General features: G+C 69.9%; 49 protein-coding genes and 1 pseudogene (1 of these 50 running past the window's edge). 24 read left to right on the forward strand and 26 right to left on the reverse strand.

Features of this window, described 5'->3' with window-relative positions:
• Both H504_RS42420 and H504_RS0114445 read right to left on the reverse strand, forming a co-directional pair.
• Positions 1 to 253, reverse strand: a 253-nt coding sequence (locus tag H504_RS42420; RefSeq protein WP_026421858.1) for a transposase, incomplete at its 3' end; no start/stop codon positions are given.
• A 146-nt stretch (positions 254 to 399) separates the two neighbouring features.
• Positions 400 to 1,182, reverse strand: a complete 783-nt coding sequence (locus H504_RS0114445) for an isocitrate lyase/PEP mutase family protein (RefSeq protein ID WP_026423355.1) — start codon at positions 1,180 to 1,182, stop codon at positions 400 to 402.
• A gap of 135 nt (positions 1,183 to 1,317) precedes the next feature.
• On the opposite strand from H504_RS0114445, the gene H504_RS41190 reads away from it, so the two are divergent.
• A complete protein-coding gene (locus H504_RS41190; RefSeq protein ID WP_157440410.1) occupies positions 1,318 to 1,569 on the forward strand; it encodes a hypothetical protein in 252 nt (83 codons plus the stop codon).
• Positions 1,570 to 2,303: 734 nt separating this feature from the next.
• Here H504_RS41190 and H504_RS0114460 read toward each other — a convergent pair.
• Entirely contained in the window at positions 2,304 to 2,816 is a 513-nt protein-coding gene (locus H504_RS0114460) for an RICIN domain-containing protein (RefSeq protein WP_026423356.1), read from the reverse strand.
• A 77-nt stretch (positions 2,817 to 2,893) separates the two neighbouring features.
• Entirely contained in the window at positions 2,894 to 3,676 is a 783-nt protein-coding gene (locus tag H504_RS0114465; protein ID WP_157440411.1) for a hypothetical protein, read from the reverse strand.
• A 365-nt stretch (positions 3,677 to 4,041) separates the two neighbouring features.
• Here H504_RS0114465 and H504_RS0114470 point away from each other — a divergent pair, with 365 nt between their 5' ends.
• From H504_RS0114470 to H504_RS35075, 3 genes are read left to right on the forward strand one after another with little or no spacing between them, the layout of a single operon-like run.
• On the forward strand, positions 4,042 to 4,317 hold the full coding sequence (locus H504_RS0114470; protein ID WP_211239321.1) for an acyl carrier protein: 276 nt from the start codon (positions 4,042 to 4,044) through the stop codon (positions 4,315 to 4,317).
• Positions 4,318 to 4,337: 20 nt separating this feature from the next.
• The gene (locus H504_RS0114475; protein WP_245614248.1) at positions 4,338 to 5,528 is read left to right on the forward strand and encodes a beta-ketoacyl-[acyl-carrier-protein] synthase family protein; all 1,191 of its coding nucleotides are present in this window, start codon (positions 4,338 to 4,340) and stop codon (positions 5,526 to 5,528) included.
• Between the two features lie 21 nt (positions 5,529 to 5,549).
• Complete coding sequence (locus H504_RS35075) at positions 5,550 to 6,821, forward strand: wax ester/triacylglycerol synthase domain-containing protein (protein WP_051385851.1); 1,272 nt, start codon at positions 5,550 to 5,552, stop codon at positions 6,819 to 6,821.
• Here H504_RS35075 and H504_RS0114485 read toward each other — a convergent pair.
• The 10 genes from H504_RS0114485 to H504_RS0114530 form a co-directional block, all read right to left on the reverse strand.
• Entirely contained in the window at positions 6,802 to 7,335 is a 534-nt protein-coding gene (locus H504_RS0114485; RefSeq protein WP_026423360.1) for an RICIN domain-containing protein, read from the reverse strand. The two genes, H504_RS35075 and H504_RS0114485, sit on opposite strands and share 20 nt — an antisense overlap.
• A 172-nt stretch (positions 7,336 to 7,507) precedes the next feature.
• The gene (locus H504_RS0114490) at positions 7,508 to 9,478 is read right to left on the reverse strand and encodes an FAD/NAD(P)-binding protein (protein ID WP_245614249.1); all 1,971 of its coding nucleotides are present in this window, start codon (positions 9,476 to 9,478) and stop codon (positions 7,508 to 7,510) included.
• Positions 9,479 to 9,536: 58 nt separating this feature from the next.
• A complete protein-coding gene (locus H504_RS35080) occupies positions 9,537 to 10,976 on the reverse strand; it encodes a sensor histidine kinase (RefSeq protein ID WP_157440412.1) in 1,440 nt (479 codons plus the stop codon).
• Positions 10,977 to 10,983: 7 nt separating this feature from the next.
• Positions 10,984 to 11,673, reverse strand: a complete 690-nt coding sequence (locus H504_RS0114500) for a response regulator transcription factor (protein WP_035304408.1) — start codon at positions 11,671 to 11,673, stop codon at positions 10,984 to 10,986.
• A gap of 163 nt (positions 11,674 to 11,836) precedes the next feature.
• Positions 11,837 to 12,097, reverse strand: a complete 261-nt coding sequence (locus H504_RS0114505; RefSeq protein WP_026423363.1) for a chorismate mutase — start codon at positions 12,095 to 12,097, stop codon at positions 11,837 to 11,839.
• Between the two features lie 59 nt (positions 12,098 to 12,156).
• Positions 12,157 to 13,131, reverse strand: coding sequence for a methionyl-tRNA formyltransferase (locus tag H504_RS35085; RefSeq protein WP_157440413.1), 975 nt, complete (start codon positions 13,129 to 13,131; stop codon positions 12,157 to 12,159).
• Entirely contained in the window at positions 13,128 to 14,012 is an 885-nt protein-coding gene (locus H504_RS0114515; RefSeq protein ID WP_026423364.1) for a ThiF family adenylyltransferase, read from the reverse strand. The genes H504_RS35085 and H504_RS0114515 overlap by 4 nt, the downstream gene beginning before the upstream one ends.
• A gap of 233 nt (positions 14,013 to 14,245) precedes the next feature.
• Positions 14,246 to 14,977: an ArsR/SmtB family transcription factor gene (locus H504_RS35090; RefSeq protein WP_051385855.1), complete on the reverse strand. Its 732-nt coding sequence runs from the start codon at positions 14,975 to 14,977 to the stop codon at positions 14,246 to 14,248.
• A 28-nt stretch (positions 14,978 to 15,005) separates the two neighbouring features.
• Entirely contained in the window at positions 15,006 to 15,440 is a 435-nt protein-coding gene (locus H504_RS0114525; RefSeq protein WP_051385857.1) for a RidA family protein, read from the reverse strand.
• Entirely contained in the window at positions 15,437 to 16,636 is a 1,200-nt protein-coding gene (locus H504_RS0114530) for a CapA family protein (protein WP_035304398.1), read from the reverse strand. The genes H504_RS0114525 and H504_RS0114530 overlap by 4 nt, the downstream gene beginning before the upstream one ends.
• Before the next feature lie 232 nt (positions 16,637 to 16,868).
• Here H504_RS0114530 and H504_RS35095 point away from each other — a divergent pair, with 232 nt between their 5' ends.
• Positions 16,869 to 18,317, forward strand: coding sequence for an MFS transporter (locus tag H504_RS35095; RefSeq protein WP_245614251.1), 1,449 nt, complete (start codon positions 16,869 to 16,871; stop codon positions 18,315 to 18,317).
• Between the two features lie 29 nt (positions 18,318 to 18,346).
• Here H504_RS35095 and H504_RS0114540 read toward each other — a convergent pair whose 3' ends face one another.
• Positions 18,347 to 18,766: a MarR family winged helix-turn-helix transcriptional regulator gene (locus tag H504_RS0114540; protein WP_026423367.1), complete on the reverse strand. Its 420-nt coding sequence runs from the start codon at positions 18,764 to 18,766 to the stop codon at positions 18,347 to 18,349.
• A 56-nt stretch (positions 18,767 to 18,822) separates the two neighbouring features.
• Here H504_RS0114540 and H504_RS0114545 point away from each other — a divergent pair, with 56 nt between their 5' ends.
• A complete protein-coding gene (locus H504_RS0114545) occupies positions 18,823 to 19,344 on the forward strand; it encodes a DUF6790 family protein (protein WP_026423368.1) in 522 nt (173 codons plus the stop codon).
• A gap of 73 nt (positions 19,345 to 19,417) precedes the next feature.
• Here the strand turns inward: H504_RS0114545 and H504_RS38705 are convergent, their stop codons facing one another.
• The 4 genes from H504_RS38705 to H504_RS35105 form a co-directional block, all read right to left on the reverse strand.
• Positions 19,418 to 20,932, reverse strand: a complete 1,515-nt coding sequence (locus tag H504_RS38705) for a DUF4365 domain-containing protein (RefSeq protein WP_211239322.1) — start codon at positions 20,930 to 20,932, stop codon at positions 19,418 to 19,420.
• A gap of 305 nt (positions 20,933 to 21,237) precedes the next feature.
• Positions 21,238 to 21,972: a hypothetical protein gene (locus H504_RS0114560; protein ID WP_026423369.1), complete on the reverse strand. Its 735-nt coding sequence runs from the start codon at positions 21,970 to 21,972 to the stop codon at positions 21,238 to 21,240.
• Positions 21,973 to 21,984: 12 nt separating this feature from the next.
• Entirely contained in the window at positions 21,985 to 22,722 is a 738-nt protein-coding gene (locus H504_RS0114565; RefSeq protein WP_157440414.1) for a hypothetical protein, read from the reverse strand.
• Between the two features lie 238 nt (positions 22,723 to 22,960).
• Positions 22,961 to 25,972: an AfsR/SARP family transcriptional regulator gene (locus H504_RS35105; protein WP_169735394.1), complete on the reverse strand. Its 3,012-nt coding sequence runs from the start codon at positions 25,970 to 25,972 to the stop codon at positions 22,961 to 22,963.
• A gap of 357 nt (positions 25,973 to 26,329) precedes the next feature.
• Between H504_RS35105 and H504_RS0114575 the strand changes: the two genes are divergently transcribed.
• The 10 genes from H504_RS0114575 (at position 26,330) to H504_RS0114620 (ending at position 42,588) form a co-directional block, all read left to right on the forward strand.
• Positions 26,330 to 27,229, forward strand: a complete 900-nt coding sequence (locus H504_RS0114575) for a proteasome assembly chaperone family protein (RefSeq protein ID WP_026423371.1) — start codon at positions 26,330 to 26,332, stop codon at positions 27,227 to 27,229.
• A gap of 422 nt (positions 27,230 to 27,651) precedes the next feature.
• The gene (locus H504_RS0114580; protein WP_169735395.1) at positions 27,652 to 30,021 is read left to right on the forward strand and encodes a vWA domain-containing protein; all 2,370 of its coding nucleotides are present in this window, start codon (positions 27,652 to 27,654) and stop codon (positions 30,019 to 30,021) included.
• Between the two features lie 21 nt (positions 30,022 to 30,042).
• Positions 30,043 to 30,999, forward strand: coding sequence for a hypothetical protein (locus H504_RS0114585; protein ID WP_157440415.1), 957 nt, complete (start codon positions 30,043 to 30,045; stop codon positions 30,997 to 30,999).
• Positions 30,996 to 31,976: a hypothetical protein gene (locus H504_RS0114590; RefSeq protein ID WP_026423374.1), complete on the forward strand. Its 981-nt coding sequence runs from the start codon at positions 30,996 to 30,998 to the stop codon at positions 31,974 to 31,976. The genes H504_RS0114585 and H504_RS0114590 overlap by 4 nt, the downstream gene beginning before the upstream one ends.
• A 46-nt stretch (positions 31,977 to 32,022) precedes the next feature.
• Complete coding sequence (locus tag H504_RS35110) at positions 32,023 to 35,169, forward strand: tubulin-like doman-containing protein (RefSeq protein ID WP_051385863.1); 3,147 nt, start codon at positions 32,023 to 32,025, stop codon at positions 35,167 to 35,169.
• On the forward strand, positions 35,166 to 37,370 hold the full coding sequence (locus tag H504_RS0114600; protein ID WP_157440416.1) for a hypothetical protein: 2,205 nt from the start codon (positions 35,166 to 35,168) through the stop codon (positions 37,368 to 37,370). Before H504_RS35110 ends, H504_RS0114600 begins: the two co-directional genes overlap by 4 nt.
• Entirely contained in the window at positions 37,367 to 38,353 is a 987-nt protein-coding gene (locus tag H504_RS0114605; RefSeq protein WP_026423376.1) for a serine/threonine protein kinase, read from the forward strand. Before H504_RS0114600 ends, H504_RS0114605 begins: the two co-directional genes overlap by 4 nt.
• Positions 38,350 to 39,423, forward strand: coding sequence for a GTPase domain-containing protein (locus H504_RS0114610; protein ID WP_026423377.1), 1,074 nt, complete (start codon positions 38,350 to 38,352; stop codon positions 39,421 to 39,423). The genes H504_RS0114605 and H504_RS0114610 overlap by 4 nt, the downstream gene beginning before the upstream one ends.
• Entirely contained in the window at positions 39,420 to 41,237 is a 1,818-nt protein-coding gene (locus H504_RS0114615; protein WP_026423378.1) for a hypothetical protein, read from the forward strand. Before H504_RS0114610 ends, H504_RS0114615 begins: the two co-directional genes overlap by 4 nt.
• Complete coding sequence (locus tag H504_RS0114620; protein WP_157440417.1) at positions 41,230 to 42,588, forward strand: DUF6777 domain-containing protein; 1,359 nt, start codon at positions 41,230 to 41,232, stop codon at positions 42,586 to 42,588. Before H504_RS0114615 ends, H504_RS0114620 begins: the two co-directional genes overlap by 8 nt.
• A gap of 1 nt (position 42,589) precedes the next feature.
• On the opposite strand, the gene H504_RS0114625 is transcribed toward H504_RS0114620, so the two are convergent.
• Genes H504_RS0114625 through H504_RS35115 form a run of 3 tightly spaced genes read right to left on the reverse strand, consistent with a single transcriptional unit; the run spans position 42,590 to position 46,815 of the window.
• The gene (locus tag H504_RS0114625) at positions 42,590 to 43,303 is read right to left on the reverse strand and encodes an NUDIX hydrolase (protein ID WP_026423380.1); all 714 of its coding nucleotides are present in this window, start codon (positions 43,301 to 43,303) and stop codon (positions 42,590 to 42,592) included.
• A gap of 54 nt (positions 43,304 to 43,357) precedes the next feature.
• A complete protein-coding gene (locus tag H504_RS0114630; RefSeq protein ID WP_026423381.1) occupies positions 43,358 to 45,709 on the reverse strand; it encodes a hypothetical protein in 2,352 nt (783 codons plus the stop codon).
• Complete coding sequence (locus H504_RS35115; protein WP_051385870.1) at positions 45,706 to 46,815, reverse strand: 5'-methylthioadenosine/S-adenosylhomocysteine nucleosidase family protein; 1,110 nt, start codon at positions 46,813 to 46,815, stop codon at positions 45,706 to 45,708. The genes H504_RS0114630 and H504_RS35115 overlap by 4 nt, the downstream gene beginning before the upstream one ends.
• 128 nt (positions 46,816 to 46,943) lie before the next feature.
• On the opposite strand from H504_RS35115, the gene H504_RS35120 reads away from it, so the two are divergent.
• Positions 46,944 to 47,414 carry an NUDIX domain-containing protein gene (locus H504_RS35120; RefSeq protein WP_051385873.1) on the forward strand — a complete coding sequence of 157 codons (471 nt, stop codon included), beginning with the start codon at positions 46,944 to 46,946 and terminating at the stop codon, positions 47,412 to 47,414.
• Between the two features lie 244 nt (positions 47,415 to 47,658).
• Here H504_RS35120 and H504_RS38710 read toward each other — a convergent pair whose 3' ends face one another.
• The 3 genes from H504_RS38710 to H504_RS0114655 form a co-directional block, all read right to left on the reverse strand.
• Positions 47,659 to 48,588, reverse strand: coding sequence for a hypothetical protein (locus tag H504_RS38710; protein ID WP_051385877.1), 930 nt, complete (start codon positions 48,586 to 48,588; stop codon positions 47,659 to 47,661).
• Positions 48,589 to 48,955: 367 nt separating this feature from the next.
• On the reverse strand, positions 48,956 to 49,576 hold the full coding sequence (locus H504_RS0114650; protein WP_026423382.1) for a response regulator: 621 nt from the start codon (positions 49,574 to 49,576) through the stop codon (positions 48,956 to 48,958).
• Positions 49,573 to 50,628, reverse strand: coding sequence for a sensor histidine kinase (locus H504_RS0114655; protein ID WP_026423383.1), 1,056 nt, complete (start codon positions 50,626 to 50,628; stop codon positions 49,573 to 49,575). The genes H504_RS0114650 and H504_RS0114655 overlap by 4 nt, the downstream gene beginning before the upstream one ends.
• Before the next feature lie 163 nt (positions 50,629 to 50,791).
• Between H504_RS0114655 and H504_RS0114660 the strand changes: the two genes are divergently transcribed.
• The gene (locus H504_RS0114660; protein WP_051385879.1) at positions 50,792 to 51,346 is read left to right on the forward strand and encodes a hypothetical protein; all 555 of its coding nucleotides are present in this window, start codon (positions 50,792 to 50,794) and stop codon (positions 51,344 to 51,346) included.
• A gap of 65 nt (positions 51,347 to 51,411) precedes the next feature.
• Positions 51,412 to 52,503, forward strand: coding sequence for a putative adhesin (locus H504_RS0114665; RefSeq protein ID WP_026423385.1), 1,092 nt, complete (start codon positions 51,412 to 51,414; stop codon positions 52,501 to 52,503).
• On the opposite strand, the gene H504_RS35130 is transcribed toward H504_RS0114665, so the two are convergent.
• Positions 52,493 to 53,584, reverse strand: a complete 1,092-nt coding sequence (locus H504_RS35130; RefSeq protein ID WP_084467710.1) for a glycosyltransferase 87 family protein — start codon at positions 53,582 to 53,584, stop codon at positions 52,493 to 52,495. The two genes, H504_RS0114665 and H504_RS35130, sit on opposite strands and share 11 nt — an antisense overlap.
• A gap of 102 nt (positions 53,585 to 53,686) precedes the next feature.
• Between H504_RS35130 and H504_RS35135 the strand changes: the two are divergent.
• The 5 genes and pseudogenes from H504_RS35135 to H504_RS0114695 form a co-directional block, all read left to right on the forward strand.
• Positions 53,687 to 54,350 (forward strand): annotated as a pseudogene (locus H504_RS35135) (response regulator transcription factor).
• Positions 54,347 to 55,396, forward strand: a complete 1,050-nt coding sequence (locus H504_RS0114680; RefSeq protein WP_026423386.1) for a sensor histidine kinase — start codon at positions 54,347 to 54,349, stop codon at positions 55,394 to 55,396. The pseudogene H504_RS35135 and the gene H504_RS0114680 overlap by 4 nt, the downstream one beginning before the upstream one ends.
• A gap of 615 nt (positions 55,397 to 56,011) precedes the next feature.
• Entirely contained in the window at positions 56,012 to 56,140 is a 129-nt protein-coding gene (locus H504_RS43630; protein WP_281173626.1) for a hypothetical protein, read from the forward strand.
• Between the two features lie 96 nt (positions 56,141 to 56,236).
• Positions 56,237 to 57,379 carry an aminopeptidase gene (locus H504_RS0114690; protein WP_157440419.1) on the forward strand — a complete coding sequence of 381 codons (1,143 nt, stop codon included), beginning with the start codon at positions 56,237 to 56,239 and terminating at the stop codon, positions 57,377 to 57,379.
• Positions 57,380 to 57,549: 170 nt separating this feature from the next.
• Positions 57,550 to 57,671, forward strand: the 5' end (the start) of a protein-coding gene (locus H504_RS0114695; protein ID WP_245614252.1) for a cytochrome P450. The gene runs 1,051 nt beyond the window's last position; 122 of the gene's 1,173 nt are visible here — the first part of the coding sequence; the start codon lies at positions 57,550 to 57,552; its stop codon lies off the right edge, out of view.

Raw genomic sequence — 57,671 nt, forward strand, 5'->3', positions numbered from 1 at the left:
CCCGCCGCAGGACCTCGTTCTCCTGCTCCAGCAGCGTGATCCGCTTGCGGGCCTCACGCAGCTCGGCCGAGTCGCTGCGACTCACACCTGGTTTGACGCCCTCGTCGGTGTCGGCCTGGCGCAGCCACTTGAACAAGGTCATCGGGTGGACCCCGAAGTCCTTCGCGATCTGCTCGACGGTCACACCGGGCTCACGGTCACGGGCGACCCGCACTACATCGTCGCGGAACTCCTGGGGGTAGGGCTTGGGCACAACGACATCCTCCCAGCTCACCATCACGGCAAGCCAACTCAGATGTCACCTACTCGTGCAGCAGACCCGATTCCATGGTATGCGCGAGATCCCTGCGGAAGCGCCCGCTGGCAGGCCGACCGGGTTGCCGGTTGACCGGTCGTGGGTCAGTTGAGCGGGCGGGTGTCCTCGGGGACGCCGCCGCCTTGGTGGATGGATTCGACCAGTTCTGCCAGGGCGGTGAGGGCGACTCGCTGGGACAGGGGGCCGAAGGATACCCGGGCGACGCCTGCTTTTTCCAGGTCGGCGAGGGGTGGGGTGCCGGGGATGCCGATCAGGGTGAGTCGTTGGGGGCCGAGGGCGTCGACCAGGGCGTTGACCTGGTCGATGGTCAGCCTGCCGGGCACGAAGACTACTGGGGCGCCTGCGTCGAGGTAGGCGCGGCTGCGTTCGATGGCGTCGGCCAGGACTTCGGCGGGGTCGCGGTCGCCTGCTTTGACGAACACGTCGGTGCGGGCGTTGAGGACGAAGTCCGGTACGCCCTCCGCCGCCGCGGCGGCGATGACCGCTGCTACCTGTGCGGCGGCCTCGGTGATCGGTTTGACCTGGTCTTCGAGGTTGGCCCCGACCACGCCCACGGCGATCGCGCGGCGCACTGTGTCGGCGGCGTCGCCGTAGCCGCCTTCGAGGTCGGCGGTTACCGGGAGGTCGGTGGCGTCGACGATGTTCTTGACCTCGGCGATCATCTCCGCCACCGGGATGACCTCACCGTCCGGGTACCCGCGGCTGGCGGCGATCGAGTGGCTTGCGGTGGCCAGGGCCTTCGTCCCCGGGATGTCGGCGACGACCTTGGCGGTGATGGCGTCCCACACGTTCACCACGGTGAGCAGGGCAGGGTCCCGGTGCAAGCGCAGCAACTCCCGCGCACGGTCCGACTGGCTGCTGGACATCGGCATCTCCCCGACTCGACGTGACAGATCAGTAAGAGGGATAGTGGTCGAGATTCCGCGGCCGCGCCAGGGGCGACCACGAGGCCCACATCACGGCCCGTGGTCTATGAGGTGGGAACCGAGAGATCCGTTCGGATGGCAGATGCGAGCCTGGTCGGCAGCAGCGCGGGGGAGCACCGACTCGTACAGGTACCAACTCACCAAGATCCGCCCGTACTGCCCGGCGATCGGGAACATCGCGCTCCCCAAGCCCGACCGCGTTCAACGCCGCCCCACCGCCGCAACACGCTGCTCCGCAGTCAACGAACGCTCCTGCTGTTCACCGACGGACTCATCGACCGGCCCGGCCGCAACTACCTGCGCACCCTCGCCACGAAGATCTCCTGATCCCACCCCCGCCGACGACATCGCCCTCCTGGCCATCCACACCACCTGACCGATCAAAAACCCGGGGCACGGCCGACCACTTGTCGAGCCGAACTGTGCCGGCTCACCGTTGATGTTCACGGCCGGATTCCTGCGAGGCGAGGAAGACGTAGGCCTGGGCCAGTTCGGCGGGCCGGCCGGCCGGCCCAGGGGGGCTTGCGCGTCGAAGGACTCTACTTTGTCCGGAGGGCATGGTGGCCGGGATCAGCGGTGTCCACACCGGACCGGCGCCACCGACTTCACCTGGATCCTGCGGTCGGCCAGATCCAGCGCCAAGCCCTTGGTGGAGTTGACGATCCCGGACTGCCTGCCCATCAGCGCACACCTCGCCGCATCACCGCGAAGTTCGCCACCCAGTGGTGGCGATGGTTGTTCTTCGCCCGAGGCGCGCACGCTCGGCGAGGTGCACTCCGGGGGGTGGACAACCGCATACCCGGACACGGTGGCAGACCGCGTTGCCGATGAAACTGCTGCGCCAGGGCATTGAAGAACATGGCACCGTGTGCATCTGTGGCCGGGAAGACATGCGCGCTCCGCAGGTTTCGACAGGGCAAGGATCGAGTCCGCGGACGCCGAGGAGCCAGTGGTCACCAGGGGAGCTGTGCAGAAGGAGGTACCGGGGTCCGGCAGGGCCCAGGTCGTGCAAGGTCGACGGCTGCAGGCGATCGTGTGGCCAGGCGGCAGTGTGGGACAGGTTATCGCGGTGGTTGTTTGACGGGTAGGAGGTCGAACTTGCCGAGGGGGCCGGGTTCCGAGTAGGGGGCGTTGACGATCCAGTGTTCGCTGCCCTGGCTGATGACGCTGTAGCCGGCGCCGTTGCGCAGTGTCCACGGGGCTTCCGCGCCGCCCAGGAAGGACCAGGTCATGCGGACGTCACTGGGATCGCAGGGCCTGATCGTCAACTTGTTGTCCAGGGGTGGGGATGCGGTGAAGTCGCCGAACAGGCAGCTTTCGCGGGCCCAGTCGTTGCGCAGCAGACTTGTCTCCGGTTCGTAGATCCACCGCTGGGTGTTCTCGTCGTCCCGGCACGCGTCGCCGCGGATGAGGTGCGGCCGCCAGCCCTCCACGGTGAGGCAGACGTCGTTGGCCGTGCTTTTGATCATGAGTTTGCCGGTGGGCACGTCCGCGGTCGAGGCCGATGACGCGGGCGCGAGCATGAACATCAGAGCGGTGACCGCCAGAGCGGCGGCCGTGGTCGACCTGAGCATGACCATCTCCTTCGCAGCAAGACAATGGATGTGTTCGGGTGGTGTCGGACCGGGACGGTGGGACCGGTCGCGGGCGATCACTCCGACGGCCACCTGCTGCCCTTGGGGCCCTGGGTGGTGATGACCTCGTTGCACATGAAGGGGAGGATCTTGAAGAAGACCTCGGCCTGCTTGGTCTCGTACTTCGTGTCGTAGAGGTACACGAGGTAGGTGTCGCCCTTGCGCAACTGGCCGGTCAGCCACTTCTCCTTGGCGAGTTCGTCGCGGACGGTGTCCCTGGTGGCCTTGTCGAGGATGCGGACGCGCAGGTCGGCCGGGGCGTCCGCCGGGATCTCCCACTCGACCCTCGGGGTCTCGTCCCAGTAGGAACACGTGGAGCCTGCGAGATTCGGCGCCCACCCGGTGTTCTGCTTGGGCGGGTCCCCCTGTCCGGTGCCCGGCCAGGCGCTGTCGCGGGGGCCTTGGACGTGGATGGACTCGTTGCACATGAAGGGGAGGATCTTGAACTCCACCTCGGCGCGCTCGGTCTCGTACTTCGTGTCGTAGAGGTAGACCAAGTAGGTGTCGCCCTTGCGCAACTGCCCGGTCAGCCACTTCTCCGACGCGAGCTCGTCGCGGACGGTGTTGTTGCTTCCCTTGGCGAGGATCCGAACCCGGAGATCGGCCGGAGCCCCCTTCGGGATCTCCCACTCGACCCTCGGGGTCTCGTCCCAGTAGGAACACGTGGAATCCTTGAGGTTGGGTGCCCACCCGGTGCTCTCCACCGCGGTGCCTGCCTGGGCGCTCACCGATGGCGTGACCGCTGCGACAAAGGCCGCGGCGAGGACGACGAAGACTTTTCCCGTGAACGGCTTCTTCATGCCCACCATCCTCGGGGGCGCTTTCCACAGCCGCCAGGGAGTTCACCGAAAAGTGCACCATGCATTAATGCGGTACGGCCTGAATTCAGGATATTCCGCACCCGCCCAACAAGTGACTTTCGGTGAACCCGATGTGACCATGTGTCGCAGGCGCCGCAGGACGTCTCGATGATCCGACAAGGAGTGGCGCCGCAATGCGATGAGGGATACTGGTTGTGCAATATGACGACCAAGGCGCCAAGAAATCGCGATGGCGAACTCCTTGCGAACAGACACAGAATTCTCCGACGTCGTCTTGGCGAACGAGGTTCACGCGATTGAGTGAGATCCCGGTCGGTTTCCCGGCCACGCCCAGGGACACGGATATGCTGCTCGACCTCATTGGTGTCACCCTCCGTGCAGCGAGGATTCGCATGTCTTTTGCCGAGTGGAAGCCGGTTCTGGTGTCGATCGGGTTGTCCGAGGACGAGGTGACAGCGGAAGCGACACGAGAGGAAGCCGGGCTGGATTCGCTGGCGTTGATGGAGTTGTCATTGGTGTTGCGGCAGCGGTTCGGGGTGGTGGTCACCGACGAGGAGATGCACGAGGCGACGACGATCGCCGAGGTGGTCGAGTTGATCGACGCCCGCCGGGCCGGGTGATGGCGGCCGGCGAAGTGTGTGTGACCGGGCTCGGGCTGCTCACCGCCGCCGGTGACGGGGTCGCGGCGACGTGGGAGCGGGTGCTGCGGGGCGAGCCGACCGCCGTCGTGGAACACGACCCGGGACCGGTACACCTGGCGTGCCGGGTCGCCGCGTTCGATCAGGCGCGGATCGGCGCGATACGGGCGCGGAAGCCTGACCGCAGCACCGAACTGGCTGTGCTGGCCGCGCGAGAGGCTGTGGCGGACGCGGGTTGGGACACCGCCCGGTGGGATGGTGCCCGTGTCGGGGTGGTGGTCGGCACGAGCAGCGGCAACGCCCACACCCACGAGGTGCAGCACCGGGCGCTGCTCGATGGCGGGCCGCAGGACATGTCACCGTTCGCGGTGCCCAGCACGCTGGGCAACTCGGTGGCCGCGCAACTGTCGATGGACCTGGCCGCCAAGGGCGGCTGCCTGACGGTCAACACCGCCTGCGCCTCCGGGGCCACCGCGCTGGGGGTGGCGCTGGACCTGTTGCGCGCGCACCGCTGTGACGTCGTTGTCGCCGGGGGGACCGACGCTCCGCTGACCCCGTACTACATCGCCGGGCTCGACCGGGTGCGCGCGTTGTCGCAGCGTTTCGACGATCCGGCCGGCGCGCCACGTCCGTTCGACGCCGACCGCGACGGGTTCGTGCTGGCCGAGGGCGCCGGAATGCTGGTACTCGAACGCTCCGACGACGCCCGTGCCCGCGGAGCCCGTCCACGCGCCCGACTTCTCGGCTACGGCGCCGCGTCTGACGCCCACCACGTGGCGCAGCCTTGTCCGGCAGGCAGTGGGTTGACCGCCGCCATCCGCGCGGCGCTGCACGACGCACAGGTGACCGCGGGCGAGGTCGGGTACGTCAACGCTCACGCCACCGGCACGCCGCTGGGTGACCGGATCGAGGCCGCCGTGCTCGCCGAGCTGCTGCCGCACCGGCCCGCGGTGTCCTCGACCAAGGCGGTCACCGGGCACCCGCAAGGCGCGGCCGGGGCGATCGAGGTCGCGCTCACCGTGCTCACTGTCCAAACCGGAACGATGCCGCCCAACGTCAACCTCGACCAAGCCGATGTCGGCGTGGACCTCGACCTGCTCACCCGCCCCCGCACCGGCCCCGTGCCGCTGGCGTTGACCACGTCGGTCGGTTTCGGCGGTCACAACGCCGTCCTCGCCGTCGCCGCCCCCTGATAGTCCACAAAGGATGATCCAGTGCCGCACACGGTCCACCCGTTGTCCGTAGTCGACCGCATCGTGTTCCACATGGTCCGCCAGATCGGCGACCCCGCACTACACCTCGGGCTGCTGATGCGGTTCGACGGCGCGGCACCGTCGCTGACCGAGATCACCGAGCACCTGGCCCCCCGCGTCGCGAACACCCCCGAACTGCGCCACCGGCTCGGCGGCCCCACGCGGCGCCCGCACTGGGAACCAGACCCCGCCTTCGACCTCATCCACCACGTGCACGAACACACCCTGGCAGAACCGAGCGACGACCCCGACCCGATCCTCACCGCCCTACACTGCCTTCCCCTGGACCGCGAACGCCCGCTGTGGGGCGTCTGGCTGATCCGCGGTGTGCACGGCTACGCGCTCTGCTACAGGGCACACCACGCCTTCCAAGACGGCCTCACCGCCATGCGAACCTGCGAAGCCCTCTTCGGCATCCCACGCCCCACCCCGGTGTCCGCCGCGCCGCCCGCTCTCTCACTGCGGGACAAGGCAACATTCCTGCGCGGCGTGGTGATCGAGGACCTGCTGCCGTCACTGCGCCCCAACACCCACTGGTCCGGTTTGGACGAACCGCTGAGCGGGCAGCGGGTCGCGCTCACCACGACCGTCGACCTGCCACGCCTGCACGCCATCGGCCGGGCGACCAACACCACCCTCAACCACATCTGCCTCGCCGCCCTCACCGCGACACTGCGCTCCTGGCACCCCCACGACTGGACACGACCCGGCAGCGGGCTGCGCACCAGCATGGCCATCAACGTTCGCGACCCCCACGAACCACTCCCACTCCTGGGCAACCGCGTCGGCGTCGCCTCCGTCTTCCTCCCCACCGGCGAACCCGAACCACTCCAACGACTCGCCCGCGTCAAAGACGAAGCCGCCTATCGACGCCTCACCGCCACCGGACGCCGCCACCGCTTCCTCTACCGCCACATCCCCTACCGGATCGGCCTGCTCGCCACCACACGCTCAACCAACCCCCGCACCGCGCCCCTCACCCTGGCCGACGTACGACCCCGCGGACCACTCACCTTCGCGGGCACCACCGCCGTCAGCGCCCACATCCTCCCCGTGGCCGTGCCCAACCAGCCCCTGTTCGCCGCCTGGACCACCCACGGCGGCCAACTCCACACCACCTTCCTCATCGACACAGCCCTATCCGGCTACGAACAACTCCCCACCCTGTGGCACAACGCCCTCGACGCCCTTGAACACACCGCACCACCACCCACTACGTCCACAGCGGGATGAAGCTGATCACGTCTTTCGAGTGCGGGAAGACGATGGGACCCTCATTCAGTTCGACATTCCAGAAGTTGTCCCGATTCGGGCTGATGAACCGCTTTCCGGTGGTGACCACGCACCGGAAGTCCCCGTCGCCACCTGTCAGCACCGCCACTGTCCACTGCTGGAGTTCCTTGCCGAAGAGAAGCGACGTGTCGCACTTCTCGAGCATCAACTGACCGCCGTCGGCGGTGACGCACATGCCGAAGTGGTGCGGGTCCCAGCTCACGATGTGCCGCAGGTCGCTGTCGTAGGTCCAGCGCTGGTTCATCTGGTTGGAATCGCACGCGACCCCGACTATCTGGTATTTCTTCACCACGGAGCTCCACGGACCGATGGCCGCGCACTGCTTGATCTCGGTGGCTTGCATCACAAAGGGCTTGCGGGGGAAGTCGTCATCGGCCGATGCGGTCGCGTTGGACGCGACCAGGGAGACGAAGGTCAAACTGACGACCGCGACAGCCTTGGCGAATACAGACATCAGCAATCCTCACGGTTGACCGGCAACGACCGCATGGTAATTCCGCTCGCCGCACGGCCGCACTCGGTGGGCACGATTGGGTGACCGATTGTTGCGCCACCGTGGGTGAACAGGAGTTTGTTCATCTTCTCGGCGGGTTTGTGCCGCCGAGGATGAGGTCGCCATGCCCCGATCAACTCGTGCGGACTCGGGAGCCTGCGAGCAGGCTCGCGCGGGCGACCGAATCCGCGTCGGCGAGGATTACCGAGTTGGCGCCTGGGCGGATGCCAGCGGCGGTGGCCCAGTGGACGGCCTCGGTGGGGATGCCGAAGGCGAAGCGGCGGGGGTGGGGGGTGTGGGTGGCGTCGAGCAGGTGGTAGGGGCGGCGGGTGACGGCCAGGCCGCCGGTTTCGTAGTGGCCGCCGTCGCGGGTGGGGATGTGGTGGAGGGTGCAGGCGCCCCGGGTGAAGAGGGTTTTCAGGAGGGGGTCGGCGGTCCTTCGCAGGTCCGGCTCGGGGATGCGGGCCTCGATGAGGGCCGTGGTGGTGGCGCCCGGCCCTGGGGTCGTGGGGGAGCCGACCAGCCAGCCGCCGGTGTCGGGGTCGGTGGTGACGGTCATGCCGGGGCCGGTGACCGCCAGCACGCCGCTGTCGATCAGGGCGATCATCTCCTCGATCCGGTGCGCGGGCGGGCCGATGGACACGAACGCGTTGAGCGGGGTGTACCAGGCCTGCAGGTCGTCCCGGTAGGAATCGCCGGAGAGGCCGCCGTGGTCGACCACCAGGCGGATCTCGTTGCGCAGGTCACGCAGGACGTCCAGGGCCGCCTTGATCGGGCTGTCGACGTTGCCAGCGCGCGCCTGCCGCAGGTCTTCGTCCAAATAGGACGTCAACCACGCGGCGAAGTCGCCGTCGGGCGGGTGCGGGCGGGCGACGCGCTTCCAGTCCCAGTGCTCCTCGACCGGCACGCCGTTGTCGGCCAGTAGGGCGATCTCCGCGTCGGACGTCTTGTGCACCAACGGATCGCCCGGATGCGGGGTCGGGGCACCTTGTAGGGCAACGTAATCGCGGGAGAACCGGTGTGCTTCGCCCGCGCCGCGGCGGGTGCGGACGAGGGTGCTGTAGTAGGTCACGCGGACCTCGTGGTCGACCAGCGGCCAGACCTCGGCGCGGAAGTCGACCGGCGACCGCCGGGAGCCGAGGTCGGCCAAGACGTCGGCGGTGAGGAACAGCGGGACGTGGCGGCCGTACGGGCCCTTCTGGTTCTCGCCGCGGGCGTGGTACGGGACGCCGCGGCGCGACCCGGCGTACAGGCGCGGTTCGCGGCCGGAGCGGTGGTAGGTGAGGCCCCGGCCCGGCTCGCGCGAGTACGTCCCGCCGCGGCCCACCGTGAGCAGGGTCAGGTAGTCGAAGAAGGTCAAGCCGAGGCCGCGCAGGGTGGTCGGCTGGCCCGCGGCCAGCACGGCGAGATCGGCATCGGCCGGGTTGCCCGGTGCCAGGTAGCACAGCCCGCGGACCCGCGCGTAGTCCGACAGCGCGGCCTCCTCTTCGCTTACCCGCGGCTCCACGTGGCCCTGGGTGAGCACGACCGCGTCGACGCCGGTGAGGCGGGTGCCGCCCGCGAGGGTGACGACCTGGGACCCGTCCGCGGCGTCGGTGACGTCGACGGCCTGCTCCGCGTGCGGCCGCACGGTGAGACCCGCCGGGGCCGTGGCGATCAGGTGCCGCAGCACCCAGGACAGGTACTGCCCGTAGAACGTCCGCGAGGGGTAGGAATCCGGTCCGAGGGCCAGCGCCTCCCGGCGCACGTGGGCCGGAACGGAGTCGGACGCGGTGTCGGGCACCGCGTCCAGGGCCATCAGCCGTGCCCACTCGTACAGGCTCGGTCCCGGCACCACCGGTCCGGCGCACTCCACGGTGTCGTCGGCGAACATGGTCACCTGCGAGCACACCGTGTTCATCAGCAGCTCCGGTGCCTGCCCGACCCGCCACACGCGGCTGCCGTCGAGCACGTGCGGGTCGACGACGTGCACCAGCAGGTCGCGGCCCGAGGCGTTGGCGCGCAGGCGTTCGAGCACCGAGAGCCCCCGCGGGCCGAGGCCGACGATGCAGATCACGGTGGTGGGGTTGGCCATCAGGTCGGCGTCGTCCGTCGGGTTGGTCACGTCCCCGACCCTAGGCGCGGGCACCGCAGCGGCCGGGCAACGCCGGTGCACCACCGGGTCAGGAGTCCGGCAGGTCCGTTCCCCGGCCGCCCCGGCGGCGCGCGCGTCCGCCCCCGACCGCCGGGTCGTCCCAGGACTGCAGTCCCACGACCACGTCGAGCCCGCGGGGCGTGACGTCCTCGAAGGTGAGCGTGCCGCCGACCGAGCCCATCAGCGTCGAGGCGATCGCCAGGCCCAGGCCGGATCCGCTGCGGTCGCCCTGGCCGCCGCCGCGCCAGAACCGCTCGCAGGCCCGCTCCTTGTCCGCCGCGGACATCCCCGGGCCCTGGTCGGCCACGTGCACCGCCACGCCCGTCTCGCCGACCTCCGTGCGGATCCGCACCGTGCTGCCCACCGGGGCGATGTGCAAAGCGTTGTCCAGCAACACGTCCAGCACCTGGTCGAGCACGTCCGGGGCGCACGAGGCCGGTGCGGGCGGCCCGGTCAAGGTGAGCCGCACCCCGAGCCTGCGGGCCGCGGGGCTCCAGAGGTCGACGCGTTCGCCCGCCACGGCGTGCGCGTCCATCCGGACCGGGTGGATCTCCCTGGCCTCGGTCCGCGCCAGCGAGAGCAGCGCGTTGACCAGCCCGGCGAACCGGCGGGCCGCCACGATCGCCCTGTCCAGCTCGCCCCGGCCCGCCGGGTCGACGAACGGTTCGAGGTTCTCCACCCGCAACCGCAGCGCGGTCAACGGGTTGCGCATCTGGTGCGCGGCGTCGGCGACGAAGTTGCGCTGCGCCTGCGACAGCGCCGTCAGCCGATCGGCCATCGTGTTGACGGCGCGGCCGAGCCTGCGGATCTCCGGCGGTCCCGCGTCCACCGGGGCCCGCGTGCGCAGCCTGCCCGCGGCGATCGCCGCCGCGGCCACGTCGAGGCGGCGGATCTGCCAGGCGAGCCCACGGCGCAGCAGGCGACCGGACACCAGCACGCAGGCCAGCAGGGCGAGCGCGCCGCAGGTCAGCAGGGCAAGGCGGACTCGGGCCTGATCGCGCAGGGCGGTGGTCGGCGAGACGGTGACCACGGCGCCGAACACCGCGGCACCCCACCGGACCGGCTCGACGACGACCAGGGGTTCGGCGTCGAAGACACCCGAGTTGTCCGGCGGCACACCGGTCCGCGCGCCCGCCAGCGCCCGCTCCACCTCCCCGTGCCAGCGCGGGTCGAGCCCGGTCAGGCCCGCGGGGACCGAGTCCACGACCGTTCCCCGGGTGTCGAGCAGCAGGATCGCGCCGCCGTTGGCCCGCTGCCGGGCCGACATCGCCTCCCGGGTCGCCGCGGCGTCCTCGTGGCGCACCAGGGTCGGGGCGGCCTGGCCCGCGAGGGCGCCGGTGTCGTCGACCCGGTCGAGGGTGAACCGCTCGAACGCCGCCGTCGACAGGCCCAGCGCGATCGCCGCCGCGAGGGACAGCACCAGCGCGCCGATCAGCACGAGGAGTGCAGGCGTCCAGCGCCGGGGCACCGGGGGCTCAGCCCCGCTCGACGGGCGGGGTGCTCTCGGCGCCGGTGAGCCGGAACCCGACCCCGCGCACGGTCTCGATCCGGTCCGCGCCGCCGAGTTTCGCCCGCAGCGAGCCGATGTGGACGTCGAGGGTGCGGGTGGAGCCGAACCAGTTCTCGTCCCACACCGCGTCGATGATCTCCTCGCGGGTGCGCACCGCGCCGCGGTCGTGGGACAGGAACAGCAGCAGCTCGAACTCCTTGCGGGTCAACGCGAGCTCGACGCCGTCGAGGGTGGCGCGCCGGGTCCGCGCGTCGATCACCAGCCCGGCCACCGGCTCGCCCGCGGTGGTCTCGTCCGACCCGGCGGTGCGCACCCGCCGGGTGACCGCGTCGATGCGGGCCAGCAGTTCCCGGAACCCGTAGGGCTTGATGACGTAGTCGTCGGCGCCGATCCGCAGGCCGAGCACCCGGTCGATCTCCTCGGCTCGGGCGGTGAGCACGATGATCGGGACGTCGGAGGCCGCGCGCAGCCTGCGGCAGACCTCGTAGCCGTCGAGATCGGGCAGGCCGAGGTCGAGCAGGACCAGGTCGGGCGGTTCGGCCCGCAGCGCCTCCCCGCCGGTGGCGACGTGCCGCACGACGTGCCCGTGCCGGGTGAGCCCGGTGACCAGCGGGTCGGCCACGTGGTCGTCGTCTTCCACCAGCAGGATCCGCACGAAGGTCCCCACTTCGTCGTCGTCCGGCCACCACCTCGGGGCGGCGCCGTCCGGGTCCGGTGGCCACTGGTGATGGTACCCAGCCGGGACGGCCGCGCGCTGGCGTTCGCGCCGGCCGTTTCCCGCCTGGACAAGCGTTGTCGGTGCGCCACCGTGACCGGGGTCAGGCCCGTGGGCCGCGGCAGGAGGTCAGGATCGCCGAGGCCAGCGCGGTCCCGGGCTTGCCGAGCTCGCCGCTGTACCGCTTGAGGACGCTGATCTCCCGGGCGTTGTGCAGCCGGGGTTCGCCCGCGTCCACCCGCGCCTGTTGCACGCCCGCGGCGGCCTGCTGCCGCTCGCGGACGAGACGGATGATGGTGCCGTCGATGCTGTCGATCACCTGTCGGCCGCTGTCGACCTTGGTGGTCAGTGTGCTGTCGGTCATGGGTTTCGAGCCTCCAGTGGCGTTCGGAGCAGTGGGGGACAACGGGATCCGGGTGGTGCTCAGCCGCTCGCGCCGAGGTCCAGGGCGTCGAGCAGGGCCGGGACGTTGGTGACCGTCAGGCGCTCCTCTGGCTCGGAGTCGGCCCCCAGCCCGAGGCTGGTGACCGCGAGCCAGCCGTCGGCGGCGCGGATCGCCAGGACGCCGTGGCCGAACACGCGCAGCTCGCCCGGGTCGCCGAGGTCCTCGGCGTGGCCGGGCATCGCCTCCGCGGAGAGCACCCGGAAGGTCGACCCGGAGGAGGTGACCGCGAGCGCGCCGACCTCGGCCGAGCAGGCCCGCACCGTCCGCAGCACCGCCTCGACCGGCTCGTCCCAGTCCAGGGTTCGGTCCTGCGCCCGCGGCTTGCCGAAGTACGTCCGCGCCGCGCCGTCCTGGTCGGTCAGCTCGACCGCCCCGGTGATCAGGGCGGGCAGCACGTCGTCGAGCAACTGCCAGGACGCCTGGAAGTGCAGGTCCATGATGCGCCGGGCGGTCTCGGTGCCGTTGAGCACCACGCGGCGCTGGGCGACCAGCGGGCCGCCGTCGATCTCCGGGGTGGTCCACACCATCGACGTGCCGCCCGCGCGCTCGCCGTTCTTGGCCATCCAGAAGAAGGGCGCGAGCCCCGCGTAGCGCGGCAGCGGACCGGGGTGCAGGTTCACCGTTCCCCGCGCCGGGACGGCGAGCACCGGCTCGCGCAGGATCAGCCGGTAGTTCGCGATCATCAGGTAGTCCGGGGCCAGCTCCCGCAACCGCTCGACCAGCTCGGGGTCGTTGACCTTGGCGGGCCGCAACACCGGGATGCCCGCCGCGGCGGCGGACTCGGCCACGTCGACCGGATCGGGGTCGTCGGCGTAGTACTCGCACAGCACGCCGGGCTCGCGGGTCACCACGGCCACGACCTCGACCCCGGGGTACTCCACCAGCCTGCGCAGCACGGGGGCGCCGAACTTCGAGTTGGTCTCGGTCAGCAGGACGATCCGGGTCGGGGTCACCTGGCCCACCACGCGCGGTCGACCAGCTTGGCCGTCCAGGTCAGCGAGTCGAAGACGGCGTAACCGGGCTGCACGGGCAGTTCGGCCCCGCCGGGGATCCCCATGATGTCCTGGGCGAGCCGCTCGACGAGCACGCCCTCGGCCAGCGGCGGGCAGGCGCCGAAGATCGGCATCTTGCCCAGCTCGACGAACCAGTGGTCGAGCGCGGCCGGGCCGGGGAACTCGGGCAGCTCCGGCATGATCCGCTCCATCAGCCTGCGCACCACCGCCGGGGTCATCTCGGCGTCGGCCGGCAGGTCGTAGACCTCCTCGATCTGCATGGAGTCCTTGGTGTACTTGAAGATGAACGTCGAGTGCGCCACGGTCGGGATCTTGTACATGAACCGGCAGCGCTCGGCCGCGCGGAACGCGCGGTGCAGCGCGTAGCGGTTGGCGATCTGGAAGAACTCCATCTGGTCCATCACGTAGTCGCAGCCGTCGACGAACTCCGCCGCCGACTCCGGGGTGATGCCCTCGGGGAAGACGTCGATGTTGACGTCCCCGGTCAGGTCGTAGGCCATCTCGGCGACCACCTCGGCCTTGTTGCGGCCGATGGTGTCGCGGGCCGCGCCGACCTGGCGCTGCACGTTGGTGAGGTCGAACCGGTCGGGGTCGGCGAGCTTGAGGTTGCGGGCGCCCATCCGGACCAGGCGCAGGGCCACCGCGCCGCCGATGCCGCCGGTGCCGACGACGCCGATCACCGCGTCCCGCAGCAGTTCCTGCCTGCCGCGCTGCTCGGCGGGGGTGGTGCCCAGCCAGCCCAGGTTGCGGTCGACGCGCTCCCAGTAGAACTCGTCGTCGTACTCCCCGCGGTAGAGCTTGCGGTTGACCGTCTGCGTCATGGTGGATCTCCGGGATCTGCTCGGGTGAGCGGGATTCGGTGTGCGCGGCGGCCGTTCTCGTTGTCCGTGACCGCTTCCGTGCCGTCCGTGCCTTCCACCACTGACGCTACGGATCGTCCCCGCAACGGCCGGACAACCCGGCGGCAAGGGAACGTCAGCTACCGCAGCGGGTTTCCCCGTGCTGACCGGAAAACGGCGGTCGCGAAGGGGAATCCTGTTCGGGACCGCCGTACTCAGCCGCCCGCGGGTTCGGCGAGGTCCTCGGCGGGCCGGAACCCGAAGGCGGTGTCCAGTCCGCGTGAACCCTCCGCGCTGATCCGCACGGCCCGGTGGCGTACCGGGGACCGCGTGACCCAGCCCAGGTCGAACAGCCGCGCGGCCAGGGCGGCACCCAGCCCGCCCGCGAGGTGGTGGCGGCGTTCGCTCCAGTCCAGACACGCGCGTGCGAGCGGGCGCCGCGCACCCGCCAGCCGCGAGCACCGCACGCCGAGGGGCGCCCGCGCGTCCCATTCCGCCGCGTCGACGGCGAACCCGTCGTCGGTGCGGCGTAGCAAACCCTGGCGCCACAGGGAATCCGCGAGTCGCACGCCCAGCTCACCGGCCAAGTGGTCGTAGCACATCCGGGCGCCGCCGAGCGCTGCCAACTCGCGTGAGGTGCGCAGCGAGTGCGGCCGCCGGTGCGGGGCGATCACCGCCAGCGCCTCCAGCGCGCCCGCCACGTCGGCGCTCGCCATCCGGTAGTAGGTGTGCCTGCCGCACCGCTCGGTGACCAGCAGGCCCTGCTCGACCAACCGGGACAGGTGCTCGCTGGCCGTGGACCGGGAGATCCCGGCCAGCAGGGCCAGTTCGCTCGCCGGGAGGGCGCGGTCGTCGGTCAGCGCGGTGAGCATGGCCAACCGGGTGCGGTCCCCGAGCAGGCCCGCGACCGCGGCGATGTCGGGTCCAGACGGTCCGGTCCCGGTCACCGCCGCACCCCGTCCACCCGGCCGGACCTCATGGCGGCGGGACGGCCGCGACCGCCTGGACCTCGACCAGCAGGCCCGGCAGCGGCAGCCCGCTGACCGCGACCGTGGTGCTGGCGACGAGCACGTCGCCCAGCAGTCGGGAGCGGATCTCGAAGAACCGCGCGCTGTCGCCCATGTCCACCAGGTAGACCGTCATGGACACCAGGTGCGCCGCGTCCGTCCCGCCCGCCCGCAGCGCGGCGAGCACGTTGGTCAGCGTGCGGGTGGCCTGGTCGTCGAAATCGCCGCTCGGCACCCGGTAGTCGGTGTCGATGCCCATCTGCCCGGCCAGGAACAGCAACCCGCCCGCGGCCACCGCGTGCGCGTAGCCGAACCGGCGCGGGTCGCCCAGACCCGGGACGTCGACGTGCCGGGTGACCGGGTTCAACGGAGTCGGCCCGGTCGTCGGGGTTGGCGGGGTCATCGGGTCGGCTCCGGGGCAGGCACGAGTTGGACGCTGCCCGTGGGCAGTCCCGAGTCGGCGCGCGGCGGCATGACGTTCGTGGCCAGCAACTCCTCGTCGCAGCAGCGCCGCAGGTAGTCGACCACCCTGCGGCCCTCGGGGCTGTCCGGGGCGACGCCGACCGGTTCGTTGGTCTCGTCGATCACCGCCGGGCAGAACCCGGCCGAGACCACGCCCTCGGCGCTCACCCGGATCACCGCGACCCCGGTCATCCGCGAGTCCTCGTGGAAGGGCAGCAGCGGGTATCCCACGCGCGGTCGGATCCGGTACTCGCCGAACCGCCGGTCCAGCGCGAGTTCGGCGGCGGGCGAGGCGGCGCTGAGGTAGCCGTCCTTGGCCAGCCGCTCGGACAGGTTCGGCAGGTCGAACAGGTAGTGCCCCAGCCCGTAGTAGATCGGCTTGCCGCGGTGGAACTCCACGCCGCGCAGCATGTGCTGGTGGTGCCCGAGGACGATGTCCACCCCGGAGTCCACGGCCAGGTGGGCGATGGTGCGCTCGTGGTCGGTGAGCACGAACGGGCGGGTGAAGTCGCCCCAGTGGAAACTCGCCACCAAGACGTCGACCTCGGCCCGAGCGGCCTTGACGTCGCGCACGAACGCGTCGACGTCCTCGGGGAAGGGCTCGGTGCTCACCCGGGGCGCCAGGCCGGGGTTCCACTCGTTGAGCTCCCACGGGGTGTAGCGGCTGTGCGCCCGCAACGGCGCCAACCCCGGTGTGGCGGAACGGGCCTCGTAACCGTGCGGGAAGACCGCGGCGTAGGAGAGGAACCCGACGCGCAGGTCGCCCCGGCGCACGACGGCCACCTCCCGCGCCTCGCGGGCATCGGCACCCGCCCCCGAGGTCGCGATCCCCAGACCGCGCAGGGTGTCGCGGGTGGTGAGCATCGCGGCGTGCCCGCCGTCGACGCTGTGGTTGTTGGCCAGGGACATCACCGAGAAACCGGCGGCGGCCAAGGGGGTGGCGTGGGCGGCCGGGGACACCACGGGGGAACCGCAGCTCGGTGCGCGCTCCCAGACGTCGCTGAAGGTCCCCTCGCAGTTGCCGAAGACGATGTCCCCGGCGGAGAGGACGTCCCGCGCCTTCCGCAGCGCGGAGGCGGGGTCGGCACGATCGATGAACACGTCACCGACGGCGAAGATCGAGATCTCTGCGGCCATGCGCAACACCTTTCACGGGCCGTCCGCGGCCCTCGGCGGGCAGCGGACCGGCCACCTCCGACCCTAGCCCCGGACGCGTCCGGCGCCCGCCGAACAGTGCCCGCGACAGTGCCGCGACCGTGCCCGCGCACCCCGGCCACGGTTCGGCCGTCGCCGGACGCGTCCGGCCCTACCGTTGTGGGTACCCCGCAGACCCCCGGCACCGAACGCTCCCGAGGAGACCTGACCTGTTGTGACAATCCCCGACCAGGACGGGCGCGCGCGGACCGGCGCCCGATCCGGGTTCCTGCCGCTCGCGGCCATCTGCCTGGGCTTCTTCATCGTCATGGTCGACACCACCATCGTCAACGTCGCCCTGCCCGCCATCAGCCACGACTTCGGCGGCGGCGTGGTCCTGCAGCAGTGGGTGGTCGACAGCTACACGCTGGTCTTCGCCGCCCTGCTGCTCAGTGCGGGCGCCGCCGCGGACCGGCTCGGCCCGCGCCGGGTGTTCGAGGCCGGTCTGCTGGCTTTCGCGGTGTTCTCCGCGGCCTGCGCGTTCGCCCCGAACGGCCCGCTGCTGGTGCTCGCCCGCGCCCTGCAGGGCCTCGGCGCCGCCGCGCTGGTGCCCGCCTCGCTCGCCCTGATCAACACCACCTACCACGACCGCGCGGCCCGCGCGAAGGCGATCGGTGTCTGGGGCGGCATGGGCGGCATCGCCGCCGCGGTCGGCCCGGTGGTCGGCGGCGCACTGATCACCCTGGCGGGCTGGCCGTCGGTGTTCCTGGTCAACGTGCCGGTCTCGCTCGCGGCCTACCTGCTCGTGCGGCACGCGGTGCCCAGGTCGGTGCCGAACCCGACCAGAAGCGTCGACGTCACCGGTCAGGTGCTCGCCGTGGTGTCCCTGGTGGTGCTGGTGTACGGCATCATCGAGGGCGGCGGCCCGGCCGGGTGGTCCCCGCGCACGCTCGGGATCGTCGCCGCGGGCCTGGCGCTGGTGGCGGTGTTCCTCGTGGTGGAACACCGCAAGGCGCAGGCGATGCTGCCGACCACCCTGTTCCGCGATCGCGTTTTCTCCGCCGCCGCGGCCACCGGTCTGCTGCTGAACTTCGGCTTCTACGGCCAGTTCTTCGTGCTCACCCTGTACTTCCAGCAGTTGCGCCACTTCTCCCCGCTGACCGCGGGCCTGCTGCTGGTGCCCGAGGCGGTGGGCGCGATCATCGGCTCCCCACTCGGCGGCCGCGCCGCGGCCCGGATCGGCGCCCGGTACACGATGGTCATCGGGCTGACCGCGGGCGCGCTGGGCTTCCTCGCCTTCGTGCTGGTGGACGCGGGCAGCGGCTACGCCCTGATCGTCCCGGCCGCCTTCGCCGCGGGACTGGGCATGGGCTTCGCGATGCCCGCCGCCACCACGGCGGCGATCGAGGCGGCACCCCGCGACCTCGCGGGCCTGGCCTCCGGTGCGGTCAACACCGCCCGCCAACTCGGCAGCGTACTGGGCGTGGCGGTACTGGGCGCCTTGGTCGCGACCGGACTGCCGTTCCTGACCGGCTTCCACCTCGCGGTCGCCGCATCGGCCGTGGTGTTCCTGGCGGGCGCGGCGCTCAACCTGATCGTGCGACCACGCCGCCCGTCCTCGGTGGACGCAGACGGCGAACCCGTTGCCCTCGTGCCGGTTTCGCCGGTACCCGGCCCGAAGTGAGCCATCGATCGCCGCTACGCGCCGTGTTGTCAGTCGGATTCGAGGAGTTCGGCCAGCCGGAGGGTGTCTTTGAGGTAGCGTTCGTAGGGGAAGCCTGCTGCGGCGAGTTCGGTGCGGAGTTCGTCGTAGAGTGGCTTCCCGGCGGTGTGGAAGGCTTTTCGGCCTGCGTCGGTGAGGCGGACCAGTCGTCGTCGGGCGTGGTCGGGGTCGATGGTGATGTGCACCAGGCCGTTGGTTTCGAGTGGTCGCAGGGCCCGGCTGATCGCTGGGTCGGACACGGACAGCGCCTGTGCGAGCCGGTGCTGTGTCGCGGGCTCGATCTCCTCCAACGTTCCCAAAAGTCGTATCTGGCTGTAGGTCAAGCTGTCACGGTCGTCGATGCGCCGCCGGGCCGCCTCGCCCAGCAGCATGACCACGCGGTGCAGCAGATCTGCGAGTCCTTCGTCCACGGCACCACCGTAACACAAGTGTTGACTGGTTAATATTAACCAGGTAAGAATGAGCCATGGACACCTCCTACCTCGCCCAATCCGCCTTTCCCCTGGTCTGGCTCCTGGTGCCCGCCATCGGGGCGTTCGTACGAGCCCGCCGTGCCCGTTCCCCCCAGGAGGCGCTGGAAATCTGGCAGCGCTGGTGGGCGATCGGGGCGCTCGGCTTCGGCAGCCTGTGGATGACGGTCGCGTTCCTCGCCTTCCCGGACGTCATGGCCACCGCGATCGGCTTCAACCGGACGCCCTTCCTGTTCGAGATCGCCTTCGCCAACCTCGGGCTGGCCATCATGGGCTTCCGCGCCGCCTCGGCCACACCGCGCGAGCGCATCACCATCGGCCTCGGCGCAGGCATGTTCCTCTGGGGAGCCGTGGTCGGCCACATCTACCAGTGGTTCGCCAACGGTGACCACGCCCCGGGCAACACCGGCGGAGTCCTCGTCAACGACCTCCTGATCCCGGCAGTCATGATCACCCTCGCCCTGCGATCCCGACGGCTGGCGCCCACACCCCAGCCCACCGTGGAAATCGCCGCCTGACACCGCGGGGGCCGACCTCACCGTGGCGACTCACACCAGCCGCAAGCCTGACGAGGCACGATCCCGTCACACGTCATCGCGGCGAGCAACTCATCCCGTATCGCGTCCGGAATCGTCCGCAGCGCTTGGCTCGGGGACACGCTGCCGCAGCCAAGCCTGCTTGCCTCGGTTTCATTGGACCCCGGTGCGCCAACGCAGGTTCATGACGACGACACGAGGAGAACAGGACGTACGCGGAAGGTTCGACGTCCACAGTCAGTTCGTGCAGGTTCCAGGCGCCGTCCACACCGAAGATGGTGAGGCGATCCACGAACGTATCTGCCAAATTGTCCAGGGACTGCTTGTTGCGCGCCTTCACTGCGGCTTGGGAGACAACTTTCGGACGAACTGTTCCTCTGAGTTCGAAAGCCGATACGCGTTCCCGGTGTGGCGACTTGCGAGTACTCGGTTGGCCGACCCGTGCGTCGAAGCCGTATTCCTCGGTCGGGCGGGGGCATCGCCAGACGATCCGGAACTGGTCGTCGATCGGCAACACGGGTGGTCCTATCACTACGTCTTTGACCAGGTAAAACGTGACGAGTCGGCGGGCCTTGTCCGACATCTTGAGCCACGGCTTCGAGAGCGCTTCGGCATGTGCCACGGCATCCGACTCCAACTCGGCGGCTATGGTGGCGAGGTCGTGGTTGGTCGCGGTTTCGGTGCGGAGTGCCTGGATCGACCGGGCCAACGCATCTGGTTCGACCTGAAGATGGTGTTCGACCCGGTTGGCCACGTAGTTGTCACGTGCGTGGGTGTTGGTGTGAAGCGGTGGATCGTCGGTGGCGGGTTTGCGTGCCCACTGAGCCGCGTCGAGGCAGGCCGCCAGCCATTGTGCCTCGGGTGTGTTCAGTATCGTGGTTCCCACCACGGACATGCCGGGAAGAAGGCCCGGTCGACCATGGGGATGGAAATGCTCGGGGCCGAAGTGCGTCGGATGCCAGTCGAGGTCGCTGTGGAGCAGGGTTGCGAATCCCTCGCCCCAATGTTGCCAGAAGATCATGTCCTCGCCGTGCACATTCACGTAGTGCTGCACGATGTCCGATGTGCCGAACTCGACACCCGCCATATCGCCCAACTGGGCCTGGATGATCCGGTTGCCTCGATAGCGGCTCAGGTAGCCTCTGGCCTCGGCGACGAAGTCCGTGATGGATTCGTCGTCCAACTTCCGGTTCGGGCTGATGGTGATCGTCTTGAGCACCTCGCCGTCGCGCCGCGCCGACAGCAGTTGTTTGGTGGCGTTGGCCCAGTAGAGTCCGTCGGTGTCCGGGTCGTGCACAACGCAGAGCACCGGGATGTTGCCATCGGCCCAGGTGCTGCCGTGGTCACCGATCGGCACGGCGTATCCGTTGGACCTGCGCCACGAGCGGCCGCCTTTGACCTGGATCTTGACCAGGTCGCCGGTGACCTCACCGGCCTCGGTGAACGTGACGTGTTGGTCCTCGCCGAAGTCGTTCTGGCCGTCTACCTCCTGAACGATGTGATTGTGTCGCTCCAGGAGCGTCCGCAGCGCGTTGACCGCCGCACGGCCGGGTTTGCGGGAGTCAGGCACCTTCGGCAAAGCACCCTCCGGATCATGGCGCGCGGCGCCCGGATGGGTGGCCCGCGACAAGTTCAGTATGGCCGGAGGATAGTGGATAGGGTCGTGTGATCCGGGCACCTGGTGAGGTAGGTGTTATGCCGACGTGTACCAGACCACCGGGAGCGGCATGTTCGTAGCGGCGTTGTTCGAGCGGTTTGGCGTGGGTCACGAGGGCCTCCGTTGCCCGGTGCAGACGTCGCGGTCCACGCCGGACCCGGAGGCCCTCGATCTATTCCTAGATCATCTGAGCTGAACCGTTCGCGGCCTCGGTGTGGCTAGCCGAGGAGGCGTGTGTTGTTCCAGCCGCCGCCGATGATGGTGGGGGTCCAGGTGTTGGCGGTTGTGTTGTTCCATTCGACGAGGACGCCGTCGGTGCGGGCGGTGACCAGGCGGGTGGTGTCGATGCCTGCGATGAGGCGGACGTTGTCCCAGTCGGGGCCGACGTAGGCGCCGGACCAGCCGCCCGCGTCGCGGGTGAAACGGTTGGCGTCGCCGGAGTTGGTGATTCCGAAGATTCGGGAGTAGCTGAGTCCGGCGATCAGGCGGTGGTTGCCCCAGACGGGCCAGGTGCCTTGGACGGAATAGGCGTGGTTGCTCGATGGGGACCAGTACTCGGTGAGGACGCCGCCGGAGGTCAGGGCCAGGAAACGGTCGGTTCCGATGCCCGCGAGCTGGGTGACGTTTTCCCAGTTGGGGCTGACGTAGTAGCCCTTCCACTTGCCGTCGGCCGGGTCGACCTTCCAGTCCCACAGCGTGCCGTCCACGCGGATCTGGAGCAGTTGCGTGGTGCTCAGCCCGGCGATCAGTCTCGTGTCGCCCCAGCCGGGGCCGATCAACTGCCGTGTGTAGCCGCCGTTGGTGCCGCGCTGCCAGAACACCAACTCCTCGGTGCCGTTGTGGATCTCGTAGAAGCCCGTGGCGTTCGCCACGGCACCGGCGGGGGTCGGACCCGCGACGCCGAGGGTCGCCAACAGTGTGAGCAGGGCGATGAGTACCTTGCGGAATTTCATGGTGTCTCCGGTTCAGCCGAGCAGCCGGGTGTTGGCCCAGCCGCCGCCGATGGGGGTGCCGATCCAGGGGCCGAGGACGCTCGCCTGGTTCCATTCGACGAAGACGCCGTCGGTGCGGACCACGGCGAAGCGGAAGTCGCTGATGCCCGCGACGAGCCGGACGTTGCCCCAGTTCGGGCCAAGGCCGGCGGTGGCGCTCCAGGTGCCGCTGCCCCAGCCGTAGCTGGCGGCGTTGCCGGAGAAGTCGATCCCGATGAAGGCGCCGCTGCCCCGACCGGCGATCTTGTCCAGGCCCGCGAACCCGGACGCGGTCCGTGGCTGGGTGTAGACGTGGTTGCCCAACGCCGAGAAGTACTCCTTGAGCACCCCGTCGGTGGTCAGCGCGAGGAAGTTGTTCGACCCGAGACCGGTGATCGCCCGGACGTCACTCCAACCGCCGCCGACGAAGTAGCCCTTCCAGCGGTCGTTGTCGGTGTGGTCGACTTTCCAATCCCACAGCGTGTTGTCGTTGCGGACCTGCACGACCTGGTCGGTGCTCAGCGCCGCGATCAGCTTCGTGTCCTGCCACTCTGGCCCGATCAGTTGCGACTGGTAGCTGCCGCTGCTCTTGTCCCAGTGCACCAGTTCGTTGCTCTGGTTGATCTCGAAGAAGCCGGTGTAGTTGTTGCCGGTATAGGCCGTCGCGGGACTCACCAGCCCCAGCGCCGCGACGAAGGTGAGCACGGTGGTGAGCACCATCCGAAGTCTCACGGTTCCTCCTCGTGTGTGAGCCGATCCAGGCGACCGTAGGCCAGACCGCTATCAGCTCGTTCTCACCCGGGTAACACGGGAGTACGCCGGTGGCGCACCACCTGGTTGACTCCACAGTGGACTAAGTCGACCGGTGTGGTATTGCCCCTGGCCGCCGCCGACCAGGCAGCCCTCCCAGATGCCGTCCGTCGGGGTTGACCTTCCAGCCTCAGCGCGCCAGCTCGTTGTCACCTGGGTGTCATCGACCGTCTACACGCGACTCGGTGGCGTCTACTCCTTGAACAACGGCTGCCGCTTGCCGGTGCGGTTCGGCGGTGGCGGGCTCGGCGAGGTCGCTGAGTAGGCGTAGGGCCTGGGCCTCGCCGGGGCGGTGGCCGGTTTCGCGGTGGATGTGGAGTGCTTCGGTTGCCTGGGTTGAGGCGGTCTTGTGGTCGCCCAGGTCGAGGTGGGTGCGGGCGAGTGAGGTCAGGACCCGGCCGCGGCGCACCCGGAGGCCGATCTTGTCGGTGAGGGCCAACGCCTCGTGGCCGAACTCCAGGGCCTCTGTGGGGCGCCCCGCAACCCTGGTGGCGTCGGCCAGTCCGATGAGCGCGCCGACCTCCGCTCGCTGGTATCCCAGGTCGCGAGCTGCTCGGAGGGCGTGCGTGTGGTGCTCGACCGCTGCTTCCGGGTGTCCCTGGCTCAACCGCGCAGCGCCGAGAGTGTTGTGTACCTCGGCCACTTGACGGGGTTGATCGGTCTCCTCGGCCAGACGCAGCGCGGCGCCGGCGCGCTTCAGGGCCTGCTCCACTTCTCCCTGGTCGAGGTGGAGCCGAGCGAGGTTGTCGAGGACCTCGACCTCGGCTTGCAGGGATCGGTTGTCGTGCAACGCTTTGAGCGTTTCCTCGAAGATCGTGCGCGCCTGGTCGATCCGGCCGAGCTCCCGCTGGACGGACCCGAGGTTGACCGACATCGTGATCCTGGTCGAGGTGTTGTCGCACAACGAGAGCGCGCGCTCGTAGCATTCGACGGCCTTGTCCAGCTCGCCTTGGTCCTGCCAACAGCAGGCCAGGTTGTTCAACGTCGCCGCGACCAACTGCTCGTGCCCGGTCCGCCCCGCGATCAGCAGCGCCTGGTCGTAGTGGGTGATCGCGGTGGGGGAGTCGCCCAGGCTTGAGCGCAGGGTTCCCAGGCTCAGGTGCATCGCGGCCGTCGCTTCGTCGTCGCCTGCGATTGTCGCGGCTCGCAACCCTGCTCGCGCCGAGGACTGCCACGCCGTGTGGTCGGACTGGATCCAGAAGTACCCGCGCAGCGCGTCGGTCAACTGCCAGGCGGGGCGGTGTGGGCCCGCGTCGGCGGCGTGGCAGACGATCGAGGCGAGGTTGATCCGCTCACCGTCCAACCAGGACAATGCGCTCCCGCTGTCCGGGAAGGGTTTCTCGGCACGTGGACCATCGAGCCGGTTCATCTCGGGGTAGAGCAGGTCCGCCGCGCGGTGTGCGACGCCGACGTACCAGGTGAGCAGCCTGGGTAGCACGTCGGTGGGGGAGTCCTCGACCTCGGCGCGGCGCGCGGCGTAAAGGCGGAGCAGGTCGTGGTACTGGTAGCGGCCAGGCAGGGCCTGCTGCACCAAATGGCTGGAAGCCAGCTCGCGCAACAGGTACAGCGCGTCGTCCTCGCTGATACCGGCGATGATCGCCGCGTTCTCCGCCGTGATGTCCGGTGTCGGAACCACCCCGCAGAGGCGGAACAGCCGCTGGGCGGCGGGGGAAAGGGCGTCGTAGGACAGGTCGAACGTCGCGCTCACCGCGATGTCGCCGGTGACGGTGAGCGTCCGCAACCGGTCGCGGCGGGACAGCTCGCGCACGTGGTCGGCGATCCTGCCGTCGATGTTGGCCGCCGCGATCCGCAGTGCGAGCGGGAGCGCGCCGCAGAGCCGGATCAACTGGGCCACCGCCTCCGGCTCGGCGTCGACCGCGGCGCCCAGCATCTCGCCGAGCAGGTGCCGCGCCTCGGTGTCGGTCAGCACGCCCACCGACACCACGCGGGCGCCGTGGGTGACCGCGAGGCCGCGCATCTCGTCGCGGCTAGTGATCAGCACCGCGCAACCCGGGCCGGATGGCAGCAGGGACCGGACCTGCTCGGCGTCCGCGGCGTTGTCGAGCACGAGCAGCGTCCGCTTGTCCGCCAACAGGGCCCGCAGCAGGTCGGACTGCGCGTCGACGTCGAGCGGGACGCGTTCCGCTGCCACACCAAGGGTTCTGAGCAGGTGTGCGAGCGCTTGTTCGGCCGTTGTGGACGGACGGGTCGAGTAGCCGTGCAGGTTGAGGAAGAGTCTGCCGTCGGGGAATCGTGCGTGCAGTTGGTGCGCCACGTGCACCGCCAAGGCCGTCTTGCCGACTCCCGGCGGTCCGACGATCGCCACGATCGGCATCGCGTTTCCTTTTGGCACCAACAGGTTCACGGTGCGCTCTAGCAGGTCTTCCCGGCCGACGAAGTCCCGTAGGTCTGGTGGGAGCCGCACCCGTTGCGGCACGGGGTGGTCGGTCGCGGTGCCGTCGAGCATGTCCTCGAACAGCCGCCGCAGTTCGGGGCCCGGGTCGACGCCGAGTTGGTCGGCGAGCACTTCCCGGACCTGGTGGTAGGCGGCCATCGCCTCACCAGCGCGGCCCGTCGCGAGCAGCGCCCGCACCAGCAGGGTCCACAACCGTTCCCGCAGCGGGTGCTCCGCGGTCAGCGTCCGCAACTCGCCGACGACCTCGTGCCCGCCCGCCGTGATGTCCAGTTCCAGCCGCCGCTCCACCGCCGCCAGCCGCAACTCCCACAGCCGTGGCGCGACCCGCTCCCGCACCGGCTCGATGTCGACGTCCGCCAGCGGCTCCCCCCGCCACAGCCGCTCCGCCGACCGCAGCAATCCGACCGCCACATCCGGTTCGGCGTCGCCTGCCTCGCCGATCGCCCGCTCGAAGTCCGTCACGTCGACCGGCGCGACCAGCCGGTACCCGTCCGCGGTGGTCAGGATCGAGTCGGCGCCCATCAGCCTGCGCAGGCGCATCACGTAGACCTGCACGGTATGCCGCGGGTTGGCGGGCGCGTCCTCGTCCCACAGCCACCCGACCAGCTCATCGGTCGACACCGACTCGTTCGCCCGAGCAGCCAACGCCGCGAGCACCGCCCGCGGCTTACCCGCCCCCACCCCCACGACGGCGCCATCGACCACGACCTCGACCGGCCCCAACACCCGGACCAGGACATCCGCTTGTCCAGTCATCCCCCCACCCCCGACCCCCATCCAACCCCAGCGGGTCGGTTGTACGCCACCGGTCGGGAATTGGTCCACACTGTTGTGGCAGGACGGGCCCGTGCCGCGGACCTTGTCGTACTTGGCCATCTGCTGGAAGTCGGTGTAGCTGGTGTCCTGGTCGTCAGCGGAACGACGGACAAGGTCCACAGTGATTATCCCGTTTCCCGGACGGTACATGCCAACAAAGCACCAGTTTCGTCCATGGCCCGTTCACACCTTCGCAACTAGGGCGAATCTCGTCGTGGAGTTCGGCCGGAGGGGAATATGTGGCGGGTCGGTGGCGCTGAGTGGGGTAGTCAGGTGGGTTGACCGTGGGAGGTATGGGTGGCGTTGGACCCCGAGGAGCTGTTCGAGGTCGACTCGGATGTGCCGGATCTGAGCGGGGTGGTGCTCCTGCACCACTTCAGCGGGTTCATGGACGCGGGGTCGGCCGGGGCGGCGCTGGTTGAGCATCTGTTGGCGGTTTGTGAGCATCGGGTGGTGGCTCGGTTCGACGTGGATGGGCTGATCGACTACCGGGCTCGGCGGCCGATGATGACCTACGACACCGACCGGTGGCAGGGCTATGACCGGCCTGAGCTCGTGGTCCGCCTGCTGCACGACGCCGAGGGGGTGCAGTTTCTGCTGCTCACGGGGCCGGAGCCGGATCGTCGGTGGGAGGCGGTGGTCGCGGCGGTGCAGGGTCTGGTGGAGCGTTGGGGGGTGCGGCTGACTGTGGGTGCTCACGGGATTCCGATGGCCGTTCCGCATACCCGTGCGCTGTCGGTGATCTCGCACGCGACCAGGGCCGAGTTGGTCACCGAGCGGTTCCCGGTCAGCCGGGTGCAGGTGCCGGGCAACCTGTCGGCGCTGGTGGAGTTCCGGCTCGGCGAGGCGGGGCACGACGCCATGGGGTTTGCCGCTTATGTGCCGCATTACCTCGCGCAGAGCACCTACCCCACGGCCGCGCTCGGGCTGCTGGGTGCCGTGACGTCGGCCACCGGGTTGGTGATCAAGACCGACGCCCTGCGCGCCGCCGCGGAGTTGGCCGATGCCGAGGTCGCCCGCCAGGTCGCGGACTCGGCGGAGATCAGCCAGGTCGTCGAGGCCCTCGAACGGCAGTACGACGCCTACGCCGAGTCCTCGAACAACCTGCTCGTCGCCGAGGGTGAGCAGGTACCGAGCGCCGACGAGTTGGGTGCCGAGTTCGAGCGGTTCCTCGCCGAACTCCCACGGGACCCCTGATCCTCCGCGCCTGGCGCGGGCTCTCTGTCGTTCGAGGTGTGCCGACCCCGGCTCTGGCCGAGTCGGGGTGTTCGTGCTGGCCGTGTTCGGGACCGGGTCCTGGGCGCGGCCAGTCGTGTTTGTGGCGGGGATCACCTGCGCCGATGGGTTGTCCATTGTGGAATTCAGCGGGTCGGTTCCGGTGGTTCGCCGTGGGAAAGTGGCGAAAAATCGCGGGTGAATGGTTTTTGGGTTGTCATGTTTTTGGCAGGTGTGCGGTGTGGATGGCCGAGGGTGATAACGATCCGTGTCAGTAGTCGTGAATTTGTTGCGGGACGCGGGCGGGGTTGTAACGGTGGTATGGGGAGCCGCGATCTTCGCGGTACTTGATGCCTGGAAAAGTGCGGTGTGTTGGCGCACGGAGCGAGGATTGGCGCGGCCTCATGTCAGTTCGCGGGAAAAGGACACCGAGGACGGCGTTGTCGTTGCTCGGGGTCGTCGGGGTGCTGTTGTCGCTGGTTGGCGGGCCTGCGGTGGCGCAGGACCAGCCCGCGGTACTGCCTGCGCTGCAGGTGGTGGTGCTGGTCGACGAGTCGGGGAGTATCGGGGACGCGGACCTGGTCGCCGAGAAGGAAGCGGCGCGGACCATTGCGGCGAGTGTTCTGGCGCCGGGCTCGATCGTTTCAGTCGTCGGGTTCGGTAGTTCGGAGAAACCGGGGCAGAGCGCGGTGGATGTCGTTTGTCCGCCGACCGGTGTGGATGAGTCGCAAAGTCGAGACGGGCTCGCGAAATGTGTTGACGGGCTGCACAAGCGTCAGGTTTCCGAGGGCGCCGGAACCGACCACGTCGCCGCGTTGCAGCAGGCGCTGGACACGGTGCGCTCCGGGGGGCCGGACCGCAAGGTGGTGTTCCTGCTGACCGACGGGGTGCTCGACGTGTCGAACAGCCCGTCCTGGGGGGACACCCCCGACCGGCGCAACCGGGCGGCGGCGGCCGAGATCAAGAACGTGCTCGGCGCGCTCGACCGGCAACACGCCCAGGTGTGGCCGCTCGGCTTCGGCAAGGTCGACCTCGGTGGGCTCGCGGGCCTGGCCAAGGGCACCAGTTGCACGCCCGCCGCGCCGAACCCGAAGGAGCGGGTGGTCGGCGCCGGTGACCTGCGGGGGGCGATCCAGGACGCGTTCCGGTCGGCCAGTTGCGGCAGTTACAACACCTCGGACCGCGGCGACGTCCCGAAGGGCGGCTCCCTCGACCTCACGGTGGACATCCCGGAGGTCGCCAGCGACGCCTCGATCATCGTCTACAAGCGCGACCGGCGGGTCCAGGTCGAGTACCGCGCCCCCGGGTCCGGCAAGCCCGCGCCCGCCGAGGGCGGGTCGCACTTCGAGTTCGCCGGGCAGAGCACCGAGACCGAGTCGGTGGTCATCGCCGACCCGGTGCCCGGCCGCTGGACCATCCGGCTGTCCTCGGCCGACGTCGACGCGCGGGATGTCGCCGCCGCCGTGTTCTTCCAGGCCGCGGTGAAGGCGTACCTGACCGCCGTGCCCGCCCAGCCCGCCGCGGGCCAGACCGTCGACGTCGGCATGCAGGTGCGTGCCAGGGACAAGGCGATCGCCGACCCGGACATCCTGCGCGGCCTGACCTTCGTCGTCACCCTCACCGGCTCGTCCGGCTTCCCCGCGCAGACCGTCCAACTGACCGACCCGGACGGCGACGGCGCGTTCACCGGTCAACTGAAAGTCCCCGACGGCGCCAAGGGGGACCTCACCTTCACCGGTGACGTCAGCGGGGTCGGCATCGGCGGCGACCGGCGGGTCCTGTCGACGAAGGTGCGCGGCGAGCCTGCCGCCGTGCAGGGCCAGATCCTGTTCGACGACAACCGCGCCACCGTCACCCCCGGCGGTTCGATCACCGGGACCGCCCGGGTCGCCAACAACTCCGGCGCGCCCGTCCGGCTGCGCTTCCAGACCTCGGACGTCACCGCGGGCACCACCCTGACCGTGGATCCCTCCGCGCCGCAGGCCGAGCCGGGCAACAGCGACATCCCGTTCACGTTGCACTTCGGGCCCGGCACCCCGGAAGGCGTCAGCGGCGCCCGGCTCAGCCTGGTCACCGAGTCGGACGGGGCCGTTGTCGCCGAGCGGCTGCTGGCCACCGAGGTCGCGCCGGAACCGGGGGTGTTCGAACGGTTCTTCTGGATGTGGGTGGGGCTCGGGGTGCTCGTGCTGGCCGCCCTGGTGTTCCTCCTGCTGCGGCTGCGGACGAAGCTCGCCGACCTGTCGGTGGGTGGCCTGCGCGTCCAGTTGCGCCGCGGCGGGTTCCAGGTCTCGGAACTCGTCGCGCCGGACCCGTCCGCCAGGACCTTCGGTTTCGTGGTGCACGACGACTTCACCGGACTCCAGTTGCAGCCCGCGGGACCGGACGAACCCAACACCTTCCACATCCGCCGCGTGTCCGGGCGGCTGGAGTTCGGCGGACCGGGCGTGCCCACCGCCATGCTGCAGCCGGGCTCGCCGCGGGCCATCGGACCGGACATGGACGTCGTGATCCTCGACGACCGCGCCGCCGCGGGCGTCAACTCCGGCCCCCCGACCGACCCCTTCGCCACCACGGCCCACCCGGCAGGCGGCAACGGGTACGCGGGGCCACCGGTGGACCCGTTCGCCCAGACCACCGCCGTACCGACGGAAGGCACGTCCCACCTCGACAACCCGTTCGGCGACAGCCAGTTCCCCCGCCCGGCGAACGAGCCGGAGCAACGCACCGAGCAGCGCCCCTCACCGCAGATCGACCCGTACAACCCGTTCGCCTGAGCACGAGGAGCGCGCGACCCGATGGAGCGAGGAAGTCGGCCCAAGCTCGACCTGGCCGGGATGCTGGACGCACCCCGGACTCGTCGAATGGTCGGCCGGGCCGCCCTGTTCGCGTTGCTGGTCGCCATTGTCGTGGCCGTGGTCACCATCTGCGGCTTCGGGTACTCGGCGTGGGCTTTCGCCGTGGTCGTGGCCCTGGTCGGCGCGGTGGTGGCGTTGGCGAACTGCTGGACGATCCGGCTCGGTGGCCAGGTCTTCCAGATCTGGCGGGTGCTGATCTCGTTGCTGGTCGCGTTCGCCGTGTCCTACGCGGCCGCCAGTTGGGTTTTCCGCTCCGACATCGAGGCGTTGACAGGCCCCGGAACCCAGGAGCAGTGGCGCAAGGACCAGGCGGAGTGGACGCGGCAGCGCGGCGCGTTGGAGAAGGTGTTGCGGGAGACGACGATCCCGGCCATCGACACGGATCCCGAGGTCGTCCGATCGCACGCCGACGTCACCCGGTCCAGTGTGGACACCGGGCACGCGGCGGACGTGGCCGCGGCCGCGCGCAGGTCGCTGTGCCAGGGCGAGGGCAGCGGCCCGACTCCGTTCTGCGAGCAGCAGGCGGACGTGTACAAGTCCGAAGAGGACAACCGAGCCCGGTCGGCCGACTCCATGCTGCGCGCGCAGACGAACCTCACCGTCGCCGTGGTGAACGCCGTGGACAAGGCCCGCACCGCCGCCGTGACCCGCGCTGTGGCCAAGGCGGACCTGGATGCCGTCAACGCGAGACTGGCGGGCCACGGTGAGCACGAGCCGCCCAGGCTCAACTGGCTCGATGCCCGGGAGGTCGTGGGTGACCGGAACCCGGTCGGCGTCATCGTGGTGATCTTCGTGGTGATCGCGGCCTTCGTCCTGCTCGACTGCGTCGCTTTCGACCGAGTCCTCCGCCGTCTGCGCGCACGGGACCCGGACCAGCAGGAAGGACTCTCCGCATGAGCGAGTGGAGCGCCGAACTGGCTACCGTGACGAGGGCCGTCACCACGCTGGCCGACCGGCTCGCGCGGTGGCCCAACGGGGCCAACCCGGTGATCGGTGACGCCCGCACCGCGGTGAAGCTCACCGCGGAGTTCTTCAAGCAGTTACCCGGCGCGGTGGACGCGCACGCGAAGCTGCGCGAGGCGGTGGCCGGACGCGACGGCATGACCGAGATGTTGCGCGAACTCCGATCCATTGTGGACTTGTTGGACGGTTGCTTCCACGCCATCGACAACGGCCGCGCCAGGACCCGGGGGCCTGCCAAGCTCCGCGAGTTGGCCAACCGGCTGTGTGAACGGCTCGACGAGTTCCTGGTCGAGCTCATCGCCGTGGCGAACCAGGCCGCCGAGGTGGACCGGGTGGTCGGCGCGGCGCGGAACACCACGGTCGAGGTCGTCACGCAGACCAAGCACAAGATCGACCTCTGGTACCTGGAGGCCGAGGGCGCCCAGGAGCCCACGCCCGCCGTCGACCCCAGCGACGTCGCGGCGTACCGGCTGGCCAAGCACTTCCGGGAGCACGAGGAGAAGGAGACCAGGCTGGCCAACCGGTGGCGGCTCGCCGTGGTCGGGTTGCTCGTGATCATCACGGCGTCGGCCGTGACGATCACCCTGGTCTTCCACACCGACCTGCTCACGACCGACCTGGTCCGGTTGTCGGCGACCATCCCGGCCGCGGTGCTCGCCGGGTACGTGGCCAAGGAGTCGGCGCGGCACCGGGCGGCGGCGAAGTGGTCCGGTGAGCTGTCCATCGCCCTCAGGACGCTGGTGCCCTACACCGAGCCGCTGGGTGACCAGGGGGCTGAGCTGCGTCGCGCGCTGGGGTTGCGCGTGTTCGGGGCGCCGGTGATGGAGAAGGCGGAGGGCTTGGGCGTTGACCTCGTCGAGCGGTTGGAGGCACTGGTGCGGAGATTGCTCGACCGCGAGGGGAAGTCGTGAGTGAGTTGGCCAGCACACCGCCTGTGATCGTGAGGACGATGCCGCGATGAGGATCTACCAACCGATGTTGTTCGTCGGCCTCGGTGGGACCGGCTGCAAGGTCGGTGCCGAGTTGGAGAAGCGACTGCGTGAGGAGTTGTGCGGGCCGGACGGGACCAGGCTGGTGGGGGAGATCCAGGACCCCGGTTACCTGCCCTACCAACTCCCGTCGTGCCTGCAGTTCGTCTACGCGGACCTGAGCACCACCGAGTTGCACCGGGTGCGCCGGGAGGTGGTGCCCGGCCGCGAGCACGAGCAGGCGGCGCAGCGCACCATGCACCAGATCGCCGACCTGGTGCCCGCGAAGTTGGCGAACTCGGCCGATGTGGCGCAGAGCCTGCGGATCAACACCGACGAGGACACGATCGACTGGTTGCCGGGCAAGGAGGGCGACCCGCGGATCGGGCCGCTGGTGCGCGGGGCGGGGCAACTGCCCACGGTCGGGCGGGCGGTGCTGTTCGAGACGTTGCGGCGCAACGCGGACACGGCGCTGCTGGGGGTCAAGGAGGCATTGGCCGCGATCAACGAGTCCGCGGGCGACCTGTATGTGGTGAGCGGCAAGCGGGCCCAGCAGGTTGACCCGGTCGTCGTGTTCGTCGTGTTCTCCGTGGCCGGTGGCACGGGCAGCGGGATCTTCTACGACTACCTGCACCTGATCGGCAACCTGATGCACGACGGCGGCAAGCGCGCCGAGATCTACCCGTTGGTGCTCATGCCTTCCGCGTTCGACGACGGCCAAGGTGGTGGCAGGCCCGCTGAGCTCAACGCGGGTTCCGCGCTGGTGGACCTGTTCCGGCTCATCGACGACCAGAACGCGCAGGGGTCCCCGGACGCGCTCGACGCGCGCGGTACGCACGGCGCCGTGTCGGTGCGCTACCCCGGCATGGGGCAGGTGCAGTTGCAGCCGAACGTGGTCCAGACCGCGTTCCTGTTCGGCAGGCCGGTCGGCGGGGTGCGCCGGGACGACCTGAACCGGTCGATGGTGTCGCTGATGGTCTCGCTCATCGGCGCGGGGCCGACCGAGCCGGACGACGACGACGGGGCCGCCACCCGGTCCTACCAGTCCTTCGCCGACGGGTTCATCAACAGCAAGGTCGACCGGCACGCCACCGCCGACACCGGGGTCGGCCGCCGCGGTGTCACCACCAGCGCCGTCGCGGCGCTCACCACTCCACTCCTGGAACTGACCGACGTGGTGTCGTCGCACCTGTTGGCCAACGCGGTCACCGAACTGCTCGTACCGCCCGGCGCCGTCGAGACCAACAAGCAGCACATCCGCCAGTTCATCACCGCCGCGGGACTCGACCGGGTGCTGGAGGCCGCCCCGGCGCGGATTCCGCCACAGGGCAGCCCGGTGGGCTACGGACCCGTGGTCGCCGCGTTGACCGAGCGGGCCAACCACATGGCCGCCGCGATCGATCGGGGCCAAGAGGCGCTGGCCGCCCCGGTCGCTGCGCTGGCGCAGGACTACGACCCGTCCGCCGCCGCGACGGCCGTGCTGCGGCACGTGGACCTCTTCCGGTTGTGGCGCACCGTGTTCGGGCACCGCGACCTGGTGGACCCGTTGGACAAGGGCGGTTTCCGGTCGTTGCTGGAGGGGTGGCGCACGCCGCCGCCGACGCCGCCGGGCATGAACAACGCGGTCCCGCCGATGCCGACCAACCTGCCGAAGCGGTTCATGCAGCGGATGCGGCTGGTCGACGAGCCGGTGCGGGCGGTGCTGCGCGCCCAGGACAACTGGTACCAGTGGCAGACCCGGCGGATCTGGAACGCGGCCTGGAACGACAGCCACCGGCTGTGGAGCAGGCCGTGGCAGGCGTTCGTGGAGGAGTTCACCGCCATCCACGGCGCGTTCGTCGCGCACGCCCAGACCGACCCGCACCTGTTCGACCAGCGGTCCAAGGACCTCTACAAGCCCAGGGTGGGGGTGGCCTACCTGCTGCCGCCCGAGGACCGCGGCCTGGAGGGCTTCTACCAGGGCGTGCTCGCCCGGTTGAAGCAGGACTTCGCCCAGCACCTCGGTCCCAACGCGCACGAGGGCCACCTGCTGAACCTGCTGCTCGGCCAGGACGGCTGGGTCGCCGCGTTCGACAAGGGGCGCAAGGACCCGGAGGCCGCCGTCGCCGACGTGCGGCAGCGGATCAAGGAGGCGGTCACCGAGCGGGTGCGCCCCGGTGACCGGAGCAGGCCCGCGTTGGTGCCCAGGATGGAGGACCTGCTGGCCAACGCGGTGCAGCGGCGGGACAACAGCGTCACCGACGGCGACCTCAACCGGTTCCGGCAGAAGCTGGCCGAACTGGTGCCCGGCGGGTTCGCCCCCGAGGGCCACGCCGCGCTGAAGGTGCTGTTCACCTACCCGGCCGCCCAGCACGACGTGGAGATCGAGCGGTTCCTGCGGCACGAGGTGTCGCTGCCGATCGACATGGTCGGCGAGCCGGAGTTCCGCGCCGTGCAGGCCGACTCGATGGTGGTCGTGCTCAACCGCAGCTCGATGGGGGTCACCGAGGTGCCCGAGCTGCGCAAGGTGATCAAGCTGTGGACGGTGGCCCAGCAGGCCCCCAAGCCGATGGACACGCTGTCCTGGCGGCGCAGGCTCGACCACGGCGACTACCTGCTGATGGACCGGCGGGACCGGGCGCAGGTGCTGCACCGGCTGCTCTGCGCGGCGTGGGACGGCAAGATCGAGGTGGTCGGCGACCCGTGCAGCCCGGACCGGATCACCGTCGCCCTGGGCAGCCGCGAGGCCGTGTCGATGGAGCTCGCGCTGGCCCCGCTGGGTTCGCTGTCCTCGTGGGCCAGCGTGTTGCAGGCCTACGAGCGGTGGATCATCACCGACGACAACCCGACCCGCCGCGGCCTGGCTGCCCGGTTGATGTCCAGCGTCCCCGCCGGTGCCGCCACCTCGCCGTCCCGCCCGGCGGAGGAGTTCACCGCGCTGGTCGACCTCGCCGAGCGCGAGCTGGCCAAGGTCGCCGAGGCCAGGGACAACCGGGTGCTGCGGGTCGACCCGCAGTTGGCGGTGTTCGCCGAGTTCTGGTCGGAGCTGCTGCCTGCCGCGCTCCGGCTGCCGGTCGACGGGACCCGCAAGAACCTCGACGACCTGCGGGAACAGGTCGAGGCCTCGTTCCGGCTCGGTGGGCAGGAGCGGGGATGAGGACATCCGAGGTGGTCGTCGTCGATCTTCGGCACGGTGGGTCGCCGCCCAGCTCGCCCGCGGGCGGCGTGGTGGTGGTGGACTCGGCCGACCAGTTGGCCGTGCACGCCGAGGTATACCTGTCGCTGGTGGGCGCGGACATGGTCACCGACGTCATCTGCGTCGCGGTGGGCGAGTCCGGGACCGGCGACCCGCTGGACGGGGTCGTGCTGACCATGCCGCCCGCGCTCCGGCACGCCACCGTGCTGTGGGTCGGTGACCCGGTCGGCGTCGAGTGGGCGCCCGAGCACACCGTGCCGCGCCCCGCCGCCCGACCGGGTGAAGACCTCGACGCGCTGGTGGCCGCGCTGCGCGACCCCACCCTGTTCGACCGGGTCGTCGCCGCGGCCGAGGAACTGCCCGCCGCCGCCGCGAGTCCCGGGATCCGGTTGGTCTCGCACGCTGTCGACCGGACCGAGCTGGCCGAGGCGCGGGCCGCCGCGGTCCGCTCGCTGTGCGCGGCCGACCAGCCCGCCACCGACGACATCAGCGTCACGATCCGGCAGTCGTTCCTGCTCGGCGGCCACGAAGGCGCGGTACTCACCGGACCAGTGCGCGACGCGCGGGTCGAGGCGCTGCGCAGGCTCGCCGACGTCGCGGCGCTTGCCAAGCAGGTGGGCACGCCGCAGGCCCTGTTGGGTACCGCTCGCCCGACCGGTTCGATCGCCACCCAGACGGCGTGGGCCGGGCAGGCGGCGGAGAACTACCGCTTGGGCGTCGGCGAACTGCTCAACCGGATGGACGGCCAACTACAGGTCGGGCACCCGTCGGTGGACGCGGTGCGCGAACTGGGAGCCCCCGCCCCGCGCGATGTTGACGGCCACGAGATCGCGGGCGCGCTGCGGCAGGCGGTCGACGCCCGGCTGGCCGCCGGGGCCGCGTTGCCGACGGTGAGCCGGGAACTGCGCCAGCTCGCCGCGTCGGCAAAACCGCAGGGCTGTGTGTCCGCTTTGGACCAGGTGGCCGCGATCGGGCCGTTGTCGTTGTCGCTACCGGAGTTCCGCCGCTGGCCGATCCCGATCCTGGCGTTGCCGCTGATCTTCCTGACCTGCGCCGCGGTCGCGTTCCTGCTCGGACCGGGGTGGACCGGCTGGCTCGCCGGTGCGCTGCTGGCGTCGGGGTGGACGTGCGCTGGGTGGCTGTTCCTCGCCCGGCGCCCGGGGCCGGAGGGAGAACCGGGGTTCGGCACCGTCGTCCCGGCGGCGCTGAGCGTCTATGGCCTGAGTTCTCTCGTTGGGGCGGTGGCGGGCGCGTTACCCCGTGGCTTGGTCACCGAACTCGCTCGGCCGCTGATGCCCGAGTTGGTCGCGGATCTGTTGGCGGTCGCGGTGGTGTTGGTCTCCGCCGTCGTGGTCGCGTTCAGTTGGCGCGGCGCGGTTCGCCAGTGGCGGGCGGCGTTCGCCATCGACGGGGTGCGCACGGCGATCGGTGAACTCACCACGGTCGCCGACGACACCACGGCCCGCGAGTGGTTGCCGTTGTTGAGAAGGCGCGCGACAGCCGCCGCGGCCGCGGAAGTCGCCGCGGGCTTGGACGAAGTGGCGGGCACCCTCGTCGACACGGGGGACCAGTTGTTCCCCCCACCCGCGTTGTCCGTCCCAGGTGGACAACAGATGGCCCGCCCCGTCCCGCGCGAGCTGTACACCGTCGTCCGCGGCGACCTGGTCGACCTGGCCAGGACCGCGCTGCAACCGGCGTGGCCCGCGGCCGAGTCTGCCCTGCGGGCCAACCCCGGCGTCTACGCGGCCCGGCTGGAACGGCTGGTCGACGAGTACAGCACCGAGGTGCGCAGGCGGGGTCTGCTGTCGTCGACCACGCACAGCAGCGACAACAGCACCCGCGACGACATGCTCAACCGGACCTGGCAGGAGTCGCCCGACGCGCTCGCCGCCCTGCGCACCCATGCGGGCGCCGACATGACCCAGCTCTGCGCGGGCGGCCAACTGCGTTACCTGAGCACGGCGGTGGAACCGGTACTGGTCCGCTTCGCGCCCGCCCAACTGCGTCGGGCGCTGAGCCGGGACAGTGTCCACACCGGACTCGCGGGTGATCCGAGTGTGGTGTGGAGCGAGGGCGGGGAGTTCGTCGGCGCGCTCCGGCTGCTGCCGCTGCGCGCGGAGTCGGTGCTGCACGTGTACAGCAGTGGAGGGGTGAACGGGTGAGCAACGGGACGCGGCAAGTGGTCTGCCGCACGGTCCTCGGCGCGCGGCAGGAGATCGCCATCGAGGACGTCAACGAGTTCCAGACCCCGGGGGCGCGGCTGTCCCAACAGTTGGTGCGGGTCAAGGGTGCGCCTTTCGTGCGCAAGTACGTCCCCGCCGCCTTGGGCGCGCGGCTCCCCGCGCTCTACGCCTTGCTGGACAACGAGATCCGCGCGGGTTGCAGGCTCGCGCAGGCATACGGCGCCAACTACCCTTCCGAGCTGGCGCACCTGGTCGCCTACAACGTCGACGCCGAGGAACCGTTCGCCCTGTTCCACGAGTACCGCGGCGTGGCGCTCGGACCGGGACCGCGCTTCGACGACGACGAGATCCGCCAGTTCGAGCTCGGCCTGCTGCGCGCCTTGCAGTACACCTCCGCCGCCGGGGTCGTGCACGGCTCGGTGGGCCCGGACGCGCTGCGCTGGAACGCGGGCCACGTCCAACTGGTCGACTTCGAGTCCGCCGAACGGGTCGGCGAACCGCGTCGACCGTCCACCACGCGTGTCCGCTCACCCGAGCAGACAGCCGGAACCGGCCTGGTCAGCGCCCGTGACGACGTGTGGGCCGCCGGTCACCTCATCCGCGTCACCCGCCTGCAGGCCCGCCCCGGCGACCAACTCCCCGACCACCGCCACGACCCAGAGGGCCTGCGCACCGTCCTCTCCCCGGTGTTCGACAACCCCGTCGACCACCGCCCCGAACCCGTCGAACTGCTGCGGCGCCTGCGGGACAACACCCGGTTCCCCGTCCCCGACGACCTCGACGTGAACTACTCGGCGGGCCGGGAACGGTTCGAACAGGTCAGCCTCGCCAAACGCCTACAGCTCCCCAACCCGTCCGCCAACGGCGGAAAACCCGCCAAGCGCGGCAAACGCGTCTTCCCGTTCCTCGGCACCATGCTCCTCGTCGCCTGCGCCATCATCACCGCGGCGGTGACCCTATGACCGGCATCACCCCGTTCCCCCGGCTGATCCGCTGCCCCATCTGCGCCGACGAGTTCCCCTGGTCGCACGACCCGATCATCTCGGTGTGGGACGACGAGAAACGCGACTACCTGCACATCGACACGTCGTCGTGGTCCGCGGAGAAACGCGCCGACCTCGCCCAGCGCGGCTACCGGCAGTGCCCCAACCCGTCCGGCGACACCCAGGAGGAGCACTACCTGCCCGCGACCTTCGGCGACTTCGGCGACCCGATGGTCATCGGCCTGGTCGGCGGCGGCGCCTCGGGCAAGACCCACCTGCTGACGGCGATGATCCGACAGGCCTACCTCAACGGCCTGGCGCCGTACGACATCACCGTCAAGGCGCTCGACCACCGGCGGCACCGGTCGTTCCGCGAGAAGTTCATCGAGGAGTTCGAACGCGGCGCCGCGCTGGCAGGCACCGACACCGGCATCTCCGACGCCGCCGACATCCTGCTGCTGCGCGGGCCCGCTGGTGTCCGGCCGATCACGTTCTTCGACGTGGCGGGGGAGGACCTGCGCGACATCGACGCCCGCAACCGGTCGACCCGGTTCCTGATCGGCGCCACCGCGGTGATCTTCGTGCACCCGTGCGACGACCGCGGCCCGGACGGCCAGGTGATCCGGCGGACCGAGAACCTGGCCTTCGACCTCGCCGTGGAACGGTTGCGCAGCAAGCGGTTGCCCGCGGTCGTCGCGGTCACCAAGGCCGACCGGCTGCGGTACGCGCCCCCGGTCGAGCGCTGGCTGCGCCGCGGCGACGAAACCTCGGTCGACGCGGACCGGATCCGCGCCGAGAGCCGGGACGTCTACGCGTTCCTGCACCACTCCGGCGCGGGCGGTTCGCTGGAGCCGTACCAGGCGTTCCCCCGCTGCACCCTGCACTTCGTCTCCGCCAGCGGCGGCGAGGCGGCCAAGGGCGCCGCGGCGGGCAAGAACGTCTTCCCCCGTGGGTTCCACCCGACCCGGGTGCTGGAACCCCTCGTGTCCATCCTGGCCATGACGGGGATGATCACCGGTCCCGAGGCGGAAAGAGTGGGCATGCCGTGACCAGCACCAAACTCCTTGTGCACCAATTGTTCTTCGGCTTCAACGAGTCACGCGGCGAGCACACCCTGCTGGACGCGTCGTTCTCCGGGGCCTCGGCGAGGGACGCTTGGGCGAGCAAGTTGCGCAACCACACCAGGTTGAAGGTCGACGGCGGCGGTGAGGTCCCCCCGCGCGCGTTCAGCTACCTGCGGTTTGCCGACGGCACCGCCGCCGTGATCACCCGGTTTGCCGACGGGCACTCCGCAGGGCGCGGTGACGCGCACGCGCTGACCGGGACCGCGGAGGTTCTGACCCCGGAGATCGCGATGGGTCTGGAGTCGTGGCCGGAGTGGCAGGCCAGGTCCAGCGCCAAACGACCACCGAGGGAGATCACCGCGGCTGAGTTGGCCGCGGTGGCGGATGATCTGTCGGTGGAGCGGGCGAATCGAGTGCGGGGCCTGTTGGGCGTGGTGCTGACCACCATGCTCCCGCAGCCGGGTGCTCCGATCAGTATCATCAACTGCCGGGAAGAAGACAAAGTACCACTGCTACGCGCCATTTACGTCGCTGCAGACGTCTACCTGCGCAATAGTCTCGGTGTCAACCGGAGTTGGACGTTCTCGACTTTCGAACATCGGCACGGCGACACTCTCGAGAACCTGCCCGAGTTGGTGTTCCTCTCGGCATGGCCCGATGAGCGGCGCCCCAACCGCGTCCACGTCGACCTCAGCCAGCCCGCCGTGTTGTCGGCGGAGGCCCAACGCCTCGTGGACCGGATGTTCGACCAGACGGGCGCCCAGCCCTCGACAGCAAACCAGGTCGAGGCTCCGGTTCCCACCGTGCCCAGCCCGATCGCGCGCCGACCTGACCCACAGCCGCAGGAGAACGCGGTGCGGCAGGTCGCCCAGCCCGCCGCGACCGTGTCGCGGCCCGCGCCGACCTCGGCGGTCGACGCGTTGTTGCGGGCCACTTCCATGGCCGAGTTCCAGGCCACGCTCGACGCCGTCGCGCGCGGCGGCGACCTCCTCTGGAAGTCGACGACCGTCGAGGACATCGATCGGCTCACCGACCGGATCGACCAGTTCGCGTTGGTGGACAGCCTGGTCAAGTTGGGGCACGCCTGCTACGGCACGCAGGTGGAGAACCTGGGCGACCCGCAGGCCCGCAGGCACGCGATGGATGTCATCGCCCAAAGCCACTCGACGCGCTTCACCAACATGTTGGTGGCATCGCTGTTGGCGAACCCACACCAAGATGTCATCGACGCGTTGCGGAAACGCTTGCAAGGCAAGGCATGGGAAGCGCCGTCCACGCGGCCGGGTAGGTTCGTCGGGCGGGCCGAGCAGTTGCTCCGGCAACACAACCGGTGGCAGCGGGTGGCGATCATCCTGCTGTCCGTGGTGACTGTGTTCGTTGTCGGCCTCTTCGTGGGCAGGAGCCTCGTGGCGAACCAATCCACCCCGACCGCGACTCCGCAGACGACCTTGCCTACCAAGGCAAACGTGCCGGCGCCCACGACCACACAGCCGGACGTGACGCTGCCCCCTGTGCAGCTCCAGTCCGAAGCGATTGATGTAGTCCTGCCCGTGGCGGAGGGCAGCAAGTTGTGGTCGTTCGTCCGGACTGCCACAGGGGTGTACCCACAAATGCAGTGCACAGATACCTCGCCGCGCAAGTGGGTCTGTGTGCGGCAGCTCGAACACAAGGGGCTGTATGGCGCGGACGGCGAGTTCCTGTTTGCCGTTGTGACGAAGGACTTACTGGCAACGGTGGCGGCGAACGTGGACAAGCCGTTGCAGGACATCGGGTTGGCCTACCAGAGGGTCGGTGGCTGAGCGGCGTCGTCCATCTGTGGTGGGCGGCGAGGTGGTGGTGTGGCTGGTGGCGTTCCTCGTGCTGCCCACGGTTGTGGACCGCGCGGGGAACGACCACGGCGGGATGTGGGTCGCGTCGGCCGGTGGGTGGTTGGCGCTGTTCTGGCTCGTGCCCTGCGCCGCTGTCGCCGTGGTGGTGTGGCGGAGCAGGGTCGGAGTCGTCGCCGTGGTCACGGCCGTTTGCACGGTGGGATACGTCGTGGCGTTGCTGGTGTTCTCGCATCCGGCAGGGGAAGCGGCCGTCTACGAGGCGGGAGTCGATCCGGCGGTAGGGATCGGATGGGGGCTGCCGATCGTCGTCGGGACCATGGTGGTGGTGCTGGTCCGATGCGCGCGGCGGTTGCGGAACCCGTACGGGGGCGGGGCGGTGGCGGGAGTCGCCCTGGGTACGGCGGTGGCGGTCGTGCTCTTGGTGGTGCGGCACGAGGATGACCGGGTCAGCGCCGTGTTGCTGGCCGCGGAGTCCAATACGGCGGTCGACGCCGCACACGGGGACAAGGCGGCGGGCGACGAACCACGGCTGTACACCGGGGTGCTCGGCTCATCGAAGTGCGGCCCGCTGCCGTCGGATGACCTGACGGCGGTGGTGTTGCGATGGGACACCCGCGTCACCGCATTCGGTGCATACGGCAGTTCGCCCTACCCCTATGCGGCCGTCTTGCAGGCCGGGACCTCGGTGCTGGTCGATCAGCACGGCGTGCCCAAGATCCGCTGCGGCGATGGCACCCGGTTGGACCGGCCGACGGGCGTGCCCGAGCGCTTCCGGGGTACGCCGTGGCCGGGTTTCGCGGCCGACCACACCGTCGAGGTGACCCCTGCTCCCACCGCGATCACGTCGTTCACCCTCGCTGGCCGTGAGCAGATCAACCGGCCGAGCGGTACCGCGGGGGAGCGGGACTGGCTGGACAAGCCGGACAGTGCCATCCTCAATGGACAGTACTCCCTCAGCGGCACACTGACCACGTGCAACCTGTCGGACTGCTCGGGGCTGCAGACGTTCACCAGGGGACTCAAGGTTTCCGGGTGCCCCAACGCTTGCCTGGTTACCGTCGTGGACTGGCCCTCGCCGAGTCGGCTTTCCGTTGCCGGGGGCACCTGGTCGGCCACGGGCACGCCGGACAGGCCGTACCGTTGTCAAGGCGTGGACACCCACACCGCGGCGGCCATCACCTTCACCGTCAAGTCCGGCAAGGTCGTCAACGGCCAGTGGAACGCCGACCGGGTCGAAGGCGACTACCGCATCTACACCGACATACCGGATGCCTGCACCGATGCCAACGTGATCTGGCACTTCACCGGCACGCTCGACTGACTCACGAATGGGACCTGGGGGTCCGCTGCATCGGTGGGTGCAGGACGGCGGCGGGGCCCGCGCGGTAGAGGGTGGCGGGTCGGCCGTTCTTGGGGTGGCGCTTCTCGTCGGTGGATATCACGAATCCCTCCGCGTCGGTGACCTTGCGGTGGAAGTTGGGGCGGTCGAGTTCGATGCCCCACACCGCCTCGTACACCTCGCGCAGGTCGGCGATGGTGAACAGGGGGGCGCAGAACGCGGTGGCGATGGTGGTGTTCTCCAGTCTGAGCCGCGCCTGTTCGACCGCGTCGGCGAGGATGTGGTCGTGGTCGAAGGCCAGGGTGACCTCCGGCGACATCGCCTCGGTGACCTCCACCCAGCCCGCGGCCGCGGCGTCCGACCCGGCGGACGGGATCGGCAGCCGCGGTGCGATGGCGAGGAAGGCGCAGGTCACCACCCGTCCCCGGCTGTCCCGGTCGGGCGCCGAGTACACCCCCACCTGCTCCAGGTGGAAGGTCTCGGCGTCCAGCCCGGTCTCCTCCAGCAGCTCCCGCGCCGCGGTCTCCTCCACCGTCTCCCTGCCCCGGAGGAACCCGCCGGGGAGCGCGAGCATCCCCTGGTGCGGCTCGTTGGCCCGGCGGACCAGCAGCACCCGCAGGGCACCCCCGGTGATGGTGAGGATGACCAGGTCCGCGGTGAGGTGGACGAGTTCGCGCTTGCGCCTGCCTGGAGCCATTCCGCCATCATACCCATTTCTAGTCGGCCTGACATGAACCGGGTACCGGCGCCGTCAGTCTTCCTCCGTCCACTCGGCATCGACGACATCCGGGTCGTCGGTCGCCCCCGGCCCCAATTCCCGGACCCGCCGGGTGTCGATGAACCGCTGCTCCGTGCTCCGACCGGTCCACTCGTCCCACCGGCGGTTGCGCCGCTCGTACTCGCGCTGCACCCACTTGGGGCCTTCAGCGGCGATCGCCTCCAGGATGTGCAGCGACGCGGTCACCCCGGACGCGTCCAACGCCAGGTCCTTGAGCCGGTCGGGGTCCTCGGTCTTGGTGCCGTGCAGCCCTTCCGGGTTCTCCACGATCACGGTGATGTCCTCCTGGTTGCGCAGCGCGATGTGCAGCGCCCGGCTGAAGACCACGTTGTCGGTGGCCTCGGTGACCGAGAGGTTGCGGCGCGAGGTGTAGAGCACCTGCCGCCGCTCGCCCGCGAACTGCACGCCGACCTCGGACACCTTGACCGCGGTCAGCGACCCGTAGCTGAACGAGAGCCGGTTCTCGTCGTGGATCGCGCCGTCCTCGAAGTCGAGGTCCACGCTGACCTGGCGGACCCCGTTCTCGGTAAGCAGGAAGATCAGCACCGTGTAGGCCGAGTACCGCGGCGGCCCGTAGACGACCCGGCCCATCTTGGCGTTCGCCTTGCCCTCGACCAGGATGATGTGGCCGACGATGTCGCTGCTCACCAGGTTGGACCGGCGCATCGCGGTGGACTTGAGGTAGTCCTTGTCCCAGGCCAGCCAGGTGGCCATCTCGGCGTCGGTCGGCCGGTCCGCCAAGACCGCGCGCCACTCCTCGTACGCCTTGGTCTCCTCCTCGTGCAGTCGCCGCATGTCGGCGAGTTCCAGGCGCCGCGCGAACAGCTCGCCGAGCAGCTTGACACCGCCGTAGAGCCCGCCGACGAGGGCGAGGCAGCCCAACACGAGCAGCGTCAACGGCTTCGGCTCCCACGACTGGGCGCTGGAGACCAACCGCGCGAATCCGAACAAGCCCACGGCGACGGCGGCGAACGCGATGAGCCCGGACCGGACCGTCGGGAACCTCAGCTTGCGGAAGTCGTGGAGCGTCCCCTCCTGCCATTCGCGCGTGGTGCGCTTGGCGTGCCACCTGATCAACCAGTCGAGCGTGTTGCCGCCGATCTCCTCGGTGTGGTCCGGTCCGCGCCGGTACACCAGATCGGACAGGTCGCCCGCGTAGACGGAGTCGTCGTCCTCGTCGTCCACCCGTTCGACGGGTTCGCCGTAGGTGCGGATCAGCCGGGCGATCAGCGCGATCGCGGACCCGGCCATGGCGGTGACCCACTCGTCGGTCTGCTTGCGCTGCACGCCCCGGCGCAACTCCCGCCTGGTGAACTGGTACCGCACCAGCGCGTCGATCTGCTCGCGGAAGTCCTCGCTGCCGTACTCGACCTCCGGCTGCTTGCGGGACGGCGGCACGGCGCCCGACTCGCCCAGTTCGAACTCGTGCCTGCGGCGCTCCCCCCGGTACGCGAGCAGGTCGGCGCCGAACCAGCAGGTGGCGCCCGCGCCCACCACGAACAGGGCGAGGAACCCGACCGTCGCGACGCCCGCGGCGGCCTGGAGCGTGGCGAACGCGGCGATCACCGCGACCAGGAACCCCAAGACCCCGCCCACCGCGAGGCACCAGAGCCGCAGGTCGAACCGCCCGTTGTAGTAGGGCTGCGCCTGCCGCGGCGCGGTGGGGTCGGGGTGGAAGAACAGCCGCGCCCGCCGTTGCCTGCCCTTGGCGATCCGCTCGGTGCGGATCAGGTCGCCCACCAGCCGGTCGACGTGGTCGCGCACCGTGCCGTTGAGCATCTTCGCCAGGTGCCGGGTGACCTCGCCGCGGCGCTCGTCGGAGAGCCCCTTGAACCGGTCGAGCACCCCGGCCAGCCGCTCCCGCTGTTCGGGTGAGTCCCGCCGCTGCTGCTCGAAGGCGCACCCGAGCAGGTTGCTGATCACCTCGACCGCGGCGCTCCACTCGTCGTCGAAGCCCTGCGCGACGCTCTGCGCCAGGCGCAGGTCGGCCACGTCGTCCGGGCTCAGGTCGGTGATCGTCCGGTCGCCGAGGATGGCGAGCGTGTAGTGGTAGGCGATCCGCGATGTGCGCACCCCGGAGCGCACGACGTCGCCGAGCAGGCCCTCGGCCTTGCGCGGGAAGCCGCCGTCGAGGAAGTCCTCGGCGAGCTCCACCTTCCGCTCCGGCGGGTCGTCCTTGTGCTGGATGTAGATGTCGGACTGGAAGACCGCGTGGTTGATCTGGGTCTCCACCCGGGCGTTGCCGGACATGGTGTTGTGGATGTCGCCCGAGTTGGGTGGGCCTGCGTTGGGTGGGGCGTTGTTGGGGAAGTCCTGGTTGTTCACGGCAGTGCCTCGATGATCTCGGAGAGTTGGTCGTGCAGTCGCGGCACGTCGCGGAAGAGTTCGGCGAGGGCGAGCACGCTGGTGCGCGGCGCGGCCGGGTCGGCCCCGGCCGCCACCGCCTTCCTGAGGTTGTCCAGTTCCAGCATCGCCGTGCCGAACTGGTCCTCGTCGAGGCCGCCGGTGTTGAAGGTGGTGTACGCGGCACTGGTCAGGCGCGCGATCATCGGCCCGACGGCCGGGCCGGGTGCGCCGTGGTCGGGGTGCACCGTCAGGCCGCCGTGCAGCACGCCGATCTGGTTGGTGACCCGCGCGTTGCCGCTCATGTTGTTGTGGAACGTCATATCCGCCTTCCCGGACTCGGTGTGGTGGCTCGCCGGTGGGACCTCGGCGTGCTCGGCGACGAGCGCCGCGGCGAACGCGGCGGCGTTGCCCGCGGCCAGGTCCCTGGCCCCTGACCCGCGGGTGCGGTCCTTGTCCCGGTCCGCGAAGTCGCTGATCCCGCGGATCGACATCGTGGGGGTCGCCCCGTTCAGGTGCCCCGCGTGCGCCATGCCCGCGCTCTCGGTCTCGATGGCCGTCGCGTCGTTGAAGTGGTGCCCGAGCCGGCGGGCCAACTCCGACTCGCGGTCAGCCAGGATGACCTCGCCCGCGGCGATGGGGGCGAAGTGGACCGCCGCCTCGCGGCCCGCCCGAGCGTGCCGCCACCACGGCGTCCGGCCGACGTGGCGGGCGGTCTGCAGGAGGTCGTGCGGCGCCTCGAAGGCCTGCGGCCGCGCGTGGAACCCGTTCTCGTCCAGCCTGCCGCCCTGGTAGGCGTAGATCCGGGTGCCGACGACGACGTCGCCGATGGCCACCCGGTCGCGCAGTCCACCCGCGATGCCGACGAACAGCACGAACCCGGGCCGGTACCGGGTGATCGCGCTGCCGGTGATGGTGGCGGTGGTGCCGTTGCCGGTGCCGGAACAGGCGATGGCCACCTCGTGGCCGCCGGTGACCCGGCCGACCTCGAACCGGGTGCGCAGGTGGTCCCACTCGGTGCGCAGGCCGGTGCAGTGGTGTCGGATGGCGAGGTATTCCTCGTCCAGTGCGGTGAGGATGACGAACATCCGGTTGCTCCATCTGGGCCGAATCCGGTTGTCAGGCCGACACTAGCTTTAGTGTCTGGGTGACATCAACCATGACATTTCAATGTCAACGGTGTGATGTCCCACTGACAAGAACTTAGGGTGCCGGTATGGCTGAACAAGCGGGCGCGGCACGGGCGGTGGTCGGTCTCACCGTGGACCTGGTGGTCCTCGGGGACTCGGGAGGTGTCCCGGTGGTACTCGCCGTCGAACGCGCGAAACCGCCGTTTCGCGGCCATTTGGCGCTACCCGGCGGATTCGTGGAGCCGGACGAGGGATTGGCGCGAGCGGCGGTGCGCGAACTCGCGGAGGAGACCGGGGTGGTCGTCGGATGTCGACAGTTGCGACAGGTCGGTATTTATGGTGACCCCGGCCGCGACCCACGCGGCCGAATCGTCAGCGTCGCGTACCGAGTGCGCCTCGACGGCGTGCCCGCACCGGTCGCGGGCAGCGACGCCAAAGCCGCGCGGTGGGTGCCGGTGACCGTGTTCCTGGACGCCGCGACCCCGGTGGCCTTCGACCACCGCGAGATCCTGCACGCCGCCCTCCGATGCGGATCATGCGGCTGCCCGGCCCACTAGGAAGCGAGGCTTGTTCAGTGGCATGGAAGTAGAGGCCGACGACGGCTGAGATAGTATCGGCGAAGATGGTGAAAGGCATTCCTCCGGTCGTCGAGGAACCGGGACTGCCTGAGGTTGACGATGCACTCGATCCGGACGTTGGCCCCTGGGTGGTGCGGTGTTCGCCGGAGAACTCCCCGATACAGTCCCGGGGTGAGCCCGGTGGCGTGACATGTCGCGGCGGCCCGTCTTCAGCGGTTTCAGGTCAGTGCCACTGCCATTGGATGCCGTAGGAGTTGCCCGGTCGCAGGTTCGTGAACTCGGCGGCCACCTCGCCCGCGAGGTCGGGGACCAGTGGCTCGCCGGACGCGGCGGGTTCGTCGAACTGGCGGGTGAACACCCCGTCCATCCGCCACACCCGGGCCGGTGGCCGGGTCGGGTCGAAGCGCACCCGGAGTGCGAACCGCACGTGTGGGCGGCTGGGTGTGCAGGCGAACCGGTCGGCGATCCGGTCGGCGCGCACGATCTGGCCGTAGGTGTGCCGTTCGCCCTGGTGCAGTGGTCGCGGGAGGACGATGTCGGTGACCAGGCTGCGGTCCTGCCTGCTGGTGTCGGTCGCGGTCACCGCGCCGAACAGGATTTCCAGCCGGGTCTTCGGTTCCGCGTTCGACTCGGTCGGCACGTCCACCCGGTTGGCGATGGTGTGGACCCCGTCGACGTGCGCCAGGATGGTTCGCCGTTCGTGCGCCTCGGGGGGCGTGGTGTCCAGCCGCAGCAGGACGTCCAGGTACAGCACCGACCAGTCGGTCTCCGGGACCCACCGGCAGGCGCAGAGCCGCTCGGCGAGCTCGCCGAGCGCGTTGTCGATCTTGCGTTGGACGTGCCGGGTGGTCAGCCGCAAGGTCCCGGCCAGCCGCTCCAACCGCGCGTTGAAGGTGTCGCCGTAGCCGTGCGGGGCGAGGTTCAGGGCGACCGTGACCAGGTGCCGGTCGCCGTCGTCGGACAGGCCCTGGACGGCAGCGGCCAGCGCGGCGTCGAGCTTCGCGCGCAGCTCATCGCCGGACTCCAGGTCGATCGCGTTGACCGCGCGCAGGTTCGGGATCGTGGCGCCGTCGACGGCGTCGGCGAGGCCGCGGCCTGGGCGGAGCGATTTCAGTTCGAGCAGGAGCTGGGCGTTCGGGCTGCCAGTGTTCATCGGCCTCTTCCGGTCGCGGTGGTGGGAGCCGGATGGCGTCGCGGGTCACGCCTGTGTCAGTCGCTCGTGGTGGCCCTCGCGTGGCGGGCGACGCGGGGTTGCGATCAATTCGTAGCGTAGGGGTATCGGCTGGGGAGGTCGGGCTTCCCAGCCGATACCGGTCCGCCGTGGCCGATCAGTGCGCCGACAACGCCATCAGCAGCAGCGCGATCACATGGGTCTCCATCCCGCACCCCTTTCTTGTCGGTATGACAATTAAGAGGCTACGAGCGCGGCCCGATTGGGGTCAATACGACAATAAAAGGTCACCGGGCTCGACTCGGCCGGTTGGCCCAGGGTGCTGGGTCCACTGTGGACCCGGTGTGGATCAGAGGATGCCGTTGTCCCTGGCGTGGATGGCGGCCTGGGTGCGGTCGCGCAGGTTGAGCCGGGTGAGGATCCGGGAGATGTGGTTCTTGACCGTGCCCTCGCTGAGGTAGAGCCGGGTGGCGATCTCGCGGTTGGTCGCGCCGCGCGCGACGAGCCGCAGGATGTCGGTCTCCCGGGCGGTCAGCGGGTTGGCGGCGGGCGACGGCGAGAGGGCGGCGGTGACGTGCCGGGCCGCGGTGGGGTCGAGGGGCGTGATGCCCGCGTGGGCCAGGCGGACGGCGTCGGCGAGGGCGGTGGTCGGGAGGTCCTTGAGCAGGTAGCCCGTGGCACCCGCGCGGAGGGACCGCAGGACCAGGTCCTCGTCGTCGAAGGTGGTGAGCATGAGGACGCGGCAGGCGGGGGCCTGGGCCCGCAGCACGGCGACGGCGGCGACACCGTCCAACTCGGGCATCCGGACGTCCATCAGCACCACGTCGGGGGCGTCGGCCAGCACCCGCTCGACGGCCTCCTTGCCGTCGGCGGCGGTCCCGATCACCTCGATCCCGTCCTGCAACCCCAGCAGCGACGCGATGCCCTCCCGGATCAACTGCTGGTCGTCGACCACCAGGACCCGGATCACGACCCCACCCGCAGGCTGACCGTCGTCCCCGCGCCCGGCGCGCTGTCCACCGCCACGACACCACCGACGATGGCGGCGCGCTCGCGCAGACCAACCAGCCCGAACCCCGGCGCGGGCGAGGTGAAGCCGCGACCGTTGTCACGCACGGTGAGGCACACCTCGGCCGCCGTGAACCGCAACGTCACCGTGACCCGGGTCGCCCCGCTGTGCCTGCTGGCATTGGTCAACGCCTCCTGGGCGGCGCGGTACAAGGTGGTCACCGCGGCTTGGTCCAGCGGCCGCTCGTCGCCCTCCACCCGCAGGGTCGCGGCGGACCCGTCGACCAGGTCGCGGAGCGCGGTGACGAGGGAGACGGGGGTGCGCAGCGCCCCGACGGACGCGCGGACGTCCTCCAGCGCCAACCGGGCCGACTGCCGGGCGTCGGCGACGGCGCGGTCGGCCACCGCCGGGTCGTGCGCGCGGAACGCCCCGGCCTTGTCCAACTGCACCGCGATCGCCGTGAGGTGGTGGCCGAGGCTGTCGTGCAGGTCGCGCGCCAGCCGGTTCCGCTCGGCCGCCGCGGACAGCTCACCGATCCGCGCCGCCGACCGCCGCTCCCGCACCACCAGGTCGGCCATCGCGATCGCCAGCACCAGACCGAGGCTGAACATCAGCAGGTCGGCGACGTACTCCGGGGCGCGGTACCAGCCGGGCGCGAACACGCTGTACCCGATCACGAGCAGCCCGAGGCACACGCCCGCGAGCACCAGCCCGGTCCGGCGCCCCAGGCCCAGGTACGCCAGGAACGGCACCAACACGAACAACGCCCGCGACAACCCCGACTCGTCGAGCACCGCGACCACGCCGAACAGCACGACCCTGGCCGCGAGGAACACGGCCGGTCGGTCCCGCGAGATGACCTCGACCACGCACAACGCCGCGATACCCGCGCAGAACCCGAGCAGCCGGAGCGGCACCAGCGGCCCGAGCCCGGCGAACACCCAGTACAACTCGGCCAGCAGCACGATCCCGTACACGGTGCCGGTGACCCACAACCCCACCCGCCTGCTCACGGGGCCGACAGTACGCCGAGCCGCGCCCGCCGTCGGACACATGACTTCCGGCCGCGTGGACCGTGACCGGTGGCCGCCAGGTCCGGTCGCGCGGCACTCCCGGTCGCCGCGCCACCGCCCTTACCTTCCGCGGTGACGAAATCCCTCTCCGCAAGGAATGCCCATGTCTTTGTTGACGCGCCTCAGCTCGTGGTCCGGTATCGCGGCGGGCCTGCTCATCGCCATACCGTCCGCGGTCGAGATCGGCACCGGCGAAACCGCCGCGACGAGCTTCCTGCTCGGTATCTCACCGGCCCTCGCCACACCACTGCTGATAGCGCTCCACCTGCGGCAACAGCAGTCTTCCGGTTCTTTCGGCGTGGTCGCCTTCGTCCTCAACACCATCGGCCTCAGCCTTTTCGGCGGCGCCGCTTTCATGCTCAACATGGGCGTCTACTACCTGCCCGACCCGGTGGCGCAAACCCTGCTGCACGGCCCGACGATGTACGCGTTGTTGGGCGCGGGCATCGTGTTCAGCGTGGGAACTGTCCTGTTCAGCGTCAGCATGATCCGGTCCCACGTCCACCCCAGGATTCCGTCGATCACCTACGGCCTGGCACTCCCGGTACTGGCCCTGGCGGCCCCGCTACCGGACAACTGGCTCATCAGTTGCGTGCACATCACCTCCGGCCTCACCCTCCTCTGGCTCGCCTCCGCTTTGGCCGCACCGTCCATTTGATACGTCGGGCGGGGCAGGACCGGCGGCTCGCGGACGTCGGTGTTACGCGAGCCGGGGTCCCGGCGATGGATCACCGGACGGTGTGGGCGGAGCGGTGGGAGTCGGTTGTGGCGGGCGCGGTCATCGGGCACGGGTCGTACGACGGGAAGCACGTGGTCACCGTGCCGCGGGGCTTGGAGGTGCGGTTCTTCACCGAGGAGAACTCGCCGCTGATGCTGGTGAACCTGCTGGCGTTGCTGCGGCGCGACCACCACCGGACCCCGATGCACACGGCGAAGTCGGGCACGACGGTGCCGAACTACGTGTACGAGCCCATGCGGGACTACGAGCTGGACGCGATCAAGACGTTCGACCAGCTCACCGACCCGGTGATCCTCGTCGGCACCCCCGGGCAGCCGGAGCCGGTGCGGTTGTGCGAGACGCCGGACAAGTGCAAGGGGGACGCGCCGCACACCTGTGGCGGGGTCTTCGGGGCCGCGGCGCGGGGCAACTGGGGCGTGCTGCTCGTGCTGTCCTGCCGGTTGCACCTGGGCACCCAGCCCGTGATCACCCGCTACCTCACGTCCCCCACCGGCTGCCAGGACACCTCGGTGTTCGACGAGCTGTTCGGCTGGGTGGGCCGGTTCCTCGCCATGGCCGCCCCGGCCCAGGACGCCACCTGGGACGCCACGCCCGGCGAGCAGCAACTCCGGCTGTACGCGGTCGAGGACGAGATCCGCGAGTGGGCGGACTGCTACTTCACCCGTCGGCAGATCGCCGCCGACCGGGCCAAGGCGATCAGCCTGGTCAAGGAGGAGTCGGTCGCGACCCGGTTCCGGCTGCTGCGCGACTACCCCGCGCTCGGCGACCTGGTGGTCGCCGACCCGCCGCTGGTCCCGACCGAGCGGCAGCGGATCGCGGACTTCCTGCGGGCGCCCCGGGCCGGCCAGGTGACGACCTGGGCGGCGCTGTCGCCCGCGGACCAGGTCCGGTGGCTGACCGTCCACGGTGTCCCGTCGTGGGCCGCCGCCGACAACGCCCTGACGTTCTTCGCCGCCGGGCTCCGCGGCGACAACCTGGTCGGCCTGCTGCGCAAGCTGGACCCGGTGGCCAAGAAGGCCGTCCAGGCGGACCCGGCGCTGGTCCGGCACCTGCAGGACAAGGGCGTCACCCTCTGACGGTCGCCGCTCGCCGCGGTCCGGGTTGGACGGTGATCTTGTCCGCTGTGGACTTGGTCCGGACCGCGAGCGGCAGGACCAGGGCGATCAGTGCGTACGCGAAGTAGGCGTCGGTCACCGCGGGGATGCCCAGCATGTGCGGGGCGACCATGAACAGCACCGCGCCGACCGCCGCCAACACCCGCCTGCCCTCGACCGCGAAGATGACCAGGGCGGGCAGGCACCACACCCAGTGGTGCGACCACGAAATCGGCGACACAAGCAGAATCGCCAACGAGTTGAGCGCGAACGCCGTGGCGGGCGGGACCCGGCGCATCGAAACCACCGTCACGGCGATCACCACGAGCGACAACACCGGCCACAGCGCGGCCGCGTCCGCGCGGGTCAGCACGCCCAGGACGGATTGGTTGGTGAAGAACCCGGTGCCGACTTTCTCGCTCGTGCTGAAGACCTCGGACGTCCAAAAGCGCACCGATTCATCCCACGCCAGCGCGAACCCGACGGCGGTGGCGGCGACGAAGGAAATGCCCGCGTTGGCCAGGGTTTTCCAGTCGCGGCGGAGCAGGAAGTACAGCACGAACGCCGCCGGGGTCAGCTTGACCGCGGCGGCGATGCCGACCAGCACGCCCCGGGGCCAGTGCGGCTCGGGGATCAGGCAGTCCACGGTGACCAGGGCCATGATGATCACGTTGATCTGCCCGTAGTCCAGGGTCGCCCGCACCGGTTCGAGGAACAGCACCAGCGGCAGCAACGCCATCCAGTTCCGCGACAGCTTCAGCGCGGAAATCAGGACATGCAGGGTCACCCCGGTCAGCACCACGGTTGCGATGCTCAGAATGATGTTCGCTGCCTGCTGCGATATGACCGTCAGCGGCACCATCGCGGCTGCGGCGAACGGCGGGTAGATGAACGGAAGGCTGACCCCGGTCGCCGTTTCGGGCAGGGTTCCGTAGATGTCGCCGCCGGACAGCCACGCATTCACGCCAATCCGGTAGACCTCCAAATCAAGGTGGTACCGGGTGGCCGTGAAAATGATCCATAGACCGGAAAGCAGAACGGCAGACGTGACGAGTACCCGCATGCCGCCAGATCTACCCGGACCGCGGTTCGAACCCGATAAGCGAGGTCTTTATCCGATTTTTATCCGGCCTGCGGTAGACAGGAGCGACCTGGGGAGGAAACCATGCGAGTCCTGGTCGCCGAGGATGAGGAACTGCTGGCCGACGCCATCGCGGCGGGGCTGCGGCACATGCACATGGCCGTCGACGTCTGCTACGACGGCGACGCCGCCATGGAGCGGGTCGCCGTGCACCGCTACGACGTCGTCGTGCTCGACCGCGACCTGCCGAAGGTGCACGGCGACGAGGTGTGCAGGCGCATCGTGGCGGGCGACGGCGAGACCCGGGGTGCTGATGCTCACCGCGGCGTCGAGCATCCGGGAGCGGGTGGACGGTCTCGGCATCGGCGCCGACGACTACCTCACCAAGCCGTTCGCCTTCGCCGAGCTGGTCGCCAGGGTCGAGGCGCTGAGCAGGCGCGCCCACCGGGCGCTGCCACCGGTCCTCGACCGCGACGGCGTCGTGCTCGACCCGGCCCGTAGGCACGCCTCGCGCGACGGTCGACCGCTGGCCCTCTCGCCCAAGGAGTTCGCCGTGCTCAAGGTCCTCATGCGAGCCGAGCCGGGAACCGTTGTCAGCGCCGAGGAACTGCTGGAGAAGGCATGGGACGAGAACGTGGACCCGTTCACCAACACGGTCCGGGTCACCGTGATGACGCTGCGCCGCAAGCTGGCCGAGCCGCCGGTGATCCACACCGTCCCCGGCGTCGGGTATCGCTTCGGATCGTGACCCCGCTGTCCCTGCGCGCCAGGGTCGCCTGCTGGTTCGCGGCGACGCTGGTCATCGGTTTCCTCCTCGGCCGGGCCACGTTCGGCCAGTTCCGCGACGGCTTCATCGCGTTGACGAGCGAATGCCACTACTACAACTGCACCCCGTACTCGCAGTGGGACCTCATCTTCTGGTTCGTCAGGATGATCGGGCTGCCAATCGGTTTCGTGCTGCTCGTCTGGTTCGGGCCGCGGCGCGCGCTGGCCCCGCTGCGCGGCATGGCCACCGTGGTCGACCGGCTCGGCCCGCACAACCTCGGCCAACGCATCCGCCGCGGCGGCACCAAGGACGACCTGCGCGTCCTGTCCGACGCGGTGGACGACCTGCTGGACCGCATGGTCGTCAACTTCGAAAACCAACGCCGCTTCGCCTCCAACGCCTCCCACGAACTGCGCACCCCGCTCGCCGTCCAACGCACGCTTGTGGAGGTCGCCATGGTCACCGGCAACGACGACCCGGAACTCAACCGCCTCGGCGCGCAGTTGCTGCTGGTCAACGAACGCAACGAACGCCTCATCGAAGGCCTCCTCGTCCTCGCCGAAAGCGACCGCGGCCTCCCCAGCACCGTCCCGGTCCGCCTGGACACCCTCGTCGCCGAGGTCATCACCAACTACGAAGCCCTCGCCACCGACCACCAGATCACCATCCGCCGAGGCCTCGTCACCCGCACCACCCCCGGCGACCCCGTCCTCCTGGAACGAATGATCTCCAACCTCATCCACAACGCCATCAAATACAACACCCCCGGCGGCTGGATCGAAGTCGTCGTAGCCGACCACCCCGCCCTCTCCATCCACAACTCCGGCGCCCTCATTCCCCCCACCGCCATCACCACCCTCTTCGACCCCTTCCGCCGCCTAGCCCCCGACCGCATAAACCACCGAGACGGCGCAGGCCTAGGCCTCTCCATAGTCCGCTCCATAGTCGCCGCCCACCACGGCACCGTCTCCGCCCACCCCGGCACCACCGGCGGCCTCCGCATCGACGTCACCCTCCCCCCACCTTGACCCCACCCCACCCCCACCCCCACCTCCTCCACCTCATTCCCGCCCCCAAATCCCCCCACGCTTCATCAACAAATCCCCACACTCGCCCCGCGCGCCAAACCCACACCCTCATCGACGACGCACCACTCCCGTACCGCGCCCCGAGAAACCCCCACGCAAATCGACGAAGTCCCACACCGGCACCGCGCGCCTCGAAACCCGCCGACACCAACCGCCCGTTGTGGTGAAGTTGTTTTGTTTGGGGGGAGCGGTGGCCTAAGCCGGCTGGCGGGTAAGGCCACGCTTTCCAGTGGCCCCGCCTTTTTGCCTTACCCAGGCTGCCGCTAGGGGCCCCAAACAAAACAACTTCACCACAACGGGCACCCCAGCTTTAATCTGGCGCCCAAGCGCCGGCGTCGCCGAAGGCGACCAGGCCGACCCCCGAGGCGCAGCCGAGGCCCAGTGCCCCCTCACACCAACCCCCAATAAACGTTGGCAGGTAAGCTCCGCAGCTCCAGAAAAACGAAGATTCCCGCCACAAGCCACAACACCGGCACCTTCAGCCAGCAGCCTTGGATCTCGCCCACCCCCCCGCTAACGTAAAAAGTCCGAACACCATCAAAGGAGGCACACCTCATGCCTAATCCCGCCGAGCTGCAAGAACTGCTCACCGCCATGGCCGAGTCCGAGCCCGCACCCGAGCAGAGCACCGCCGAGCAGCGGACCGAGTTCGGAATCATCGCGTGGTACCTCAACACCCGGTGATCTCGGGTTGCCCATGAGCAGTGGCGGCTCCTCCGGCCCACAACCGGAGGAGCCGCCAAAGATCGTCACTTCAGCCGCTATTCCTGGGGAGCAACAATGACTGCGCAGATGGTCGATGAGCGTGTCTTCGAGGGTGTTGACGCGTTGTTGGACGATTTCGTGGTGATCACCGATGAGGACACCGTCGTGGTCACCTACACGCCGGACAGCCGTGAGCCCGCCGCCTGGGTCGCGCTCGGTCTCAAGCACCGCGGTTTCACCGCCGCCATCGTTCCCATGCTCCCGTTGCAGGACGAGAGCTTCGCCGGGCGGCTCGCCGAGGCGCTGCCGGACCGGTCCGCGGTGCAGGGCCGGTTGGTCATCATCACCCTGGAGCGGGACACCATGTCGCACTTCGAGGTGCTCCAGCCCATCCTGCGCGACTACGGGCCGGACAAGACCATGATCCTGCGAATCATCAGCGCGTCCGCTGACTTCTTCACCAAGGCGCTCAATGTCAGCCCTCTGGAGTTGTCGGCGCTCAATGCCACGTTGCTCCACCGGGTCAACAGCGCCAAGCGGGTGCGGGTGACGACCTCCGGCGGAACTGACATCACCGTTGAGCTCGACAGCGAGAAGTACCAGTGGATCAGCAACCGAGGTGTGTGGCGCCCCGGTGGCTTCACCATCCTCCCCGCTGGGGAGATCGCCACTTACCCGGTCACTGTCGAAGGGGTCCTGGTCGCCGACGGCGCGTACAACGCCAACATCATCAGTGACCTGAACGCGAAGCTGGCCGACAACCCGGTCCGAGTCGAGATCGAGGCCGGAAAGGCGCGTGATCTCACCTGCGCCAACCCGGAGCTCCAAGAGATGTTCCGGCTCTGCCTGGACAGCCCGAATGGCCGCAATGTCGGCGAGTTCGGGCTCGGCACGAACCACGGTATCAACGAGTACATCACCACGAACTCCCATATCAACGAGCGCCGGTGCGGTCTCCACCTGGGTTTCGGGCAACACAACCAGAGCTTCTCCCGCGTTGCCTACGCGGCCTATGCGCACCTGGACCTGATCTGTGACGGTGGTCTGATGTGGATAGACGACGACGTCGACCCCATTGACCTGTCACATGTCGAGCCCATTGACGTTCCCCACCCGGTCGACGCGCTCGACGAGGACATCACGGGCGACTGCTGCGGCATGGGGTACCGCCAACTGAGGGGGCTCTCGGAGGACCCGACCTGCGCGGTTCCCCAGTAGCAGAAGGCAATTGACCGGGACCGTCCAGGCGCGCGCAGCGGCCGAACGGCCGTTCGGTCCACCTCTGAACGGCCGTTTCGTCCCACCTCCGAGGGGAGAGTTCCGAAGTGGTCAACCCGCCCACGGACGACACCGGTCCGCGACCATTCCCCATGCCGCGGTCCTGCCCGATGCGCCCGCCGGACCAGTACGCCGAGCTGCGCGCCGGGGCACCGCTCGCAAAGATCACCCTGCCCAGCGGGCGGACCGCCTGGTTGATCACGCGCTACGAGCACGTCCGCCGGTTCCTCAC

Origin of the sequence: Actinokineospora inagensis DSM 44258, assembly GCF_000482865.1 — a bacterium.
Lineage (GTDB): Bacteria > Actinomycetota > Actinomycetes > Mycobacteriales > Pseudonocardiaceae > Actinokineospora > Actinokineospora inagensis.

What these genes read in the sequence shown, in the direction of transcription:
- H504_RS0114445 (WP_026423355.1), bottom strand. Translation starts at nt 1,182, where the DNA reads ATGTCCAGCAGCCAGTCGGACCGTGCGCGGGAGTTGCTGCGCTTGCAC.
- H504_RS41190 (WP_157440410.1), top strand. Translation starts at nt 1,318, where the DNA reads ATGGCAGATGCGAGCCTGGTCGGCAGCAGCGCGGGGGAGCACCGACTC.
- H504_RS0114460 (WP_026423356.1), bottom strand. Translation starts at nt 2,816, where the DNA reads ATGCTCAGGTCGACCACGGCCGCCGCTCTGGCGGTCACCGCTCTGATG.
- H504_RS0114465 (WP_157440411.1), bottom strand. Translation starts at nt 3,676, where the DNA reads ATGAAGAAGCCGTTCACGGGAAAAGTCTTCGTCGTCCTCGCCGCGGCC.
- H504_RS0114470 (WP_211239321.1), top strand. Translation starts at nt 4,042, where the DNA reads ATGCTGCTCGACCTCATTGGTGTCACCCTCCGTGCAGCGAGGATTCGC.
- H504_RS0114485 (WP_026423360.1), bottom strand. Translation starts at nt 7,335, where the DNA reads ATGTCTGTATTCGCCAAGGCTGTCGCGGTCGTCAGTTTGACCTTCGTC.
- H504_RS0114505 (WP_026423363.1), bottom strand. Translation starts at nt 12,097, where the DNA reads ATGACCGACAGCACACTGACCACCAAGGTCGACAGCGGCCGACAGGTG.
- H504_RS0114515 (WP_026423364.1), bottom strand. Translation starts at nt 14,012, where the DNA reads ATGACGCAGACGGTCAACCGCAAGCTCTACCGCGGGGAGTACGACGAC.
- H504_RS0114525 (WP_051385857.1), bottom strand. Translation starts at nt 15,440, where the DNA reads ATGACCCCGCCAACCCCGACGACCGGGCCGACTCCGTTGAACCCGGTC.
- H504_RS0114530 (WP_035304398.1), bottom strand. Translation starts at nt 16,636, where the DNA reads ATGGCCGCAGAGATCTCGATCTTCGCCGTCGGTGACGTGTTCATCGAT.
- H504_RS0114545 (WP_026423368.1), top strand. Translation starts at nt 18,823, where the DNA reads ATGGACACCTCCTACCTCGCCCAATCCGCCTTTCCCCTGGTCTGGCTC.
- H504_RS0114560 (WP_026423369.1), bottom strand. Translation starts at nt 21,972, where the DNA reads ATGAAATTCCGCAAGGTACTCATCGCCCTGCTCACACTGTTGGCGACC.
- H504_RS35105 (WP_169735394.1), bottom strand. Translation starts at nt 25,972, where the DNA reads ATGACTGGACAAGCGGATGTCCTGGTCCGGGTGTTGGGGCCGGTCGAG.
- H504_RS0114580 (WP_169735395.1), top strand. Translation starts at nt 27,652, where the DNA reads ATGTCAGTTCGCGGGAAAAGGACACCGAGGACGGCGTTGTCGTTGCTC.
- H504_RS0114585 (WP_157440415.1), top strand. Translation starts at nt 30,043, where the DNA reads ATGGAGCGAGGAAGTCGGCCCAAGCTCGACCTGGCCGGGATGCTGGAC.
- H504_RS0114590 (WP_026423374.1), top strand. Translation starts at nt 30,996, where the DNA reads ATGAGCGAGTGGAGCGCCGAACTGGCTACCGTGACGAGGGCCGTCACC.
- H504_RS35110 (WP_051385863.1), top strand. Translation starts at nt 32,023, where the DNA reads ATGAGGATCTACCAACCGATGTTGTTCGTCGGCCTCGGTGGGACCGGC.
- H504_RS0114600 (WP_157440416.1), top strand. Translation starts at nt 35,166, where the DNA reads ATGAGGACATCCGAGGTGGTCGTCGTCGATCTTCGGCACGGTGGGTCG.
- H504_RS0114610 (WP_026423377.1), top strand. Translation starts at nt 38,350, where the DNA reads ATGACCGGCATCACCCCGTTCCCCCGGCTGATCCGCTGCCCCATCTGC.
- H504_RS0114625 (WP_026423380.1), bottom strand. Translation starts at nt 43,303, where the DNA reads ATGGCTCCAGGCAGGCGCAAGCGCGAACTCGTCCACCTCACCGCGGAC.
- H504_RS35115 (WP_051385870.1), bottom strand. Translation starts at nt 46,815, where the DNA reads ATGTTCGTCATCCTCACCGCACTGGACGAGGAATACCTCGCCATCCGA.
- H504_RS35120 (WP_051385873.1), top strand. Translation starts at nt 46,944, where the DNA reads ATGGCTGAACAAGCGGGCGCGGCACGGGCGGTGGTCGGTCTCACCGTG.
- H504_RS38710 (WP_051385877.1), bottom strand. Translation starts at nt 48,588, where the DNA reads ATGAACACTGGCAGCCCGAACGCCCAGCTCCTGCTCGAACTGAAATCG.
- H504_RS0114660 (WP_051385879.1), top strand. Translation starts at nt 50,792, where the DNA reads ATGTCTTTGTTGACGCGCCTCAGCTCGTGGTCCGGTATCGCGGCGGGC.
- H504_RS0114665 (WP_026423385.1), top strand. Translation starts at nt 51,412, where the DNA reads ATGGATCACCGGACGGTGTGGGCGGAGCGGTGGGAGTCGGTTGTGGCG.
- H504_RS35130 (WP_084467710.1), bottom strand. Translation starts at nt 53,584, where the DNA reads ATGCGGGTACTCGTCACGTCTGCCGTTCTGCTTTCCGGTCTATGGATC.
- H504_RS43630 (WP_281173626.1), top strand. Translation starts at nt 56,012, where the DNA reads ATGCCTAATCCCGCCGAGCTGCAAGAACTGCTCACCGCCATGGCCGAG.
- H504_RS0114690 (WP_157440419.1), top strand. Translation starts at nt 56,237, where the DNA reads ATGACTGCGCAGATGGTCGATGAGCGTGTCTTCGAGGGTGTTGACGCG.